We start from the raw sequence: 54,604 nt of genomic DNA on the forward strand, positions 1-54,604 counted from the left end.
CGGGATGTTCTGGAAATCCCGCCGAATCACTGCAAGAAGAGAATCTGCGTTGAGGTGTTTTCTCACTTTTCTGCCAGATGCTATTGTCGGGGGTAAAGCTTTGCTCGTTTGGTATGCTGATACTTTCATCGCGTCTCCAATGTATGGGCTTGATATCACATAGAAAACGCGCGACACTTCTTTGTAGGTTTGTCAAGAAAAAAGTGTCATGCTAAAAAATATTTTTCACATTATTTCAATAGATTAAGTTCATACTTCATATTAAATGTTTACGAAAGATGATTTTACCGAATGGCGCAATTTCAATGACTTAGACTTACATCGGGAATAGCTGACTGAGCGCCAACCCCATGGCACGCTCCAATTGGCGACCGCCGAGATTGATTACAGCCGAAGAGGAACATGAAAAGATATTTACCGGCTAACTTGGAAAATGCGGTGTCGATTTCTTTGATTACTACCTGTTTCACATTACCGCAGGTATTATTTAATGGCGCACAACCCGTTAACTATTCGGGCCGCTGCGCAGGCGGCGCCATAACCATTATCAATATTCATTATGGTAACTCCAGGGGCACAGCTCGAAAGCATGCTTGCCAGCGCAGCCTTACCTTTTGCTGCGACACCGTATCCCACTGATGTTGGAACACCAATAATGGGTCTGGAAGTAAGTCCTCCGATGACGCTCAATAATGCTGCATCCAAACCAGCGACGACGATAACCGCATCTGCCGTATTGATTTCATCCAACCGTTCCGTAAGTCGCCATAATCCTGCAACGCCACAATCTTCATATATATCGTTTGCGATTCCAAGATACGTAATCGTTCGGGCCGCCTCCCAGGCGACAGGACCATCGGATGTTCCCGCAGAAACAATGGCGATCCGTCCTGTAGATCTGGCTGGCATCGTATCTCCAAAAGCAGTTCGAGACAGGGGGTGGTAATCGTATCCGGCTCTGACTTTTTCGGGAGCCAGAGCGAATTGCTCTGCGCTCAATCGTGTAAATAGAATTGGGTGTTTCGAGCCATTACTGAACCTGTTCAGTAAATCTGTTATCGCCTCGTCTGATTTACCTTCGCAAAATACTGCTTCTGGCAAGCCGATTCGCGCAGCACGTCCATGATCAAATAAAATGCCGTTATTCACGTTAGTTATACTCTGAAAATAATGTTCTCAAAGGAGAAGGATCAGCACCTCGGATGTTAAAGGGGGTACAGGTTCGAGATACAGCTCCTTCAGTAAATTATTATTAATGGAAACGGAGGTAAAAATTAGCGTCGAAAAAATATACACCTGAGCTGAACTTGATCTGACAAAAACCATGTCAAAACTAGTGTTTGTCAGATCTGATCTCAACTTCTACATATTGTCATTATTTCGCCAGTACAGGCAAAACGTCCCCCCCTCGAGGCAAAATGCCAATCGTCGCGGTCGGCATCTGCTTTAAGGCGTAATCTAATGCACTCTGGACGCTTGCACACCGTTTGTACCCAAGAACTTCAAGATCAAAATCTGTAAGACCGTGCGACACCGCCAGTATTGATGCTCTTTCTCTTGCTCTCGAGTTACAGGTAGCCAGCACTGCGGAGATTAAGTCCACAGATTTATCATCAACAGGGGCATTCTTGGCTTTCTCCAAAATCTCCCTGTGGCTCATTTTCAGCCAGTCATGAAACCTCGGATGATTTTGCGCAAACCCCTCATGACAGGGACTTGCGAAAATAATAAATCCACCTGGCTTAACAGCAAAGTATGCTGAGGTAACACCTTTGAGAGCCTGCCAAAAATCCAGGTCGGCGGGATACGAACTTACCACTACTATATCCGCCAATTCTTTCATTTGGACAGAGAACGCATCCCGCGATACGCGCGCACCCAAACGATGCGCCTCAACAAAGTCACCAGCCACAACGTCAATCACTTCACCACGGTAATTTTTCACTGTGTTGATGATAAACTTAAGACCGGCACGACGAGCCACTTCCTCCATTCCTAACCGGCACGGGTTATCGACTACACCTAGAGGTATTTCATCGAGCATTGCTGCGGAGATGTGTGTCGCAGCTGTTGTTGGGTAACCACATATCCCCGGTTGAAATATCTTGGCACCTCCGGAATAACCCGCATCTGAATGAGGAACAATGTTGCCAATTCCAATGATAAAATCGAAATCAGCAATCTTGCGGTTAATCTGGACCGGGATTTCAATACCAGCTATGTGAACAGATGGCATCGTCATCAGGCTGCTCTCATCCTTGTAATCGTGCTGGTTAATCTTCAGCCTTTTTATTAGATCCGGACCTACCTTTTCCAATAGCTCATCGTCCGTCAGGATCCGGTGGGATCCCGGTGCCGTCAGAATTTCAATCTGTTCCTGTCTTAATCCCAGATCGACCAAATAATCGACTAATACAGGAAGAATAGTGCTGACCGGTGTTGTTCGCGTCGCATCCTCAATCAGTATCAATACGCGATCCGAAGAAGACACCATATCCCTGACAGGCGCACAACCTATGGGATCATCCAGACGTGCCCGTAAAGTATCTTGCAGATTTTCAAGAGGTGCGGTCTCCTTCATGCTTCCATCAAATACCACACGATTTCTCTCGACCTCAAATTCTATTGTTTTATCGTCACCATACGGGATCGTCATTTTTTGCATGACTTCTCTCCTTTTGATCAAAAATCAACACATGTAGTGTCGTGTTGTTATGAGTTTATGCTTTATTTTTTGATCTCCAGAACTCCGTTTGTTGCATCCAGCACAATCGTGTCTCCGTCTATGATCTGGGCGTAGAACTCGGGATCAACTTCATGCACCATCGGCACCTCGAATATGATCGCGCTGGATACCAATACGGGATCAGCATGCTCGATAATCATGCCAAGAGGACTATTTCCGTGTTGAGACAGTTTATAGATACCGTCAGCCTGCACAACGGAGCTACCCTTTCCAGAAGGCATGATGAGAACCTTCCCGGCGACATTACGCCCCTCAAGATCATGGTTGCGTTCGACAACCGTTCCGCTCTCAGGCTCAACAAGGTAATAGCATAACGCGTCTTTTGAAATTATAACTTTACCTTCGACACAACCTTTAGATATTTTTTTGCATTTGAACTTAGTACCCATTATTGCAATACCTCCCCTACAATAGCAGCCTCAACACATTCTTCAATCGGCCGAATAATAAATTTAATTCCCCGAATTTCGTTATAGTAAGCACACTTAGGAGAATCCGTCACACCTACTTTTCCATAGTATGGTTGCCAACATGGCGGGACATCTATGCAAGTGTCGGCCACAATATGGCCTCCTGCTCGCTGAATGATATCCAAATAGCCCATCCGCTCAGCAAGCTCTTTAGTAAGGGAACTCGTCAGCACCCAGAAATCCACAGCAAAGCGTCTCTCAGCGATAGTTTTAGCTATCGTCTCCACCTGGGTGATGGTCAGATGTGGACAGCCGAACATTGCAAAATCTATTTTTTCACCTTTACGACACAGTCGATCGCGGGTCCGTGCTATATCGTCGTTTGTGACCTTAATTCTGTGCTTGACTTTATTGGCGCCGAAAGCGGCTTCTAAAGTCGGAGCTTCTGGCGTGACCCCCACAATATGGTACATAGATACCGCCCCAGATGTGTTCAGCTGTGCCCCAAAATTCATAAAACCGGCCGGTGTTGGTCTCGCCTTGATTCCTGTAAAAACTGGGATTTCTAGGCCTTTATACAATTCCGGATAGCACCAGCCGAGCAACTGGTAATCAAAATCTGTTTCTATATCTGCTTCTACCTCTACCAATATTTCCCCGTAACGGTGTTCATCGAGTAACAGGCCATATTCTGGCACTAAACCGGTAACAGCAGCACAAAGAGCGCTCTGGCTGGATTCACGGTTGGAGCGCGCCCCTAAAACCGAATTTACATAAGGAGTTGCGCTCGACTCAGAGAAAGCAATTACCTCTCCCATTCCCGGTACATTTTGTTGCAAATATGGTGTGCAATCAAACGTCAAGGTAGCCCCAATTTTTTGATAAGCTGCGTTCGTTGCTGATACGATATCGACACCAGCTTTTGGTATTTCGAACAAGTGCTGGTTCAGATATTTCAAATCTATACTTGGATTTACCGTTGGTGATACTTTACACGTTGCCCCAAGTGATAGCATCTTCTCCACGAACCAAAGGTCCGCATCCTGAGAGCTTAATGCCACATGTGCTCTCGTTATAGGCACCATTCTTTTAGCATCAAAAGTTTCCCCTATAGCCGTTTGAATCTCCATAGCTTTGGCAACACCCTCTCCATAACGGCCCTCCAACATATCTTTATGTTCAGGTTTCAAATTCACGTCAGAATCTCCACTATTTAATTTTATTTTCCAGCCCCGAAGCACGATTCTGCTTTAAGGATGGAATCTATTTAAATTACCACAGCTTAACCAAGAACATCGTGGCTGCAGAATTATAGGTTATGATTATCAACACCAGAGCCAATGCAGCTAGGAAGGAAGTCATATATTTCATCATACTTCCGATAGAAACATTACCTACTGCCGACGCTACAAAAAGGTTAATTCCGTAAGGCGGCGTTACAAATCCGATGGCGAGATTCAGCGTCAACATTACTCCGAAAGTTACAGGGGTCATACCTAGTTTGGTGACAATCGGCAGTAATATTGGTGAAAGAATAATAGTAGCCGGGATGTTGTCGATCAGGCACCCCACTATTAAAAGAAAGAGATTGATAACTAAAAGCAGCACATATTTGTTAGATGTCATTTCCAACATCGCTGCAGCAATACTGCCAGGGATTTGCTGGATGGTTAAATATCCGGCGAAAGCCATTGAAAAACCAACCATAAACGTCGTGATACCGTTAATCACGATAGTATCGAAAAGAGACTGATAAAGTTTCTTCCAAGTTAATTCTTTATAGATAAAAAAGCCGACAAACGTAGAATAAACAACCGCTACAACAGCAGCTTCCGTCGGAGTGAAAATACCGGCATAAATCCCTCCCAGCACGATTACAGGTGCCAGAATCGCCCAGAATGCTTCTTTAAAAGACACCCAGACCTCTTTTCCTGTAGGGAAATGTTCTGTACCGCTGTACCCATGCTTTTTGGAAAGCAGGTAGGAAGTCACCAACAGCGCTATACCCATCATAACCCCCGGTATCAGACCTGCTATAAAGAGATCAGTTATTGAGGTACCTGCAACCACGCCGTAAATGACTAATGGAATGCTTGGAGGTATAATGACCCCAATGGTGCCCGCTGCAGCTGTGAGGGATGCGGCGAAACTGGCTTCATAGTTTTTTTCCTTCATTGCTGGAATCATAAAACTTCCGATGGCTGAAACGGTCGCCATAGCTGAACCGGAGATAGCAGCAAAAAACATGCAGGATACAGTGGTTACCATAGCCAGCCCACCCGTAAAATAGCCGAAAACCATGTTTGCAAAGTTGAGCAAACGTTTTGCGACACCTCCCGTACTCATGAGGCTCCCCGCTAATATAAAAAATGGAATAGCCATCAACGGAAAGGAATCACATCCAGCCACAGCATTTTGAGAAATCATTACAAGTGGAATGTCAGTGAAAATAAAAAGTGTTAGCGTAGTAGCTAATCCAATGGCATAACCAATAGGCACACTGATTAAGATCAAGAATATAAAAGAACCAAACAAGAAAAATACTTCCATGTTATATTCCTCCTAAATGTTTTTTCGCCGGAGTATTCACCAACTCAATCAATTGGTCCACTATGTACAAGCAAGTGACCGCAGAGCTGAATGGAAGTGACATATAAACAATGCTGAGAGGAATACTAAGAGCACTTGAAACCGCGTTTCTTGATGCGATCTTCATTGACAGATGATATCCGTTTACAACGAGAAAAATACAGAAGGCCAGCAAAATAAATAACGCAAAAGCACTCATCCAGCGCCTTGCAGCAGCATTTAACCGAGCAGTCAGCATCTCAACACAGATTTGTCTTTTCAAGCGAATACCAACGCTGGCTCCTAACCAAATTTGCCAAATGAAGATATAGCGCGCTAATTCCTCACTCCACGACAATGAATTGTTAAAAACATATCTCATTACTACCTGAACGAAGATCAAAACTACAGTAACGACCAAACTAGCTACAAGGATATTTTCCTCTAGTTTGCTATAAGCTCGAAGTAATTTTCTCATTTCAGAACTCCTTTTGCTTCAACACTTAAGGACACCAGAGTCAGGGCGGGTAGCCGTCTCAACAGTGAACTGTTTTAAAGAAAATTTACAGATCTTACATTTTCAGTAGGTCAAACCACTCTTGTCCAAATTTTCCTTGGTATTTTTCATGCATTGGTTTTAGAGCATCCATGAATTTATTCATGTTCCCTGGGGTGATCTCATTGACTTCCATTCCGGTTTCAACCAATTTGGCAACAGTTTCAATATTGTCATTGATTTCATCTGCTCGCTGTTGGGTTACCAGGTACTTTTCAGCTCCAGATAACACAACTTTTTGCTGATCGTTGGAAAGATTGTCAAAGAAGTCTGCATTGATGAGGTTGGCAATATAAGATTGCACGTGGTTGGTGAGGCTGTAGTATTTTTGAACCTCATTGAACCTGGATGCATACACAAGCGCTGGAGCGTTTTCCTGCCCGTCGATTGTACCCTGCTGAAGGCCAGTAAAAACCTCCCCAAAACTCATTGGAGTTGGATTGGCGCCGAGATATTTGAACATGTCTATAAAAACCGGACTTTCCATAACGCGCATTTTTATGCCTTTAAGATCGGCAGGTTCAGTGATAGGACGAACGTTGTTCGACATGCAGCGTGCACCGTTATAGCTATATCCCAGATTTTTTATTCCAACCGACATTAGTATGTTATCTAACTTAGAGCCAAGCTCACCATCCAACGCATTAAACCCAGCGTAGACATCCGCAAAGATAAACGGCAGATCTAGAAGTCCAAAAACAGGATCATACGCGGTCAGAACCGCAGTCGATGGGATAGCTACCTGGATTGTCCCAAGCGCAACAGCCTCAGTCAATTGAAGGTCACCACCAAGTTGTCCGTTCGGGAATATTTGAACATCTATGCTGCCTCCGGATTCCGCCTCAACATAGTTTTCAAATGCAACGCAGGCTCTGTGGACAGCTGTAGCTTCTGAAACAATATGTCCGATTTTAATAACTTTCTTCTTCTCTGCGCGTGCTTCACCTTGGTGATAACCGAGTGACATAGTCAGAATCAGAATGAACATCAAAAACGGTATAACTGCTCTTTTCATAGAATCTTCCTCCTGCTATAAAAGTTTAATGGACTACCCACCTGATCGCTTAATTTGTTTTTATTTCAACATATTGCCATATCACCTTGTGTGTAATGATCAATCTCCGATTAGTAATTTAAAATTTTTTTCCGCGACTTTTAAGTCCCCAATCAGCCTTTGATTGCAGCCCTGACGTACCTTCCAACAGCCTAGGGCTGGCTGTATCTTGCCGACCACAAGGACCTCTACACCGGTAAAACCATCGGCTACGCGATGGATGGGAAAGAGAATGACGAAAAGCCTGGTCACTCAATCCCTTTTGCATGGCGCAACTGCCATGACAACGCTCTCCATTGACAACCAACCTCATTGTTCATTTTTCCGGCTTCATGCACTGTTTTAAGTTCACTCCCACGGGCACTAAAACGCTTGATATCATCACTGTGCTAAACAACGAAAAGTCAATCTGATTTGTTGTTGATATATCACTAATAAATCTGTTCTATCATTGCTGATGTATTTTGTCAACATCAATGATTATCTTTTTTCTTTTGGATTCTCTCTATTTTTTACAGAAAATTGATAAACCATGAGGACTAATTAACTATTCATGTTTTGCCATATTTTTAAATAGTTAAATATGATATGGTGTTATTGCGTGAACAGACTTGCCAGTAATGATTATTTTGTGATATATCTATTTGGAATTTTATATTGCGTTTCTATTACAAAACAACATTCAATGACGGCACAGCACAGGTAGCCATGGCAAACCCAAAACCCAAAGATAAAGTTTATGAAAATTTACAGTACCGGATCATTACAAACAGTTTGAAACCCGGAGACATGTTAAATGAAAAAGACCTGGTCGAACACTACAGGATAGGAAGAACGCCTCTGAGGGAAGTTCTTCTTCAATTACAGACCGAGAATCTTTTGCAGATTATCCCACGAGTAGGAATCATTGTCGCTCAGATTGACATCCAGCAGATCAAGGATATCATAGAAATGCGCAGGGAGTTGGAGGGGTTGGCTGGCCAGATGGCCGCAGAAAGAGTCACAGGCGAGCAACTGGAGGAGCTCAAGAATATTTACCAAAAATTGAAAAAGTGCCTGGCGTCTGAAAACCAAGATGTTGAGAAACTAGCTCAATACGACCAGAACTTTCACCATAAACTCTATGAGGCGACACAGAACAAAACGCTAAAATCGACACTTCTTTCATTAAACCGGACGACATCCAGATTCTGGTACCACATCGCATATCAGAACAATGATTTGTCGTACCAATTTGAGGACCTTGAGACAATTCTAGAATATGTTGAAAAGCGTGATGCGACAAATGCTCGTAAAGCTCTAACAAATCACCTTGATCGTGTAGTCACTAAGATGAAAAACCATTTGTTTTAGCCCTGTTAAAAGATAAATAGTGCCAAATCTTTTTTGCATTTTTGATTGTGTCCGAACCTGTAAAAAATTTTGTGTAAATAGACTTATGGACCGACTCCCCGTCGCCATATTGCGCCAGCTCCGCCAATTACGCCAATTGCTTGTATTTACATGGACTGCATTATTGGGGAGTGTAACTGTATAGTGTCTTTTTGATTATGCGTTTTTTGCAAAACAACGGTGCACTGACAATTCCAAAATCACACTTCTTGTCAATAAAATTTCAGATAGTGGTCGTGGGTGGGACAGATAGTGGTAATGTCGAAACATCACTGGCAACTGGGGTAGGTTGAAAAATGTGAACACCAAATCGCTATTTTTAAAAGCGAAAACCAAGGAGCTTGTACATTGGAGACATCAGAAAAAGACCTGGAAAACCAATGAGAAACGCAGGCGATGTCTGAGCCGACTTAGTGCATGATCCTGGAACCAGTGTCTTTGGGGGAAAACCGGCTGGACGGGGTGAACCGGGAAGCTGGGTGGAGCAACCTTGCATAATTGACGATCATATTTTTTGACCACGTCCTGCGGTGGATGATTAGACAGGCCTCATCGTTCTCGATCTGGAGGATGGAGCGGGTTGCTTCATCGGGTATGATGGCCTCTATAATATGCTCTGCTTCTGTCAAGGGACCTAAAGAAAAGAGATATTCACTAGGAGAGATGGTTTGAAAATTCTGCTCCAGGTAGTTGGGGGCAAATTTGGGATTGATATAGCGCTCGGCCAGTTCAATGGGAATGCCTGACATGTAGTGCACGATGCGTGAGAAAAAAACTTGGCTTCCTTTTTTTATTTCCAGCTGCTGGCTGATATAAGTATCGGCCTTCATCGCTTCAAGGGTGATTACCTCGCAGGAGTGAGTCCCCCCTTTATCCGCAATTTCATCAGCAATGTTTTTGATTTCCATTAAAGCGTATCTGGTCTTCTTGTCGGCAACAAAAGTGCCTAGCCCTTGAATACGGGTCAGGTAGCCCTCCGTGGTAAGCTCTTTGAGGGCACGGTTCACCGTGCTCCGGGATATGCTCAACAGTTTGACCAGATCAAATTCGGACGGGATCTTGTCGTTTGGCATCCATTTGCCCGATTCAATGTTTGAGAGTACATGGCTTTTGACTTTTTGCAATTGGGACTGGATCATACCGATTAAAGACCTTTGGACCTTACTCCTTTAAATATAAGTGTTAGCTATATAGGCTCAGTAAAACGGATGAGCTGATTGCAGCTTCCTTTTACTGATCCTATCAATACCTTATCCTATAGGCAATGTAAACCCCATGGTTGCCGGTAGAGGTGAAACCGCTGGAACAATTATTTTCCCCTCAGCCTTCTAGCCTTCCATCCTAAAAAAAACGGAATTTCGATATTTTCTCTTGACTTAATTTTGAAAAGATGATTTTAATTTGAAACAAGATGAAACAAGTTGGCACAAGCTGAAGCAAGTTCTCCGGGCCCGGAGGGAATAAAGCCAATATAACCCAAAATCCCAAATGCCAGGGATCAGCTAATATCAAGAGAGGTAGTAAACATGAACAACGAAATTCTCTACGAAGTCAAGGCGCAGAGAGGCGACACCTTAAGATGCAAAGGGTGGAAACAGGAAACCATCTTAAGAATGCTCGAAAATAATATGGAAAATGCCGAAGCCCCTGAATACTTGGTTGTTTACGGCGGTATCGGCAAGTGTGCCAGGAATTGGGAATCGTATCACGCAATTGTCAAATCGCTCAAAGAACTGGAAGATGACGAAACCTTGGTGGTACAGTCCGGCATGCCAGTTGCCATTTTTAAAACCCATAAATTTGCCCCTACTGTGGTTATGGCAACAACCAACATCATGAAAGCCGACTGGCCCACTTTTTACGATCTTCAGGAAAAAAACCTGACAATCTTTGCCCAGTACACTGCTGCTCCTTGGGAGTATATCGGAACTCAGGGTGTGATCCAGGGGACATTTGAAACATTGGGGGCCATTGCTGACCGCCACTATGGTGGTGACATGAAAGGAAAAATCCTTTTATCTGCCGGTATGGGCGGTATGGGAGCCAACCAGCCGAGGGCTATGACCATGCACGGCGGCGTAGCAATCATCGTAGATGTTCAGGAAGACATCATCGACAAGCGCATTAAAATCGGATTTGCCGATGTAAAAGCCGGTTCTATCGAAGAGGCCATAGAAATGGCAAAAGCTGCAGCTGCTCAAGAAAAACCACTTGGAATCTGCGTGGCGGGAAATGCAGCAGACCTGTTCCGGAAAGCCTACGATCTCGGGTTTGTCCCAGATGTGGTGACGGAAATGTGCCCCTGCCATGATCCCCTGTCCTATATTCCCATGGGGATGGATGCCCGCCAGGCCGATGAACTCCGGAGAAGGGACCGCGAAGAATATGTCGAGCAGGCCAGAAAATCCATGGTGACCCAGTTGACCACAATGAATGCCTTCTCCCAAAAAGAAGGCTGCCATGTGTTTGAATATGGCACCTCCATCAGAAAAGAATGCAGAGATGCAGGAATGTCAGAAGAAGAGGCAATGACAATTCCCGGGTTTGTGGCCGAATACATCCGGCCCCTGTTCTGTGAAGGACGGGGACCGTTCCGGTGGACCTGTATGTCCGGCGATGCAAATGACCTGTCGGTTCTGGATGATCTGGTACTGGAAATGTTCCCGGAAGACAAACTAACCTGCAAATGGATTAATCTGGCCCGTAAAAATCTGCCCATTGAAGCGTTGCCTGCCAGGGTTTGCTATCTTGGATTCGGCGAGAGAAAGGCCTTTGCACTAAGGGTCAATGAGCTTATTAAAGAAGGAAAAGTAAAAGGGCCCGTTGCATTTTCCAGGGACAACCTTGACTCCGGTTCCATCGTTAACCCAACCTTTGAGTCGGAAAAAATGAAAGACGGTGGAGACCTGATCTCTGACTGGCCAATGCTTAATGCCCTGCTTAACTGTGCAGGTATGTGTGATTTGATCGCCATCCAGGCCAACTATTCTATGGGGGAAGCGGTTCACACAGGGGTTACCATGATCGCCGACGGCACAGATGAATCAACTTTCAGGCTGGAAGCATGCATGACTACCGACTCCGGCATCGGTGTGGTTCGTCATGCACAGGCTGGTTACGAGTCCGCACGGGCGGTAGCAGAAGGTAAAGGACCCTTGACCACAGACAGTATTAAAATCCCGCTTTGGTGGGAGCCTGCAGATAAGGTCACCTTTGGTCCTGGTGGCGGACATCAGCTCAGACGGGCATCTCACTTCAAGGAAGACTAAACAGGCTCCTTGACACAAATCACCTGTAAAGACCACCCAGCCGGGGAATCCTCAATTCCCCGGTTGAACACAACCAAATCCGGCGGTATGCATCGCCTTGAACAGGAAATGAGATGACACAAGAATTGCAGCGAAACATCGACGCCTTTTTAAAGGTACTGGATGCCAATGACTTTACAACCGGTGGCGGCACTGCCTCCTGCATAGCCGGGTCCATGGCAGCCGGCATGGTCGGCATGGTGGCCCAGCTTTCCAGGGGGAAAAAAGATCTGCTGCCCGCCAAAGTTTACGAAGAGATGGCGGACCAGGCCAAGATCCTTCAGAAACAGCTTTTTGATGGCGGGGCGGAGGATACCCTTGCCTTTAAAAAGGTCAGTGATGCATTCAACCTGCCCAAATTCACCGACGATGAGAAAGCCGCACGCAGCCATGCCATCCAACAGGGCCTGGAAGAGGCGGCCCGGGTTCCCATGAGAAATGCCCAATACTGTCTGGCCGTCCATAGGCTGTGTATCAAACTGGCAGAGAAGTACAACACCAACTGCGCATCCGATCTTTACAGTGCAAAGATGTTGGCCCAGACCGGCATTCATGGATGTCTGGCCAATGTGGAGATCAATTTGCCCTCAATTAAAGACAAAGACCTAGTAAGCGAACTGTCTGGCCAGGTGGAAGAGATAAAAGGAAAACTGAATCTATGAAATCTATAATGTGTGTTCCCAATATCAGCGAAGGGATCAATCTTGAGGTAGTGGAAGCCGTGGTGGACCAGGTACGGGAGACCGTCGGAGTGAAACTTCTGGACTATTCATCCGATGCCGACCACAATCGGTCAGTGATCACCTATATCGGTATTCCCGAGGCTGTGTTTCAGGCCACCCAGAAACTGGTGAGAAAGGCGGTCGAACTCATTGACATGAGCATGCAAAAGGGATCCCACCCAAGACAGGGGGCTGTGGATGTAGTGCCTTTTATCCCCATTGACCTTGACGAAAACGAGTCCGTTCAGCTGGCCCATTCCTTTGGTGAGTGGGTGGGCCGCGAGCTGGAAGTACCGGTCTATTTTTATGAGGATGCCGCCAAAAGCCCTGAGAGAAAAAGCCTGGTCAAGGTGCGCAAGGGTCAATATGAGGCCCTGGAGGAGAAACTGAAAGATCCGCGGTGGGCTCCTGATGCAGGCCCTGCGGTCTTTGTCCCTAAAACCGGCTCCATCCAGGTTGCCTCGCGGTTTCCCCTGGTGGCTCTGAATATCAACCTGGCCACGGATAAGGTGGACCTGGCCCAGTCCATTGCCAACAGTGTTCGTCATCTAAACGGTGGGTTCCGCTATGTGAGGGCCATGGGGCTGGCCATTGAGGGAACCGGCCAGGTTCAGGTCTCTATGAACCTTATCCACTACATCAAAACCCCCATCCCCATGGTTATGGAAACGGTAAGGCGCGAGGCTGCCCGCTACGGGGTAAATGTTGTAAAGAGTGAACTTGTGGGGCCGGTACCCATGGGCGCCATGGAACAGGTCATGAGCTACTATCTTCAAGCCCATGACTTTTCCTCGGACCAGATCATCGAAAAATCCCTCATCGGGTGGTCCTGATACCATGGTGGAAATTAACACACCCCCTACAGCGGCCGATCTGGTTATCCAGGGGGCCAGGGAAGTGGTCACTTGTGAGCCAGGTCCTCACAACCCCTTGGGTATTATTTCCGAGGGCGTAGTTGCTGTAGTTGGCGGAAAGATAATGGCTGTGGGCCGGTCGGATGAGGTTCGGGCCCGAATGGATCTCTCCGGGGCACGGATTCTTGATATCAAGGGACAGACTCTGGCTCCTGGATTTGTGGATTGTCATACACATGTTGTCTTTGGCGGTTCCCGCGCCAGGGAGTTTTCCCTGAAGATGACTAAATCAGCGGCTCAGATCGAGGCCATGGGCATTCAAACCGGAATCCCTGCCTCCATCGCCATGACCCGAGCCGCCCATGAAGAGCACATCCTGGCCGATTCCCTGGCAAGGGTACAGCGGATGTTCTGCTGCGGGTCCACCACTATTGAAAGCAAGACCGGCTACGGGATCTCTGTCCGTGACGAAGACAGACTGCTCAAAATCAACTCCCTACTGCAGCTTCGAGCAAAAGCCGACATCGTTTCCACCTTTACAGGTGCTCATGACTTTCCCCCGGAGATTGATCGCAACGATCCGGCAGCCCGGAAAAGATACATGGACCTGCTCATCAATGAGATGATTCCAAAAGCAGGAGATGAGGGGCTGGCAGAATTTTGCGATGTCTATTGCGATGACGGCTATTATACGGCTGAGGAGTCCAGGGTGATTTTAAAGGCCGGTATGGATCACGGACTGGTACCACGGATCCACACAGACGCCTATGCAAACATTGGTGGGAGTACCATGGCGGCGCATTTACCCACCCTCACTGCCGATCACCTCAACTACACCACTAAAGCCGAAATGGCTCTTCTGGCCGAAAACAAGGTCATCGGGGTTGTACTGCCGGCCTTGGATTTTGCCGTGGCCCATCCCGATCCGGTCAAGGCTGCGGATCTCATAGAAGCCGGGGTGACCATCGCCCTGGGCACCAACCTCAATCCAGGCAACTGGACTGAGTCCATGCAGCTGGTCATGCAGCTGGCCTGCCGGAATCACGGCTTGACCCTGGAGCAGGCGATCCTGGCAGCTACCCTGGATGCGGCACGGGCCTTGGGACGGGAGAAACGCATCGGTTCTATTTCCCCCGGTAAAGTGGCCGATCTACAGGTCTGGGACATCACCAGTTTGGAGGATATCATCTATCGTCTGGGGCACAACGCCGTGACTACGGTTATCAAATCAGGAGACATTTTCACAGTTCCCCGACACACTGACCACTTAAATGGTTGATTTTAAATGAAATAAAAGAACAAACAAGAAGAGTACGCATACATATATCATAAGCATTTTTTTATTGGTTTGGGCATCAGCAATTAATAAGGGGGTAGTAAAACAGCAACATTAAATCAGAAGGGAGAACAAAATGAAAAAAATGATGTTAATAGCGACCCTGTGCTTTGTAGTGGCCGGTCTTGGAACCGGATGGGCCGACGATACTATTAAGATCGGGCTCCATGTGCCGCTGACAGGATTTGCCGCTTCCGACGGCAAATCATCGACTTTCGGTGCAGAACTGGCCGTCAAGCAGATCAACGAAGCCGGTGGCGTTCTGGACAAAAAACTGGAGTTGGTGATCTACGATGATCAGGCCAATCCCTCCCAGTCCATCCCCGTGGCCAATAAGCTGATTGGTCAAGACAGGGTTGTGGTCGGTGTTTCCGGATCCTATTCAGGCCCCACCAGGTCCGCGGCAGGAGTGTTCCAGGAAGCCCAAATCCCCTACCTTTCCGCCTATGCCATCCATCCGGACATTACCAGAGCAGGAAACTATGTATTCAGAACCTCTTTTCTCGGGGAGGTTCAGGGCCGGGCAGGTGCCAAACTCATCGGTGAGATTATGGATAAAAAAAGGGTTATCATGATCACTCTGAAAAACGATTTTGGAAAATCTCTGGCTGCAGGGTTCAAGGAAAAAGCTGCTGACTTCGGTATTACAATTGTCAACGAATACGAATATTCGATGAAGGACCGCCAATTCGGCGCTATCGTGGCCAAAGTTAAGGCTGACAATCCCGAAGCCATCTATGCCTCCGGCTACTACTTCACCGCAGGCCCCCTGATCAGTGAGTTGAGGGCGTCAGGCGTCAATGCACCGGTTATAGGTCAGGAAGGTTACGATGGCAGCAAGTTCATCGAAATCGCCGGCAAGGCCGCCGAAGGCGTCATCATTACCACCTCTCTGGACAGGGATTCCAAGGTACCCGAAACCGCCAACTACATTGCCGAGTTTGAAAAACTCGCCGGTTATCCCGCAGATATGGTTTCTGCATCCGTCCATACCGCTGTCAAAATCGCCGCTCAGGCCATGGAAAATGCCAAAAGCACGGATCCTGTCAAAATCAGGGATGCCATTTCCAGGATTTCCATGAAAGCCTCAACCGGCACCATTGAATTCAACGCGTTGGGCGAAGTCCAGAAAAACGTCCAGAACCAGATTGTCAGAGACGGCAAATGGCACCATCATTCCGTTATCGACGATCCCGAACTTCTCGCACCGCCTGAAAAATAAATTAAAGGATGGATTAACGTGCTCTTTATTGAACTTTTCATTCAAGGACTGATCCAAGGATCCACCTATGCCATCATCGCAGTGGGTCTGACGCTTATCTATGGTCTTTTAAGAGTCTTACATGTAGCTCATGCAGGACTTTTTACCCTGGCGGCGTACCTGGGCGTCACCGTGACCAATCAGTTCGGCAGCCTGTCACTTGGCATTGTTGTGGCAACCCTTACCTCAGGGATTGTGGGTGTTGTCATTTACCGGTTGGTTTACGAGCCCATACTCAACAAGCCTCCCTATGTGGCCCTGATCGCCTCCATTGGGCTTTATATCGCCATGGAAGAGCTGTTCCGGCTGATCTTTGGCCCCTTTGGCCTGAGTTTTTCATCCGCTCCCCTGCAGAATGTGGTGGTAATATTCGGCATTCACCTGAGAGCTTGCCAGATCATCACGGTGATCACCAACGTGGTCCTCTTGGGCATCCTGGCCTGGATCGCCCAGAAAACTCGTGTGGGTATCGGGTGGCGGGCCACCGTGGATGACCCTGAAATGTCGGCCAGCTTCGGCATCGACCCGATCCGGGTCCGATACCTTGTCTTTTTCGTCGGGAGCGCTCTGGCCGCAGTGGCCGGGGTGCTCGTGGCCCTGCTCACCAATCTGGTGGAGCCGACCATGGGTGCGGTTCCTTCATATAAATCACTTGCCATCATAGTTCTCGGCGGGCTGGGGAATGTCTTTGGAACCTTAATCGCATCTCTGGCCTTAGGTGTTATAGAAGCTTTTGGTACAATTTACATCGGTGATTTTCTGGACAGGGACGCCATTGCCTTTGCGTTTCTCGTTGTGGTTCTGATGATAAAACCCACCGGTCTTTTCAAGTCGAGGTAACCTATGGGACCATATGAAATAAGTCTTGCTACAGGTGTCGGAATATACGTGATTCTTGCGGTAAGCTTAAATTTGATTACTGGATACTGTGGACAGATAAGCTTAGGACATGCAGCATTTTTCGGAATTGGTGCATATACCGTGGCATTGCTCTCCAAGCTTGGCTGGCCAATGTATTTAACTCTGGCAGCCGGATTGTCAAGTGCAGGAATAATTGGAGTTATAATTGGGTTAACCAGTCTTAGGGTAAAAGAAGATTTTTTAGCAATAGTAACAATGGGAGTTGCCTTTTTATTTGTCGGTATTGTCAGGCAGCAAGAGTTTTTCGGTGGGGAAATGGGTATATCAGGGATCCCCTCACATGGAATGACCAAATTCGCTTACTTGTGTTTTGTGCTTGTTTTTGCCATGCTATCCATTCTTTTTTCCTGGTATGTGAAAAAAGCCTGGATCGGTTTTGCCTTTGATGCGGTTGCTGATGATGAAGGAACAGCAAGAACGCTTGGCCTGGATATAAAATCCTATAAACTGACGGCATTTGCCATGGGCACTTCCATGGCCGGGCTTGCAGGTGGGCTTTATGCTTATTATACACGCTTTATCGTGCCGGAAACTTTTGGTTTTATAGAATCAATCACAATTTTATCGATGGTGGCGGTAGGAGGAATCGGCTCTACATTTGGGGTTGTCTTTGCAACTGTTCTATTGGTTATGATGCCTGAAGTATTTCGGTTTATAAATGATTATAAGCTATTACTGTACGGAGCCCTGCTGTTTGGTGTCATGAGGTTCAAGCCGGAAGGCCTTTCCGGTTTTTACACCCTGCTCACTGGCAACAAGGAGAAATAACATGGCAGCGATACTTTCTGCTGAAGCAGTCACCGTCAGGTTCGGCGGCATTACTGCCCTTAAAGATGTCAGTTTTGAAGTAAAGCAAGGGGAGTTTTTAAGTCTGATTGGCCCCAATGGTGCCGGCAAAACAACACTATTAAAAACAATTACAGGTATTGTAAAGCCGGCGAACGCTTCAATAAAAATCAACGACAGGGAAATTACCAAACTGCCGACACATAGTCGGATAAGACTTGGTCTTGCTTTGACTCATCAAATTGTTAGTCCATTCAAGTCAATGACCGTTTTGCAAAATGTTATGTTCGCCGCCGGTTATAAAAAAGTCAGAAACATTGGTCTTTCAATATTGAATTTCAGTCGGTCATCAGAAAAGAAAGATGCTATGGCTTTCCTTGAAATGGTTGATATCGCCCAATATAAGAATTTTCCGGTGTCAACCATGCCGTTGGGAATTTTAAAAAGACTGGAGGTTGCAAGAGCATTGGCAATAAAGCCGAAAATTCTATTACTTGACGAGCCCCTGGCAGGCCTAAACAGTCAAGAGGCAAGCAGACTTGCTGACACGATCAAGCTGATTTCCCAAAATGGTATGACGACAGTTATGATCGAACACAATTTAAGCGAGGTCTTGAGGATAAGCGACCGGCTTTATGTTTTGGATAACGGCAAGTACCTCGCTTCCGGCAATCCAAAAGAAGTAATGAAACAGCCTGAAGTCAGAACAGCATATCTGGGGAGTTGATTAAATGATGCTTAAGATCAGTAATTTTTGTTGTGGCTATGGGAATATGCAGGTTGTAAACCACCTTGATCTGGAAGTAAAAAAGGGAAGCGTCACTGGGATATTAGGTGCAAATGGCGCAGGAAAATCCTCACTTATAATGGCAATCGCTGGTCATGTGGAAATAAAAAATGGTTCGATTGTTTATAACGGTGAGGATATTACCAGTTGTACGCCCATGGAAAGAGTGTCCAGGGGAATAGCTTTGGTTCCGGAAGGTAGACGTCTTTTTAAGAGTATGAGCGTTTATGAGAACTTGATAATTGGTGGTTACATTACAAGAAAGAAAGATAGTCAGACGAATATGGAAAAAGTTTTCGACATTTTTCCAATACTTGGCGAAAGGATCAGACAAAACGCCGGTTCCTTGTCCGGAGGTGAACAACAGATGTTGGCTATCGGCAGGGCACTTATGACCGATCCAAAAGTATTGATGGTCGACGAGTTGTCACTTGGGCTCATGCCTAAAGCCATTGATATCTGTTACGAAGTAATAGAAAAGCTGAACAGTTTGGATATGACTATCATGCTGGTGGAACAGAGTACCAAAAGGGCGCTTCAGGCATCCGACAACGTAATTGTTTTTGAGTCGGGGAATACGGTTTGGAAAGGGTCCTCCAATGAAGCAAAAAAATCATCAGAGATTATCGATTCAATGCTGGGTTTGCGGAATCATTAATTGAGTTCTTGTCATTCAGCATTGAAATCTGACCCTTTTCCGCTTTGAATATTGACCCCGTTGCGGTATGAAGGCCTGAATATTTTTTATCTTTAAAATCTTTTCATATTAGAAGGTTAAGAGATTTTAAAGGTAAAAGATATTTAAGCCAAAGAAGTCAACCTTGGGTGCTGATTGGGGGTCATATTTCAACGCTGACTGACAGCCTAAGCCAAGGCTCCTAAAGAGATGATCGCCAATAGGATAGTCAATCCCCGTATTTTGATTTTTTCTCTTTACCTGAAATTAATCTTATGCTATGAACTGGTAATGACAACCGTACCAACAGTGTAGCAACTTATTCGGATGAATCCAATAATGGTCAACAAAGAAATAGCCATCCCATATTACCTGCAATTGGCTGATATTATAAGAGATCAAATCAACACAGGTATCTTTCGGCCAAATGATCTTATTCCTTCAGAGAGGGAACTGTGCGAAAAATACAATATAAGCCGTAGCACCGTTAGGCAAACTATCCAGTTGTTGAAGGAAGAAGGTTTATTATCAAAAGAAAAAGGCGTTGGTACTCGTGTAAAGCAACCTGTCTTTGAACAGAATCTTCTAGGACATCACAATCTCGACCTGCAAATGAAAGAGAAAGGGTATCAGGCATCGACTAAGATACTCAAGCACGAGGAATTGACCGGATCAAGCCGGGTCCAGCGTTTGCTGAATCTGAAGATTACGGATCGTCTGCTAAAAATAACCAGGCTGAGAATCGTTGATAACTGTCCGTTTTTTATTGAAAAAATATATATACCTCGCAGTAAGTTTCCGGATATCAAACCGGATGATTTCAATGATACGTATATATTTTTAAAAACAATTGAAAAAGATTACGGAATCGCGCTTGGCCGTATTGATGTGTTTCTTGAGCCTGTTTTGTTAAATGACTACGAACGTCATATTATGGGAATTAAAGAGTCCCCTGCTCCCGGGCTCTTGGTTGAACGGATCTCCAATGACGACGACGGGAGACCCGTAGCTTTGACAAAGCGAGTATTTAGAGGTGATCGCTGCAGGCATATGCTTGTGATTAAATAGAATTTTTTTTTGGACCAGCTGGTACGGACAGGATGACATCCTAACCTTTAAAGATGGAAAATATTATGCAAAATCTACTTATGCTTAAAGGTGCTAAAACTTTGGTAGATATATGTACCAAAGTGCAGCCGAACGAGAGTGTGTTGATCGTAACGGACATGAACAAGACCAGTATTGCAGAAACAATTGCTGCTATTGTTCTTGACCGTGGTGCAGAGCCGATGATCATTGTCATGAGGCCAAGGGACAGAGCAGGACAGGAGCCTCCCGACGCTATTGCTGAAGCTATGAAAGCCGCGGATGTAGTTTTCATACCCGTTGGCTACTCAATAACTCACACACATGCTGTCAAAAATGCTGCCGCTGCCAAGAGTCGAATTATCGTTATGACTGACTTTACAGAAGAAATGATGATTCATGGTGGTTTAGAAGCGGATTTTGAATCAATTAAACCCATTTGTGTTGGGGTTGCTCAAAAATTTGAACGCGGCAATACCATACACCTTACTTCGCCAGGAGGCACTGATTTGACCATGGACATAACAGGGCGAAGAGGAAATGCTCTTTATTGCATGGTTGAACCAGGGGAATTTTCTACGGTTCCAACAGTTGAAGCTAACGTTTCGCCGGTTGAAGGAAGTGCCAATGGTCGTATTGTTGCCGATGCAAGTATTCCCTATCTCGGGATAGGCATACTCACCGAACCGGTCATCGTGGATGTAAATGATGGTTTCATTACAAGCATTGATGGTGGCAGACAGGCGGCAATCTTACGGGAGAACCTTGCCAACCAGAACGATCCAAACGTTTATAACATTGCTGAAATAGGTACGGGGTTGAACCCTAATTGCAGGATGTGCGGGTTAATGCTTGAGGATGAAGGAGTTATCTCAACGTGCCATATCGGCATAGGTACCAGCATTACCTTGGGCGGTACAGTCAAGGCGGCTGTCCATTATGATCTACTGATGTGGGAGCCGAAGATACAAGTTGATGGAGTAGCTGTTATCAATGGCAAAGAAGTGTTGATCTAAAATCAGAGGAGGTAGTCATGATTCGTAACAATGTCAGAGGATTCAATGTATTCAGTAGGATGTTGGTGATGGCAGCGGTGACTAGTTTGTCTATCGCTCTAACCGCAGGTCAGAGTCTGGCGAAATATCCTGAAAAGCCAATCTCAATGATTGTCGCTTATTCGCCGGGTGGAGGGACTGACACTGCGGCTCGTGTTGTTGCCAAATACGTACAACCCTACCTTGGCAAACGGCTTATCATTCAGAACAAGCCTGGTGCCGGGGGGCAGATCGGTTTTACCAGTCTAGCACAGGCGAAAACAGATGGTTATCGCATTGGTTTTATCAATAGCCCGTCAATTGTGATGGTCAAAATGTTACGGGATAATGTTCCATACGAGATGAGCGATTTTGAACCGATCGCCAATATCCAGCTAGACCCGGTTGTATTGGTTGTAAAAGCCGACAGCCCTTATAAGACACTGGCGGATCTCGTTGAGGACGCCAAGAAAAACCCGGGAAAAATCAACGTGGGCGGTGACGGCCCCCAATCCAACAACCAACTGCAATTGATTGTTGCCGAAGATAAACTCGGTGTTGACCTCAATTTTGTTCCCTATAACGGATCTGGTCCGGCGATTACATCTCTGCTTGGCGGACAGGTGGATGCTGCGGTACCAAGTGCAACCTCGGCTACTACCCACATAAACAATGGCCGTTTGCGTGCACTGGGTGTTTTTTCGCCAGAGAGCTACAAGTACCTCCCTGGCGTCCCCACGATTAAGGAAGCAACCGGTGTAGATATTCCTTCCGTCGGTGCAGCCTCCCGAGGTATTGCCGCTCCGAAAGGAATTTCTGCTGAGCATAAAGCTTTTTTAACTAAAGCTTTTGCCGATGTTATGAAGGATAAGGGCTTTGTGGAGCAGGCAGACAAAATGGGACTTCCTCTGAAATACATGAATCCTGCCGAATATTCCGCCTATCTTGAACAGGCCGCCGCTGAAGCAAAAAAATACATTCATCTGATGAAATAGAGACCGACCGGTCAATAATAGTCAATGGGGGTAAGCGTATGACCAATGTACAGAAAAACCGAATCTTTGCCCTGGGCACCCTGATATTGTCTCTGTACCTGGGATATGAATCCTTTTCCTATCCCGGCAATTCATCACTGTTTCCTCGGGTGTTAGTAGTAGTGATGGGTTTTCTTGGTTTTCTGTTTTTTCTGCGGCAGACTTTGCTGAGCAAAAAAATAAAACCATCACCTGGCAACGACGGTACAGGTTCCTGTTCCGTGGCATCAGAGAAAAGCAGTGCGGATAAGACTGCTCTGGCTTCCGCAGGGCTGGTGTTTGGCAGTATCGGCATATACGCATTGCTTGTCGGCTTGGTGAACTATGAAGCAGCAACGGTAATCTTTATGGCGACAATGATGCCGGTGCTACGGTTTTCCAAAAAACGATGGATAATTGTAATATCATGCGGATTAATGGCGTTACTCTGGGCTATTTTCTTTCATTTGCTTGGTGTAACACGACCTGAAAGTTTAATTTTTGGCTGAGGGAACCAATGTTTGAGAACATACTTCTCGGTATAGGACCGCTTTTAAGTGTCAATATGCTGATTGCCATTGCTGGTGGAGTAACCGGTGGAGTGCTGATCGGGGTATTGCCCGGTCTCACCAGCACCATGGGAATTGCACTCCTTATACCAATCACCTTTTCCATGCCCCCGGAGGTCGGATTGGCGATGCTTGGAGGTATCTATCTGGCATCCACATACAGTGGGGCAATTAGTGGAATATTGCTTAACATTCCAGGGACTCCAGCTGCCGTTGCGACCCTGCTTGACGGCTATCCCATGACCCAAAAGGGGCAATCCACTAAAGCCCTGGCTCTTGCAACTTTTGGATCGTGTATCGGCGGGTTGATTAGTGTCGTGGCTCTCCTGTTCATAGCTCCGCCCCTTGCTGAGTTTTCATTGCGATTTGGCAGCCCCGAATATTTTCTTTTGGCGGTTTTCGGTATTACGGTTATTGCATCTCTGTCCGGCGAAGATGTCGAAAAAGGCTTGATTGCCGGAATATTCGGACTCTTGCTGAGCACCGTAGGGAATCACCCTTTGACTGGATTCATGCGTTTCACCTATGATATCCCAGCATTATTTGATGGAATCCCCCTGGTTGTTTCCCTTATCGGTCTCTATTCGATTCCGGAAGTAATTGATATGCTGACCCGCAGGAAGTCCGGCGAGAAAATCAAGCTCAACTTAGATGAATCAAATCCTTTGCGTTTTTTTCCGGAGGTGATCAGTCAGAAGGTGAATCTTATCAGGTCCAGCCTAATTGGTATAGCAGTGGGCATCATCCCCGGTGTTGGATGCAGTGTTGGGGGGTTTCTCTCCTACGATGCTGCAAAACGGTCATCAAAGAAGCCAGAAGAGTTCGGTAAAGGATCAACCGCTGGGGTTCTTGCTTCGGAAACCGCCAACAATGCTGTAACCGGAGGTACGCTTATCCCTCTGCTAACTCTCGGAGTTCCCGGCAACCCTGTGACAGCTGTACTGCTGGGCGGAATCATGATCCACGGCCTTCGACCCGGCGCGGAACTGTTTACCACCAACGCCGATATCGTCTACAGCTTTATTTTAAGCCTTTTCATATCGAATCTACTGTTTGTTCCGGTCGGATTGTTCATGGCTAAATATTGTGTGAGATTGATTCAGATTCCCCGGTCGATTCTTGCACCGGCAATCATGGCAATGGCAGTAATTGGATCTTATGCGATTCGTGGTTCGATGGAAGATGTCTGGATCATGTTGTTCATTGGTTTTTGTGGTTTTGTCATGCATTTTTTTGCTGTACCCAGGGCGCCGATGGTTCTGGGACTTGTGCTTGGAACGATGGCCGAGGGAGAATTAAGCCGCTCATTGTCACTTATTCATGGGGATGTGGGAGCATTTTTAATCCAGCTTGTTACTCGGCCCATCTCACTGGTTATTCTCATTCTCTGTATTTTATCACTTGTGCAAGGTATCAGACAGCAAATCAAAAAAAACTCCGTTTATGAAAATTAGAATTTAAAGGAGAAAAATTATGAAACGATATATTACCTATCTTGCGATCCTCACCTTGTGTGCACTGGTTTTCGGCTGCAAGAATGTGGATACCAGTTCATCCATGAAACCGACAACTGCTGAAATCGTCGTCGACAGCCCAGTGAAACTTGACGAGAAAGGAGTGATCGGAGTCAGTGGTAAAGGATTTGAACCGGGAAGCAAAGTTGTAGTGCTGTTTGTTACAATCGACGGAGTGCAAAGTGACATCGGCTACGCACTCGATCCTGAACCTGTTGCTGATGCGGTCGGTACCTGGAAAAGCGAGTGGTCCTATGGTCGGTTGGTTAAGAAGAATTTGGTAAAGGAGGGGCGCTACACGATGTCTGTAGCAGATGAGGATTTTAACGAATTAACTTCAGCCAGTATAGTCTTTGAGAAATAATGTGGTCAACACAACGGGCAGGATTTGTTGTCAGGCAGAGCTGCCTGAGGTAGTTGTATGAATTTCACGACCTCGGTTAGCAGTTTAAACTTATAATTCAAGCTAGTTAGCTAAAGGATGTCGTGAACCGGCCAGGATTTTTCGGAGACAGTTTTCATTTGTATGCCTCACAACCTCGCCTGACAGAGCGCAATTCCCAAATAGGGTACCGCATATCCCTTTTAAAAAACCATTATATTTTGTAGATGCTTTTTAAAAAGGGATATGCTCCCCCTGTTAAGACGAACGCCAACCCATCATTCATGCTGACACTGATCTTGGCGCCAAATTCAGTTTTCTTGCTGGCCTTCCCACGCACTATCTGTCAATCAGCGTTGCCAATCGCCCCCTCCCAGCCCCGATAGGTTGCCCCCTTTTGCTCAGTCGTCTTTTTTCTCAAAATCTCTTAACACACTAATTATACGATATTTTAAGAAACATAACATCATCACTTCTCACTGGTTATGGACTCAATTTAGACGCTGTAAGGAGTCATTTATCGGCGCTGATCCACAGCAGAATAGCTTTGCCGACAATCTCCAGGGGCAGGTCAATAGAACGTTTAGACATTTCTACCCCTTAGTATGCTCGCCCCCCTTGAGGTTTCACTGGCCAAGCGAGTAAACAGTCCCAGGGGTCCGGTTTTGCTGTTTGTAAATTTCTTTAGCTTTTTTGAACGCTCGTTCAGGATCAGTTGTATTTCTTCAGTTGTCTTGGCAACACCACGAATACCGACAATATCAAGCGAGCGGTTAGCTACGCTGATTCTTATCAGGTCATTCTCCTCAACTAATGCGATGGGGCCGCCGACAGCTGCCTCAGGAGTAACATGACCGATAGCGGGCCCACGAGATGCTCCGGAAAAACGGCCGTCCGTGACCAGGGACACAGTAGATCTTAATGCTTCTTTGGTGTGGAGGGTTTCAGTTGTCTTGAACATCTCCGGCATGCCAGAACCTTTAGGTCCTTCATAACGAATAACAATCACATCCCCGGCATTGATATCCCCTTTTTCAATGGCCGCAATTGCATCTTCTTCTGAATCAAAAGGCCGGGCTGGACCCTCATGCTCGTGCATTTCCACAACAACCGACGCATGCTTTACGACGGAACCTCCTGGAGCCAGATTCCCCTTCAGTACAGCCAGTCCCCCGTCTTTCTTGTAAGGGGTTTTTAAAGGCTGTATAACTTCTTCCGGGCGGACCTTGTAGTTTTTAAGCCACAGCGCATTCTGTGCAAAAAAACCTCGCGATTCTAATTCTTCCAGATTTTCGCCGACGGTTTTTCCGGTAACGGTCAAAGCCTCCAGGTGAAGGTGGTCCTTTAATGCCCGCATGACCCCGGGAACACCACCAGCAAACCAGAGAAGCTGGGTGGGCCACTTACCGCTGAGCTGCATACTGCACAGGACAGGAATTTTTCTGTGGATACAATCAAAATCGTCCGGGGATATATCGATACCTGCCTGGTCTGCAATTGCTGGTATATGCAGCAGGGCGTTGGTGGAACCGGAAACAGCCGCATGGATCATAATTGCATTTTCAAAGCTCTCGCGCGTCAAAATTTTTCCGGGGGTAATGCCGCTTTTGAGCAGGTTCAAAACCTGGCTGCCGGCATTGTCTGCATACTGTCGAATAAAGTTGGACCAAGCCGGCATCAGGGCATTACCAGGCAGGGAAAGCCCCAGGGCCTCTGCCATAATCTGCATGGTTGCAGCGGTACCCATATATTGACAGGCCCCGCTTGACGGACAGGCACTTGCCTGAAAGAAAAGCTGTTCCTCTTCACTCATTGTCCCTTGCTGAACCAGTTCCCGGGTTTCGTAGCATTTGACAGCGGTGATGAAGTCTGGCCCAGGCATCATCGAACCGCCGCAGAAGTGAATTGCAGGGATATCGAGGCTGGCAATGGCCATAAGATGAGCGGGGCTCGATTTATCGCAGGAAGAGAACGTTATCAAGGCATCATAGGGTAAGGATCGGCAATGAATTTCCACAATTGCCGCTATAAGATCCCGTGAAACCAGAGAGTAGTTCATCCCGTCATGACCGCAAGCCACCCCGTCACAGATATCGGTTACTGTATATACTGCCGGTTTCCCGCCGGATTTGTAAACTCCGATACGAGATTCTTCAACCAGCTGATTTAGGTGCCTACTGCCGGGGTGACTATCGCCGTAGGCGCTTTCCAGCAGTACGTGCGGTTTACTTAAATCGTCAGGAGTCCAGCCAGTTCCCAGCAAAAGGGGATCGGCCTCCGGATTAACAATTCGGGTATGCTGACTACGTAACATAATCGTCATTCTCCATGGAATTTATCTGAGCTTTTTCATCGTTTGTTCATAAATTGACGATGGGATTGGCCGGCCCATATCCCCACGACTCCTGTCATATTGCTACCGAGACTCTCTTTTCTGCGTATTTCCGTAAATCAAGTTCTATGTCCTTGGGCAGTAAGCTGTCAGGGGAATTTGCCAATATCTCTTTACTTCTCAAATGGCCACGATCTTCTGCATTCAGACTGCCACCTTTTTGCCATTTGTTATAAGTATCCCAATCAGCGATACTAGGTTGCCAACGGCTGCGGCATTTTTTCAGCGTGCTGGGGTTCATCAGGTAATTGCCCTTGTGCGCCTCCTGCTGGATCAAGTCGACACTCAGGTCGGTATCGTCGCCCGAGATACCTTCCATGACCCTTACTACCCTTTCAATGCTTTCTACATCCAGTAGATATTTCCCCAGGGATACAGTCATCTGACTTTCCATTGTGCCCAGTACATTATTGAGAAAATGCGCCCCGGCAAGGATCGGCATGAACAGGTTCTGCATGACCTCGGCACCAGCTTGGTAGTCTATCGCTTTGGAATCTGTCAGGCCCCCCATCACTCTGGTGGGTAAGAGATATTGGTCGAGCGCCATCTGGAGTCCGACCATAACTATCAAGTTACTTTCAGGAGATCCGCAAATATAGGAGCCACTGCGCATATCGGCCACTGTACCTCCTGGCACGTAAACAATCGGCGTTCCAGGTGCTGTTAATTGCGCAAGTACCAGACCACCAAGAATTTCTGTATTCATCAAAGTGGCGGTACCCAACAAACTTATGGGTCCGGAGACACCCGCCATGATGCACGAGTTGATATATAACGGCTGACGATGTCTTGCGTAGGTGAGGATCGTTTCTGACGCAGTTCTGGCGTATTTAAGGGGGGATAAGGGACACACAGGGGCAGCAACAACATGCTCTTCCCAAACCTGCGCAGAACTTCCATAGGCGATTTCTACCATCTTGAACATATTCAGGACATCTTCACCCAAAGAGGAAAAAGCCCAGATAGGTTTGTCCGTATGGCGCAGTATCTGGTATAACATCTGGAAAGTTTTATGCTTTGGCTCCAGGTCACTTGGGTCGACTGGCAATCCCCCAACGACGCTTACGCTATCCAGGGCATGAGAGAGTTTGGTCAGGTTGATAAAATCTTCCATAGTTCCCGGGCGCCTGCCATTCTCAGGGTCGTAGATGTTGACCGGGCCGTACGCCCCGGAGAGAACCAGCCGTTTTTGACGATGTCCTACAAGGATTGATCGGGCATCATTGCGGCCCCTGTGCCGATATGTTGAAGGTGCGCTTTGAATCGCATCGTCGACCATCTTCTCGTCAATAAAGACTGTACGGCCTTCGACCCTGGCACCGTGTTTTTTAAATATTGCCAAGGCCTCCTCAGATTCAAAGACAATTCCTGTCTCCGCAAGAATTCTCAGAGTGGCGTCATGTAGACGAGTCATCTGATCAGGAGATACAGGTTTGAGGGAACATGCTGCAAGCGACATATACTTTCTCCTTAATATTTTGTACCAGAATTCATAAGAGACAGAGTTTTCTCATGAAAAACAATCTGTCGGGATCATCAGTGTCAATGTTTTTCATATGAGATCAACAAGGATTTTCAACCGCAGGACTACCTATTTCTCAGGCTCTTTCCCCAGATCAATTCTCCATCTTTAATTGTCATTTTAGGTGAAAATCTTTGATCGAAACAGAGCGTTTTTTCGCACGTATCCGAATAGTTGAAATTTCCTCTCTCTATTTCGAGTACAGCTATATCAGCAGGCCTTCCGACTGCCAGCGTGCCAGCTTTTTCAGTAATATTTATTGCCTGGGCGGGACGAAGGGTTACCCTCTCGATAATTTCAGATACGCTTAGACCTAATCCAAGAAATTTGCTCATGGTTGCCGGTAAGTCATATGCCGGTCCGTCAATACTGAACACATGAAGATCCGAACTGATCACGTCCGGATAGAAACCTTTTTTGATCAGTTTTTCGGCTGTATCAAAAGAAAAACTTCCGCTGCCGTGACCGATATCAAAAAGCACTCCACGCTTCCGAGCCTCGATAGCCTCGGTGACAACGTTACCTTGGCCATCGATCAAAGAATTAGGATCGCCCCTGAATGCGTGGGTCAGGATATCACCCTTTTCCAGTACCGGAAGAATCTCTTCAACCGTTGCGGGCGGCGTCCCGATATGAACAGCTAAGGGTTTTTTTAAAGAAAGAGAAACCTTCTTGGCAGTACGCAACGCAACCACTCCATTAGTGCCGGCAGCATCCGAACAACATCTTATTTTTATTCCCCGTATAATACTATGATACTGAGTACCTGCCTGGATAGCTCGATCAGGAATTGCCATTCTGAGATCTTCAAGCTCGCCGACATATACGGAAACATCCGGGGCGTAGACAGCTCCACTCAGCCCATTGAAAGCAATATTTAAAAAAGAATAGAGATTCAACTGAGATTTTTTTACGATGTGCTCAATAAAACCGGATATATTAGCAGCACCACATGTTCCAAAGTCCACAAGAGTTGTCACACAGCTTTTGGGTCCGATTTTATCGGCATCAACACCCCATCCACCGCCCCAACATATATGAGTATGAAAATCTATAAGACCTGGACAAACCAATAAGCTATCAACACTATATTCCAATGCGGAAGACTGATTGATTGTCTTGTCAATTGCGGCAATAAAGCCATTTTTAACCGCAATATCTCCAACCATGTCCAATTCGCAGAAAGGATCGATAATTCTCCCACCTTTTAAAACGAAATCAAAATTCACTTTTCCCAATCCTCCGTAAAGGCTATCTCACTAAAAACAGCTGGATATTTTAGAGAACTTTTCTTTCCTTACAAAGAACATTAAACCGGCGGGTATATAAATCATGAACTACCAGTGGTACCCGCCGGATTAACAGTTAAAAGATAGCAACGGTTCCGATTACGGGATCACAAATCCCCTGTATCAGCCATCTTCAGCATTTTAACAATCGAATACATATAAACGATCAAAACAACGAAGAATGGGGCTCCACAAACAATAGCAAGTGATTTTATTGCATCAAAATTCCCTACACTCACTGATACCAGACCAAAAAAACCTATTACGGCTCCCCATAAGATTCGCATTGTTATTTTGGGATCACTCTCACCTTTTGCAACTTGCATGGAGATGAAGTATGTCGTCGAGTCGTATGTCGTTATACCGTAGATGATGGTACTTACGAAAACAAAGACGGTGGTGATACTGGCAAAAGGATATTGTTCGAGTATGACGTAAAGCGTACTCCCCACGTCATTTTTAATACTTTCGTATATTGGAAATGCTCCGGATATTTCAATATGAGCTGCTATTGAACCCATTATTCCAAAGAGGATAAACGTCATTGCCGTTGGTAATATCACCGAGCCCAGAACATATTCTTTTATTGTCCTTCCTTTAGAAATTCGTGCAATAAATCCCCCGCAGAAAGGTATATAACTTGCCCACCATAAAATAAAGAAAACCAACCACCAATTATTCCAACCTCTTGTTTGCCATTCCCCATTGACAAATGTCCCTGCATCTCCCCAGAGGGAAGCTGAAAAGAAATTATTTAAATAGAGCCCAAGAGCTTCAAATATGTTGGTGAAAATATAGTTCGTAGGCCCAACAATAAGTAAGAAAATACACAATGCAGCACTCATCCATATATTGACAAGGCTTAGAAATTTTATTCCTCGTTTAATACCACTTGATGCAGAAGCAACAAACGCTGCCACAAGAAAAATCATCGAAATGACTTTTCCGGTAAAACCAACTTCGATTCCCAGAAAACTGCTCAAACCAAAACCAATCATGGTTATACCGAAACCGAGTGCAGCCGCTGTTCCGCCTAAACTGGCGACCGCACCGAGAACATCAGTGGCCTTACCCCACTTGTTTGTGTAGGCTTTTTCTTTGAATATGCCATAGAGTCCTGCTGCGAGATTGATTGGCTTACCTAGTCGGTAAGCCGGAAACGCTATTGCTAATCCACCAACTGCAAACAGCATCCAACCATGAATACCCCAATCCATGAAGACACTCTGCAAAGCCATCGGAACCCCTCCAGGTTTCCCAGTCTGCCCTGCATTTGCGATCATTGCGGAGGTATCTAAGTGATACATGATCTCAGCACCTGTCCACATCCATACACCCAAACCAAACCCAGCACTGAACATCATTGACACCCACGCCAGGGTACTGAATTCCGGTTGGTCATCCTCTTTGCCCAGTTTTAGTTTTCCATACCGACTGAAAGCCAACCAGAATCCGAACAAAATTACGATAAGAGCACTTACCTGAAATCCCCAGGCGAAGTTAAAAATGAGCCATTTGTTGATGGTGTCGAAAAAAGCCTGAAATCCCTTATTGTCAAAAACAATGAGTCCAACAGCTGCCGTTAATGTGGCCATAAGCGGGTAGAATACATATTGATCGTATTCACCAAATATCGATTCAAAAATTTTTTTCATTGCTACTTCCCCTTATAAATAATGATGTTTTCCTCCCGATCAGCAACGGTGCACTGTCACTAACCAGGAGTTTGCAGATGCATCCACGTTGATAAGGTTAGCCTTTTAAAATTTGCCAGCATGATCTTTCATTGTTGCGATAGGCGATGCAGAAATGACCTCGACATATCTCTTCTTGATCGGGTTTAACCGTTCACCTCTACTACTTCAGCCAACATGTTCTTCAGTAGTTTCCTGCCATCACAATCAACCGTCGCAGATTGTCGACTGCCGATCACTCCCGTTTGAACCAATATGTTGTGGAGTTGTCTCCTTCCTGCTCGATCAACCGTCGCAGACGGCCTCCTCGCATGGCCACATTCATAGCCCTGAACCTCAACGGATGCCTTAAGCGACCCAGGAAAGGGAAGGCCAAAGACCACCTCCATGATCTTGCAGAGTTTGCGGTGGCACTCCTGGGCCCTTTTCACTTCACCCGCCTGGTAGGCGTCGTAGATTTCACGGCACAGTGCCGGTGCGACACTGGCTCCCACGCCCATGAAACCTTCGCCGCCACATGCCATGGTGCCAAGGAAGACCTCATCAAGGCCGCTGAGTACCGAAAAAGACTGGTGGCGAGTCGCGTTTATGATGGCCACAGTGCTCGTAAGGTCGGCCACGTTTTTGATACCTACGATATTTTTCTCACGAGCCAGCTCAGCGATTGATTCGGTGGACATAGTGACGTTGGTCGCATCCGGGTAATGGTAGATCATCACCCCCGGCTTGGAAAAGCGGGCAATTTCCTTGTAGAAAGCCAACGCGCCCTCCTCGGTGGTTGCCGGATCATACGGGGTCATAACCAGCACATAATCTGCACCTACTTCACCGGCGTAGGAACACAGATCCTTTGTCCATTTGGTCGTATTGGCCCCACAGCAGGCGACAATCTTGAGCTTTCCGGCGGCGGCATCAACAGCGGTTTTAAAGAGCAGCTTACGCTCTTCAATGGAAAGAGATGGAAATTCGCCGGAATTGCCCCCCACAAGGATTCCATCAAGGCCGTTTTCGATACAACGGTTAACCTGTACAGCGATATTTTTTACATCCAGGCTCTCGTCACGTAGCATTGGCGTGGGCATGGCGGCATAGACGCCGGTAATTTCCTTGGGTGAGCTGACGGTACGATTTTCAAGGAAATCACGGGTGCTTTCGAAAGTGAGGTTGCCCACGCTCTGGACAGCATTAACCCGTGTTCTTTCCGCATCATAAAACACCCGGTTACAAAGGGTGATTGCAACCTCTTGCCCTCCGGTTTCAACGACAACCTTTGCATCCGGTTCAGCCGCCTTCACATCCAGAAGACAGTAACCAATGCTTTTTTCCACGGTGTATCCGTAGTTGGCGGTGGTTACCTTGCCAACTACCTTACCCTTGACCTTGACCGGGCTTTCATTTTCAATATCGATTTCATCGTCTTCAGCAACGAAACCCATCAATTTGCGGGTAATACCTGCTTTCTTGACTTTTTCGAGTGCTTTTTTACCAATGAAATCCTTGTCCCATTTCACCGACCATCCCATGCCCAGCTCCAGGGGATTGTTTCCCCTAAAATCCCGGACGGTAACCAATCCCTTTTCAGTGGGAACACTTTCCATGGTGACATCACTTTCGATCAGTCGGCCTCCATATTTCTTACCAGCTTTCAGAAGGGTTTCAACAATACGGTCGATGCGGGTTTTATCGGCAAAAATTTCAAATCCAAGCTCCCCGGTAAAGCCGGTACGAGAAAGGATGACCGGCACTCCACCCACCTGATTTTCCATGAAAGTGTAGTATTTCATGTCGGTCATATCCTGGACCAGACAGGAAGCCAGGAGCCGGCGGGAATCCGGACCCTGGATTGCCCAGAGGACAATCTCTTCGGACAAATCCTCAAAAGATACCGCACAATTGGTCCGGTGCTCATTAAACCAGCGCAGGGTATCGTTCTTGAAAGCCGAGATCACCCAGAATTTCTCATCGTGAAAGCAGTAGACGGTGACATCGTCAATCATCTGAGCCTGCTCATTCAGCATACTGGTGTAAGTGACCTGGCCTGGAACGAGGCGGCCAATATCGTTGACACACATGCCTTCGAGGAAGGCGCGGGCATCTTCACCTTTAATCTCCATCAGGCCCAGGGTGAAATCATAGATGGCCACTCGATTTCTGATTTGTTCGTGGTCCAGCCTTCTGGCAAAGTCATTCTTTTTGCTCATTTTTTTCTCCGTTATTTCAAGCTATCACTTTAACACTGCGCGTCACTGACAACGCTTTACCTGGCCGACTTATCAGCTTTCCAAAGAGATTTAACACCTCCCTTTCCTTCCCAGCAACGACCGAAACCCGCTCTTTATTGGAAATAGCACAATTGTTTTTCAACCAGCCCCGTCTGACGATTTCTCAAAATTCACGACTGACGGAAACCGTCACTAGTCAAAAGCATGCGTCATACATATTATGACACATGTTCGTTATTTATGACTGTTTATCACTATATCATACACATGTCAACGACATTGTCTAAATTTTACAAGACTGTCATATCCCTAATATTGATGTAAACTCGAAATTTACTGATAAATTACCTTACCTGTCGAATACTTACCTACCAAAACCACTTGAAAGAAAAAAATAATTATGTCATATTTATTATGACACAATGAGGCTTAAAACTTCTCATTGGCATAAAAGTGTTACCGATCAAGACCACTCAAACATCGTCAAGGTTAGTGCTATGACAACCAAAACTGAAAAAACCATTTACAAAATTTCCACCCTTGAGAAGGGATTAAATATTTTAGAAATCCTGGCGGAAAACGGCAGTCTGTCCGTGACGGAGCTTGCGAAGCTCTCGGGTCAGAACCGGAGCGCCAGCCACCGTTTTCTCGCAGCTCTTAAAGACCTGGGCTACCTCCACCAGGGGGCAGATTCAAAGTACAGCCTCTCATTGAAGCTTTTTGAGATTGCCAACAAGATTGACGACATAGACACTGTTCGCTCTCTCGCCAGATCGTTTATGCGTGAACTGTCGAATCTTTATGGCGAGACGGTTAACCTGGGTCGTCTCGACGGCTCAGACATTATTGTCGTGGATGCCGTGCTTGGAACAGAAGTGATAAAATTTGATTCCCATATCGGAGATCGCTCTCCGGCCCACACATTGGCAATGGGAAAGGCTATTTTGGCTAGCAGAAGTGATGAAGAACAACAAGAATATTTGAACAAATGTGTTTTCAAGGCCCTGACCTCACATACCATAACCGATAAGCAAAGCCTTCAAAGCGAGCTCGTTAAAATTAAGAACCAGGGATACTCTATTGATGATGAAGAGTGGGCATTGGGTTTGCGCTGCATTGCGATCCCGATTTTCAACGCCCCACTCCCCTCCTATGCTATTTCAGTCTCAGGCCCGACTTCTCGCATGAATCCGGAAAAGATTGAAAAATTGCGAAGCGATCTCATGATGGCCGGTCGAGCAATTTCGGATCAGCTGAGGCAGGGATGAAATATTCGTATGCGCCAACTAAACAACCCACGTATTCAATGGCAGCCGAGGGGGTGATAAACTGCAACAAGAACAGGAATGTCTCTTGCCCATCGTCCCAACGTAAGCGGTTAAAGAAGCCAATCTGTTATGCAAACTGCACCAGGGGCGATTCAGAAGAAAAAACGACGGCAATCACAGATTACTTACGAACGAAGAGAGCGAAATACTCGTTAACTTGAGCTGAGAATTTTCCATTTCCAACTGAGGCAAAAAACAATACTTGCTCTGGCAATCAGCCGAAATATGAATCTTCGCCCCCTAAAATAAAGCGAAATCAGGACCAGCCTCTAACAATTCAGACCGATTCGACAATGGCAGAGATCAGAAGGCATACCACCTTGTATCATCTTGCTGAATTTACGAAACAAATAGACTCTCACCTCTTGATAAATTCCGGGCAATGTATATCTTGATATAAGTTTAAACATCTTTCCACACAACCATTGGGAGAAGACACATGAGCCACGGCAAACACCAACATAAGCATAGCCACACCCACGAACATAAACACGAGCATGAACACACACATAAGCATGGAGACCAGGAGCACAGCCATCCACACCATCACGTTCACACTCATGCCCACAATTTTGAACACGAACACGAGCACACCCATCCTGGAGATGAATCAAGTCATGGACATAAACATGACCCAAAAGATGTAATTCACGAGCATGACCATGATCGTCACGAGAACGAAAGCCACGACCACGAGCATTAAAAGTCGGCCGTGACTTTTTCATTGCCACTACAGCCTATCTATTTCATGACATGGGCCTCCAGCACTTCTTTAATTAGCTGTTGAAGTTGCTGAGCCCATGTTATGACTGACCATTCCCTTTCCCACTCGTTTTTTACAAAGCAGTTACAACAGCTGGCGCTCCTGTCCACCTTCACAGCGCCGGCAAGATGAAGCCCATATTTCACATCTGTTGCTAAAACGCAACAATGAATGGCTTTCCCCACAAATCATCTTCAAACACTGAACCGATTTTCAAGCTGCTGTCATGGCAGAGCGATGGCTGATGGTAAGCTGGCTCTGGTGATCGATCCGACAGATCATACCGGCCATACCCGGGCAGACGCGTTCGCCGAAAGTGTCCTGCAGGATCGCGACGGCTGCCTCGCCGGTACAGTGACAGGGCACGATCAGTTCCGGGTTGTATGCCTGGAGTGCTGCTACAGTTTGCCTTAAACGTTGCGGGCCTGCGCTCTGCAGGTGAAATCCCCCGATTATCGCTCTGATCCGTCGATCACCGGTTAACCTGCTGACGTAGTTTATGGTGTTGATGAGGCCGGCATGGGCGCAGCCGACGATTACAATCAGCCCTTGTGTGGTTTCCATCCATAGGGCGAGGTCGTCGTCGATGGGGTCTGGACGCAGACCGACACAGTCGAGGAAAAATGAACTGCCGTTCTCCTCGAATGAAGAGAGTCTTGGAATCGGGCCAGTCACACCGATACCTGGGCCCAGATGATCCTCACGTTGCAGCCAGTGCAGTTTTTCCATGGGCACCCGGTTAAGCGCCATCTGGGAAATCGTCGGCATCTTGATCGATTTCGGTACCCCCGCCACGATACTGCAACGAGGCGCAACAGCAGCGGGATGAAGGTAGATTTCCGCCTGGGGAGCGAGCCTTAAAATCTGCGACAGTCCGCCGCTGTGGTCATAATGCCCATGGCTGAGAACGATCGAGTCCGTTTCGGCTAAATCAATACCTAGCAGGGAAGCATTTTCGACCAGCAGTCCGCTTTTTTGGCCGGTATCGAAGAGGATGTGCCGGTTTCCGACTTCAACCCAGAGACTGAAGCCATGCTCAGTGGTGAGACCGGCAGCGGCCCGGTTGTCTACAAGAATGGTGATCCGAGGTGAAACTGTTGATGTCATGTTGTGATAAATAGTAAATTTTGGTGAAAAATGCGTCCAGACAAAGGACTGCTTAGTTTATGCTGCCCCGCAGCGTATAAGCAATAGTCGGTTTTTACATCAGTTCAAACAGATGATGCTGATTCTACAGCTAACCGTTTGGACCGGTTTGGGCCTTTTGCCGAAATCAGTGACAAAAGTGGTGCTACGACCCGGTTCATAATTTCAGCCGTCCGACTGTCAGCAAACTGCTCGAGAAAAGGGCTTCCCCGATCGCCAGCCCAGGCAATATCCGGATCGATGGGGATTGAGCCCAGAAAAGGAATCTCCATGTCTTGAGCGATCTTTCGCCCCTCTCCTTCCGGGAGGATACTGGTGATTTCCCCACATTTTGGACATACAAAACCATTCATATTCTCCACTACGCCAAGAATCGGCACCTGCAGGCGCCGACAGAAAGTCACCGTTTTACGGACGTCGATGGCAGCTATTTTTTGCGGCGTTGTGACGAGGATCGCACCGTCAAGATTGTCTATAAGCTGGCAAACCGACAACACCTCATCACCGGTACCGGGAGGTGAGTCGACAACAAGGCAGTCGAGATCGCCCCAGGCGACATCAGCCAGGAATTGCTTGATCGCGGCTATTTTCCGCGGTCCGCGCCAGATGAGCGCTTCGTCGTGGTTGTTGAGGACAAAGCCGATGGACATTACCATCAGGTTCCCGTAACTGATCGGCAGCAGATCATTGCCGTCCCCGTGCAGCTTTTCGTTCTCCAAACCGAGCATGGTTGGAATGCTCGGGCCATGGATGTCAACATCCAACACCCCAACGCGCTTGCCGGACCGTGCCAGACTGATAGCCAGATTGACCGCGACCATGCTCTTGCCAACGCCGCCTTTGCCGGAAAGGACGATTATCTTATGCTTGATGCGGCAGAGCCGGGATTGCAGACGCTGTTGTTCGCGGTTTTCTTTTTCGCTCTTATTGGCCCGGCGGGTTGCAGCCGAATGCTCTTTCTGCTGGCAGGTGCTGCATGTCTCCAGCATTTCCAACCCGGAACTCTTAAGTTTCATCGATTGTTCTTCTCCTGCTCCCCATCTCCGGCGCCAGCCTGGTTATGTGGAGTTGTTAAATTCCGTTTACTCAGACTCGAGAGCCTGCAGGCGGACGTTTATCTGCTCGAGTTCTTGTTGCAGAACCGCAGCCTGATTCTTCAGGATGCTTTTCTCTGTTGCAGGATCTGGTGAAGCAGATCGTCCGGATCCGCTAAGGAGCAAACGGTTTGTTCCTCCAGCGGGCGGGGCCATATTCCGCCACCCTCTACGGCCAAAATCCTGTCTCCAGGCGGGGCAGTTTCGGCCATACCCATAGCCGCCGCGGCCGGTGGAGTTGTTGGCAAATCCCGTCATCCCCCTGTCGCTGCAAAATCTACCAGCACGACCGGTCATCACTCCATAACCCATCGGTCCGGTTCCATCTCCTCCTGGCATAGCTAACCTCCTTACTAAGTTATGAACACCTTGAATAAAGAGTCTCTTGGATCAATCTCCGGATTGCGGGTGAAAAATGTACCTGCAGTATAAAATATCTACCCGTGCCTTGATCTTGAACGAAAGCTTCATTTATTCAAGATACCCTTGTGTTACCTTATTTTTTCAGGCGATTCCTACCTCTTGATATAATTTATAGAGCAAGGACAATGCCAACAGACAGGGTAATCCGGATTATATCGATAACCATTTGAATATATAAGATATAAACGAGAAAAACTGAAGTATTGAGGATGGCTATAGGTGCAAAAGTGCACCTATAGCCATGGTTGGACAGGTGCAATTTTGCTACTATTGCTGAGTGTCTCGACTGCGGCCATCTCGTTCGGGAAACGGCACGCCGAGTTGTTTCATACGACGCAGCAGCGTTGTTTTATGAATCCCCAACTCTCTCGCTGCGGCCAGTCGATTAAAACCGTTGCGGGCCAGCGCCGCTTCGATAGCTTGGGTATCGATTACGGAACGGATAGTGCGCAGGTCGGTGGTCCTTCCGGCGGCAAGCGTCGGCTTCAGCATCTCCGGGGGCAAGTGGCTATTATTGATCGTTCCGGTTCTGCAGAGAATAAAAGCGTGTTCTATCGTATTTTCCAGCTCCCGAATATTACCCGGCCAGTCATAAGCCATCAGAAGGGCAAGGGTCTCAGTGCTGACGCCGCTGACGTTTTTTTGCTGGCAGCGGTTGAAGCGGTCGATAATACTCTCGGTCAGCATCGGGATGTCCTCCTTGCGCCGCCTCAGGGGCGGTAATTCGAGGCGGATAACATTGATACGGTAGTAGAGATCCTCGCGAAACAATCCCTGTTTCAACAGCTTGGCCAGATCCTGATTTGTGGCCACGATAACCCTTGCGGTGGTCGTTTCCGTGCGTACCGCCCCGAGAGGTTCAAAGCTCTTCTCCTGGAGCACCCGCAGCAGCTTGACCTGCAGTGCCGGGGTGATTTCGCCTATTTCATCCAGGAAGATAGTGCCGCCCCGGGCGAGGGCGAAACGACCTGGCTTATCCCGGTTCGCTCCAGTGAACGCCCCGGCTTTGTAGCCAAAGAGTTCCGATTCGAGCAAACTGTCGGGCAGGGCACCACAATTGACGGCGATGAATGGGCCGCGACTGTGCAGGCTGAGGTTGTGTATGGTTCGTGCCACCAGTTCCTTGCCCGTACCGGTCTCACCGAGAACCAGTACCGTGCTTGGGCTGGCGGCGATAGCCGGCATGATTTGGAAAAGTCGCTGCATTTCTGCGTTTTGGCTTGTCATGGTGCCGAGATGGGTTTTCCCTGCGAGTTCCCGGCGCAGGGCCTCGACCTCAGAAAGGTCACGAAAAGTTTCGGCGCCACCGATAATCCGGTTCCTCTCATCGCGCAAAACTGCAGTGGAGATGCTGATCGGGATGCGGTTGCCGCTGGCATTGATGAAGACCCCAGCTCGACCGATGATCGGCCGCCCGTCTTTCACGGTCTGGGCGAGGGGGCAATCTTCACCGCACATATTGGAGCGCAGTACTTCTGAGCAGGAACGACCGATCGCTTCTTCCCGGGGAATTCCCGTAATCTCCTCTGCCGCCCGGTTAAAGGAGGTTACCTGCCAATCGCTGTCGACAGTGAAGACACCGTCTGAAATACTCTCAAGGATCACCTCGGTAGAGGCACTTTTTTTTACGGGAATTCTGGAGATTGCCATGGGATGGTCCTGTTCGAAAATTTTTTGTGCGTATGAACACTACCAGACAACCTGGGCAAAGTCATTCTTTTACAGGGAAAGTGACATGCCTCATCTCTTCTTGCACAGCAGCTATCGCCTTATTGCTATCCACTTCACTGGTAAGCAATATCTCAGCACCTCCGTCACCCAGGACAAATCCCGGTCCTTTTCCTGACTGATCTTGATGAGTCAACAGTATGTCCATGTTGTTTTCCAGCAGCCATTTCGCTACCTTGATACCTTTCGCCTTGCTCTCTTTGCAGTAAGGATTAACCAGGACCTGTTCGTTGACCACGCCACCTCCGGAGTTCTCGAGACAACAAAGTCGAAAAAAAGGTGCTTCACCGAAATGGTCAGAAATTGTCTTCTTATCCTCGGCAAGGGGAATTCCATAGACAAGATGTTTCTTTGTTCGAGGTTGATAATGGATCAGGACCCGGTCAACCTCAGGAATTGCCAGCTTTATCCTGTTCTCCAGTTCTTCTGATATCCGGTGTCCCTTTTGCAATTCCTGGACATGGAGAGATATATCCAGCTCAACAAATTTGTAGCGGCCTGCATTTCTTCCCCAGATACCGTTAATTTCCAGCACCCTTGCGTCGGCAAGGACAAGATCGCGAATCTTGGACAGGGTATCGAAGTCAAGGGAAGCGTCAAGTAGAACGCGAACCGAATCGAGAAAAATGCGTATGGCGGCACGGCCGATAAACAGTACGACAACGACAGCAGCATATCGATCAAGGGCAAAACCTATGGCACTGCCTACCATCGCGGCAAGGATAACAACGGACGACAACACATCGGTCAGGATGTGGCGGGAGTCGGCAATGAGACTGGGTGATTTTGTCTGCAGTCCAACCTTGAGTTCATATCGTGAAAACAGCCAGGCAATTATAATGGTGCCGATGATGCCCGCGCAGGTCAGAGGAATATCGGTTGGTATTGATTGACGGCTGTCAAAAACCTTTTTTATAATTTCATACCCGGCAAAAACAATGAGTACCGATGTTACAAGAGCCACCAGATTTTCAACTTTGTACAATCCGTAGGGGAAAGCGCGGGAAGATCGCTTCGATATCTTTATGCCGATTATGATGATAATCGATGACAAGACATCGGCGAGTGAATGCAGGGCATCGGCCCTGACGGCGATGCTGCCGGACAGAAAAGCCAGCGCGGTTTTGATGCTCACCAGAACCAGATTTACCAGAATGGATAGCCAGGCAACTCTTTCCGATGTTTCTATCATCACAAATTCTTCCCCCCTCATCACCATGTTTTCAACAGAGACCTGGCCTCCTCCGCATTGCAGTTGGTGATAATCAAGCTGTAACTCTCAAGAATGCTTTATGCCGCATCAGGGATTAATCCGCTAATAGCAGAATTTTTGATCGAATTTAGACTCCTCCCATTGGCAACCTCTTAATGACAAACTAATTTCTTGAAACAAATTATCAAGAACCACAATGTGACGAAAAAGATTAAACGGCAACACTGACGAATTCCAGGTGCTTCTTCATGAGCATGGTACCGCCGCCCTGGGAAATAATTCTTTTCAGCAGCTCCGTTTCCTTCACCCGTGAACCGCTTAGCTGGGTAATTCTGGTATTTGCAAACGCTTCCGGGCAGACCGGGGTTGACGGCCCGAGAAGCACTGCGGCGCGGTTTCTCTGCAGGTGGCTCAAGAGGTTGTCGATTGTATCGTTGATTATGCTGGTCGAGGTGATGATCGCAACATCGCATGAAGCAAGCAAATCAGGGGCAGAGCGAATATCGACGATACCCGGTTTTGCGGAGTTGAGGTCTAACACATCAAGAGTGCACCCGGTTTTCTTTATCCTGGGGATGACGGGAGCAAAATGACCAACCATCACCACATGATCGGCAGCCTGGATGTTAAGCATGGAGATGGCTTCGGCGTCACTGTATTGCTGCTCTTTCCTGGAATAAACAGCGTTAAAGGCGGCAAGGCCGATGGCCCGCTCCAAATGATTGTCGCTTTCCAACAGCTGTAGAATGTCTTGCTCGAATGTGTCCTGGATGGAGCCTGCTTTTGGTAGATGTGTACAGGAAGAAGCCGCATTACGGTTTGGGGTCCAGGCAATTCCAGCCGCACCGTCTTTCAGCTCGACGCAGGTATAGCCAAGACCGATGCGTACATCCGCCAGTTTTTTGTCCTTGCACAATTTTTCACCAATTTCCTTTATGGTTTGCGCGATTGTCATGTCAAAGCTCCTTGCTGGTGTTCGTGGCGGCGATTGTCAATCGTTTATCTTACCAGAAGACTACCCCTCAAAAGGAGAGGTGGTTGTAATGACCTTACATCGATTTTCAGGGGTTGCAATGGGGTGATGAATTTTGTAGATTCACAAAGAGAGTAATTACTCTTATTATTGTATCTCAGCAATTTTTTACAACGTCTTCTGACCTAAATCAACATGAAGAAAATCAAAGATATCAAGATACAGCAGGTGGAGTTGAGCCCTCGAAAAAAACCGGCACAACGGCGGGCAGAGGAAACCGTAGCTCTCATACTTGAAACATCGGCACAAGTGCTTGTTAAAGTCGGACTGGACGATTTCAACACCAACATGCTGGCTGAACATGCGGGTTTGCGGGTTTCAACTGTTTACCGTTATTTCCCAAATAAATTAGCAATACTCACAGCCCTTGTACAGAATCTGCGAGATACGATAATTGAAGCGTTGACCAGTGTTGAAGTTGATGATGATGACTGGCAATCGGTCATATATGCGTACATTGATGCCTATGTCGTTGTAAACCGGGAAAACAGCGCCTTCTTTGCCATCAGGAGAGCTATACAATCAAGCCCAAAGCTCTACGAGATTGAAAAGGAACTGGAGTTGAAACTCTCTTCAAACATGGCAAGATTGCTCCTGGAAAAAGGTGTCGAAATACGATCTGAAGACCTCACCAGGGTCATTCAGGTATTTCTTGTCGCCGGTGCTGCAATTTGCGATCTTGCATACCTCAAAGGTAAAAAAGACAAAGAGTCCGAAGAAGCAATCATCAGGGAGCTCAAAGTGATGTCCATCAACTACCTTGCGAATTATTGTTCGTAAAATACGCTCTTTTTATACCTCCCCACCTGAAAATCCTCCCTGAAAATTTACCTCCGCAATCCATGACAGAGCACGGTTCAAACCACAACTGAACAAAAAGAGCAATTACTCTTTTTTTCACTTGACTTGTCAACAGCCCGGTGGTTTCATATAAAAAGAGAGCAATTACTCGCTTTACATGTAGCTGGAGGCTAACAAACAGGAACGAAACAGCCCTGCAAAAATGAAAACGGGAGAGTCAATATGCAGATTGAAAATTGTGTTGCGGTTGTAACCGGTGGCGCGTCGGGCTTAGGGGAAGCTACGGTGCGCAGGATAATCGGCGGAGGAGGTAAAGCGGCTATTCTCGATATGGACACAAACAGGGGACACGATCTCGCGGGGGAATTAGGGGATAACGCCCTGTTCTGTGAAACGAACGTAACGTCGGAAGAATCCGTCGCTAGTGCGCTTGATGCAACCGTAAACCGCTTCGGCTGTCTCAACCTGGCCGTCAACTGTGCCGGAGTAGGCACCCCCATGAAGGTAATCGGCAAGGAAGGACCAATGCCTATTGCCAAATTTAATCTGGTTGTACAGGTCAACCTTATCGGCACCATGAATGTGATGCGTCTGGCTGCGGAGAAGATGATGCACAATGAACCGATGGCCGACAATGAAAAAGGCGTGATCGTCAACACCGCCTCGGTTGCCGCTTATGATGGCCAGATCGGCCAGGCTGCCTATGCCGCCTCCAAGGCCGGGGTGGTGGGCATGACCCTGCCGGTTGCCAGGGAATTCGCCGAATATGGCATACGGGTGATGACCATTGCCCCGGGCCTTTTCGAAACGCCCATGCTGCAGGGGCTGCCGGAAAAAGCCAGGGCGTCCCTTGTGCAGATGATGCCTTTTCCAAAACGGCTGGGCTATTCCGATGAGTTCGCCATGCTGGTGGAGCAGATTGTGGTCAACCCAATGCTGAATGGAGAAACCATACGACTGGATGCCTGCGTCAGGCTGAGTGCCAGATAACAAACCGCTACGGGCTCGAGAAATTGAATACCAAGGATAAGGAGGTAACTATGTCCCAGGATTTCATTACAGGTTGCCCTGCAACATCGGGCGACGATTTTCAACTCAATACAGTCAGCTTTATCAAAGGTGCGGCCCGGACTTTTCCCGAGGTCGAAGTCGTATCCCGCCGCCTGGACGGCTCCCTGTTCAGGTATAATTATGCCGAGGCCTACAGACGAATCAAGCAGCTGGCCAATGCCCTGGTGAACCAGGGAGTCCAGCCTGGAGACAGGGTGGCAGTGGTTGAGTGGAACACTCACCGCTACTGGGAACTCTACCAGGCGATTTCCGGTATCGGGGCGGTTCTGCTGCAGGTGAACCTGCGAATCTCCGAAGATGACAAGGTCTACGTCCTAACCCACAGCAACGCCTCCCATCTCTTCGTCAACGATACCCTGCTGCCCTTAATCGAGCCTATAGCCAAACGGCTGACCACTGTCGGGAAATACTATGTCATCACCGACAAACCGTTTGAAGAGGTGCGGTCGACCCTTACGTTGTCCGACAGCTACGAGGATATGCTCGCGGCGGAAAAGCCGGAATTTGACTGGCCGATGGTGGACGAACGATCAGCCTTTTCCGCCTGCTACACATCAGGAACCACCGGTAAGCCCAAAGGAGTCTACTACTCCCATCGCTGCATCTACCTCCACACCAACGCTTTCGCGCTGGCAACGGAAATGACGAACAGGGATGTGCTGTTACAGACGGTACCGATGTTTCACTGTCACGGCTGGGGCCTCTACTTTTCCGCCTGCCTGGTCGGGGCAAAGCTCGTCTTTCCAGGCATGTATACAACAGAGACGCTAAATGTACTGGTCGACTTGATGATGTCAGAGAAGGTGACTGTCAACCAGGGCGCCCCGGCGATCCTCATCCCCATGCTGCACTACCTGGATTCCCTGGAGGAAAAACCGAAATTTGAAAACCTGCGCATTATCAGTGGCGCCACCGAACCTTCCCTGGGCATGATGAAGGGGTTCGCGAAATACGGCGCCAATATTATCCACGCCTACGGGGCAACGGAGTCCACCCCCCTGGTCACGCTCAACGCCCTCAAGCCGTCCCTGGACTCACTCACCGATGACGAAAAGTGGGACCTGAAAAAGAAACAGGGACTGCCGTTTGTCGGCCTCGACCTGATTATTGCCGATGCAACCACCGGAAAACCAATAGAAGCTGGGAGTACGGCTACTGGCGAGATCCTGGTAAAGGGTCCCTGGATTACGGCGTCCTACTTTGACGATCCACGAAGCGAATCCGCCTTTGTCAATGGTTACTGGCGTACCGGTGATGCCGGCTGCCTCGATGAGAACGGCTACCTGAAGATAACCGACCGGCTGAAAGACATCATCAAGAGCGGCGGCGAGTGGATCTCCACCATCGACCTTGAGAACACCATCATGGCCAACCCTAAAGTGCTCGAAGCCTGCGTGGTTGGCGTCCATCATCCGAAGTACCAGGAGCGGCCGTTGGCACTGGTGGCCCTCAAATACGGCATGTCCATGACTGCGGGAGAGGTCATCGACACCCTCGGCAATCAGTTTGCCAAGTGGCAGCTGAGACCGGAGGAGGTGATCTTTGTGGATGAGATCCCCAAGACCAGCGTAGGCAAGTTTTCCAAGAAGGATATACGGGCAAAGTACAAAGACCAGTATGACGGCGGACGAGAGAGCCCAGCGGAAAAACAGACAGCGGAGACGGTATGAAGCAGGCGCTGCTGGGAATCAAGGTGCTCGATCTTACCATGAACCTGCCGGGTCCGTTCATGACCTGGCTCATGGCGGAGATGGGCGCGGAGATCGTCAAGCTGGAAAATCCGCTGGGAGGAGACTTTGCGAGGAGTTTCAACGATCCTGAGGGAGCCGGTTATTTTCCGCTGTTCGATGTTGTCAACCGAGGGAAAAAAAGCATCACCTGCGACCTGAAACAACCGGGGGGAAAAGACCGCGTCCTGCAGATGATGGGAAAATACAATATCGTTGTCGAGGGATTTCGACCTGGTGTCATGAAAAAGCTGGGCCTCGACTATGACTCCGTCAGCCAAATTCACCCTGGGGTGATTTACGTCTCCGTTTCCGGTTACGGCCAGAGCGGCGACTACGCCGAAAAAGGGGGTCACGACTTGAATTACCAGGCCCTGGCCGGGAGTTTCGATACCGGCGCACCGATCACGGGACGCGCGCTTGATGTTCCATCTGTACCCATCGCTGATCTTGGCGGCGGCAGCCTGCTGGCACTTTCCGGACTGTTGGCCGCGGTGATCCAGAGAGACCGCACCGGAAAGGGGTGCCACCTTGATGTCTCTCTTCGTGACGGGGCGTTTGCGATGAATGTTTTCGCATTCTGTCAAATGCAGCGCAACCTGGCGGAGGTGCGCCAGGTTGGTCATTTTCTCTCGGGGACCCAGCCTTTTTACAACATCTATGAGACACGCGACGGACGCCACATGAGTCTTGGCGCGGTGGAACCGAAATTCTGGACAGCCTTCTGCCGGGTCGCCGGCTGCGAGGAGCTGATTCCTGCTCAGTTCGGCGGAGCAGCTGTAAAAGACAAGGTTGCCTCGATTTTCAAGAGCAGGGACCAGGCGGAGTGGAGGCGTCTGTTCCGGAACGTGGATGCCTGTTGCGAGCCGGTCCTGACCATGCCAGAGGTCCTCGCCTCGGATCTGGGTCGCCAGCGCCATCTCGTATGCAAAACTGTCTCAGGGGGACAAACTCCATCCTGCCCGATAAAGACAGTCGGCTCCATACCCACCAAAGCAGCAGACGTGCCCCGGCTCGGTGCGCATAATGTGCCGGATAGTTGATCAACACCGTTTACGAGGAAAGCATGAAATTTGAAAATATCCTGCTGGAAACAAGTGAAAGCACAGCAATCATAACCCTGAATCGGCCCAAGGCCATGAACGCCATCAATTCCAAACTGTTGGCCGAAATCCATGAGGCACTTGATCAGGTAGAAGCTGACGAGACCATACAGGCCCTTGTCATTACCGGCGGGGAGAAGGTGTTTGCCGCCGGAGCGGACATCAAGGAGATCCGCGGGGTGGAAAATCCGACCCAGGCCCACCGGTTCCTGCGCTCCTTGCTGTCCTGTTTCAACCGGTTATCGGAGGTAGAGATACCGGTGATCGCAGCCATCAGCGGTTTTGCCTTTGGCGGAGGGTGTGAGCTTGCCCTGTGCTGCGACATCCGCATAGCCTCGAAAACAGCGCAGCTGGCCCTGCCGGAGATCAACCTGGGTTTGATGCCCGGGGCCGGCGGCACCCAGAGGCTGGCCCGACTGATCGGCATGGGCCTTGCCTGCGAGATGCTTTTTACGGGTGCGCCTGTGTCTGCAGACAGGGCGAGGAAGATTGGGCTGGTCAACAAGGTGGTGGAAGAACCGGACCTGGTAAATGAAGCAATGAAGATGGCAACCGTTCTCGGGGAAAAACCGGGATTTGCCCTGAAAATGATCAAAAAGGCGGTCAAAACCGGGATGAATACCGATCTGGTTTCCGGACTCGACTATGAATCCCGTTGTTTTGAACTGCTTTTTTCAACAGAGGACCAGAAAGAAGGCACCTCTGCCTTCGTGGAAAAGCGTAAACCGGAATTCAAGGGGTATTAAACTTCACTGCCCCCCGAACCAAAAGAGGAAAATCATCATGCTCGACTCTGTATATATCATTGGTACCTACACCACAACATTTGGAAAATGGCCGGAAAAGTCCGGTAAAGAACTGACTCGAGACGCACTGGTTGGTGTCCTCGAAGACGCTGGCATGAGCGACGCCGGTGCAATGGAAAGCAGCTACTTTTCCAACTGCGGCATGGGAATCCTATGGGACCAGGACCTCCTCAGGGGACACTGCATGTTCGCCCCCATGGTCGACGAGGGACTGTTCCCGGAACGTGTCCCGCTGGTTAACGTCGAGGGGGGATGCGCCTCGGGGTCCATTGCCCTGCATCTTGCCTGGAAAGATATCCTGAGCGGACTCCACGATGTTTCTCTTGCCATCGGCATGGATAAATTTTATCACGAAGACATGGCGCGGGTGATGACAGCTTTCAACCACGGTATCGACCGCGAGGAAAAAGACAGTTTCATCAAGCGTTATCAACAGGTAGCCCAAGAGTGCGGGCAGGATTTCCGTTTCGGCCCGGAACGTTCCATTTTCATGGATACATATGCAATGCAGGCCTGCTGGCATATGTGGAAATGGGGGACCACCCAGGAGCAGATCGCCATCGGCGCCTCCAAAAACCACCACAACGGTTCGCTCAACCCGAAAGCCCAGTATCGTTTCGAGGTTCCTGTAGATAAAGTTCTTTCAGACTACCTGGTCAGCTATCCGATGACCAGGTCTATGTGCGCCCCTATCGGTGACGGGGCCGCGGCGGCAATTCTCTGTTCGGAAAAATTCCTGAAGCAGCAGCCTGCGGCGGTACGTGATCGTGCTGTAAAAATCAGGGCAAGCGTGCTTTCCGGCGGAAAAAACCGGCCTATCGCCGAACCGAGCCTCACCAAATGGGCAGCCGACAAAGCGTATAACATGTCCGGCCTGGCGCCGAAGGATATCGATGTCGCCGAAGTCCATGATGCGACCTCATTCTGTGAGATATACCAGGCGGAAATGATGGGATTTTGCCCAATAGGCAAAGGTGGAGAATTTATAGCTTCCGGAGCGACCATGCTGGACGGAGAAATCCCGATCAACACCTCTGGTGGGTTAGTCTCCAAGGGACACCCCATCGGGGCTACCGGACTGTCGATGGTGTACGAGGTGGCGAACCAGCTGCGGGGCGAAGCCCAAGAGCGCCAGGTAAAGGATGCAGGAATTGGTCTCATTGAAAACGGCGGAGGCGTTATCTCGGTGGAAGAGTTCGCTTGCGGAGTTACCATCCTGGAGCGCAATTGACGCATAAGGTTTCGTTACAAGAGCTGGTAAATTTTCAGGCAAGGAATCTACAATGACATATAACGCCGGTTGGATGAACGATGAATTGAGGCTGATGGCTGAATCAGTCAGGAGCTTCCTGGAAAACGAATATGTCCCGCACGACGCGAAGTATGAAGCGCAGCATTTTGTCGACAGGGAATTCTGGAAAAAAGCTGCAGAGATGGGAATGCTCGGCGCAACTATCCCTGGAGAGTATGGCGGTATCGGAGGGAATTTCGCCTTTGATGCGGTGATCAGTGATGAGCTGGCCGCGCAGGGTATTTCCGGCTTTGGCATCCAGGTCCACAACATCGCTTCCCACTATATCCTGGCGTACGGGAGTGAGGAGCAGAAGAAGAAGTGGCTGCCAAGGCTCTGCAGCGGTGAATGTATCGGAGCCATTGCCATGACGGAGCCGGGAGCAGGTTCCGATCTTCAGGGGGTGACGACCAAGGCGGTAAAAGATGGAGATTTTTATACCATAACCGGTTCCAAGACCTTTATCTCCAACGGGCTGTTGGCAAACCTCATCGTCCTCGTGGTGAAGACCGATGAATCAAAAGGTGCCAAAGGCATCAGCCTGGTTGTGGTCGAAACCGAGGATCTGGCCGGTTTTACCCGCGGCAAACCGCTTGAGAAGATCGGCCAACACGCCCAGGACACCACCGAACTTTTTTTCGATGGTGCCCGGGTACCATGCGTTAATCTGCTAGGCAAGGAGGAAGGCAAGGGGTTTTACCAGCTGATGGACCAGCTGAAATATGAACGGCTGCTGATTGCGGTCCTGTCCGTGGGTTTCATGGACCGGGCGTTGAAGATGACTTTCGAGTATACACAGGACAGAAAGGCCTTCGGCCGCACCATCTTTGATTTCCAGAATACCAGGTTCAAACTGGCGGAGCTCTTTACCGAGGCCAGGATCGGCAGAACCTTTGTGGCCGACTGTATCGAAAAAATGATAGCAGGCAAGCTGGACACAGCGACTGCCAGCATGGCAAAGATGTGGCTCACCGAGAAACTCTGCAAAACTGTTGATGAGTGCCTGCAGTTTTTCGGGGGGTACGGGTATACCAGGGAATATCCCATATCACGTCTCTTTGTCGACAGCAGGGTCATGAAAATTTATGGAGGTACGAGTGAGATCATGAAGGAACTGATCGCCAGGTCATTGCAGTAATATTCGTGCAACTTGCTCGTTACGATATCTGCGGCGAATTGTAAAATCGCCGCAGTCCGTTTTGTGAAATTAACTCTTTGATAACAGCACTCCCGGCTCGCCAAAAAGATCCTTCCGACTGACAGGAAACATGTCTGCACATTATTTTTTTATTGCAATATCAGCACATTGTATTACACGTAGCTTTTACAGGAAAAACATCGCTTGTTGGTAAGCAGACGGCTGATGAAGACTGAAAACGTTGAAAAGGACGGCTCTTTTTTTTGGTTATCATCAGCCAGGTTAATCTATCACGTAACGGATAAAAGTGACAAAATGGCATTGAATTTATTGTACGTTAGTGCAAATGGCACTTCGCAGGGACTTGGGACGGCAGCGCAACCTCTTGACTTTACATCGGCGGTGCGACAGGGCGGTGAAAACAGCGTTATCGTCTTACTCAACGATGCAGGCACGATCTACACCGAGGGGGTTGCCCTCCACAAGAACCAATACGTATTGGGCGAAGGGGCCACCGCCCACGTATTCCACGAAGATGGGGTGACGGTGGAAATGTTTACGGCACCAGGGTCAGGTGGTGCCCAGCTTCACGGCACCTCATCGTACAACGGTGTTATCGGAACCCATCCGGAGACAGCAGCAACCGCGGTCTCCGGCGTACAGGCCTCCGGCGGTGTCAACGATGCGGGTATCGTCGCTGAATCACGTTACCACTTCCTGCTGTCCGGGCAGTCGAATATGGCTGGATGGGCCAACGTTTCGGACTTTGATGAACAGTTGCAAGGGACCCAGGAAAATGTCCACATGTGGACAGGAAACAAATTTGCGTCATTAGAACCAACTCAGAATTCAGCACCTCTCGATTTTGGGGCCGCACCAAATCGCCTATGGGCCGGTTCGGAGTTGTCTCTTGGAGTGAACCTGACTAAAGCCCTGGCCAGCGACGTCTATTTCACTAAAGTTACTTCAGGCGGCACCTCCATAGATCGCTGGCTGTACCAGGATATGGCTGACAGGTTGCTTGAGCATAGCCTGAAAGCGTCTGAAGATATTGCAACCCAGGGATATGCTCCGATCATGGGTGGCCTAGCATGGAACCAGGGAGAATATGACGTTAACAATTCAGCACCTTACGACCAGAAGTTGCTTGCGTTATTGCAAGAGTTGCAATCAGAGACCGGGATATCAGATCTACGTCTGGTCGCCAGTGGCGTTTCCCCACAAATGGGGGGGGCGGTTATCGAGCAGGAAATACTCCAAGCCATGCAATCATCTGAGTTTATCGCGTATTTCAGCATGCTTGATTTTACCGACTACTCAAATGGGAATGTCCATTTCAGCGCTGAAGGTTATTCGTATATGGGGTATCAGTTTGCAGTTCACCTTCTGGAAGACCTTATAGGCAACCCGGTAACACAAGATGCCATTGACGGGTATCTTCCTTTACGTATGATTCCTGTGGCTCCAGTAGCCGAAAATGACAGCCAGAACATAGTTGTTGGCTTTGATGTCGGCAGGCAAGGCAACGTGCTTGCCAATGACAGCGATTTCAACATCACGGAGACTCTGTCCGTTGCAACGGTAAACGGGCTCCACTCCAATATCGGGGAATGGATTGATCTTGAGGAAGGAGGAAGGATCAAGATTGAAGCGGATGGCACCTACGATTTTGACCCCGGTGAGAGCTATGGCGATCTCAAGGCCGGTCAATTTTTCTCCATTGTGGTGCCATATGAAGTAATGGACGATAAAGGGCTTGTCGACCAGGCTACCCTCACCTTGTCCGTATATGGAAGTTATGGTCGTGAGGGCGGGCTGTACATCGAGGCGGTCAGCGGCAGCACCTACGGGACAAGTGGCGATGATGTTATTATCGGCACCGATGGCAATGATCAGATATCCGGCAACGGTGGTTACGACATGATATTTGATTATGGCGGCAATAATACAATCCGTCTCAACAATTCACAACCAGACAGTAAGTCCATGGTTTTCACGGGCAAAGGAAACGACAGCATATATGCCACAGCTGGAGATGACGTTATTGATGCCGGGAACGGCAACAATAACGTATACAGTTATGCCGGAGACGACACAATAATTGCAGGCGACGGAAATGATTTTATTAATGCCAGGGGAAGCTATTGGGCAGTTGGTGATCGTGCCGGAAACAATACCATTGACGGTGGAGACGGTAATAACCGTGTCTATACCGGCGCCGGAAGCGACAAAATCACTACCGGTGATGGAGATGACCTGATCTATTCAACTGGCGGCGGTGACGTCATCAACGCCGGCCACGGTAATAACACTATCGATTCCGGTTATAATCGGTATGCAGGAAGTGGAAAAGTCACCATCATTACTGCCGGAGACGGGAACAACCGCATCTACACAGACGCAGGAGATGACCACATCACCCTGGGAAAAGGCCAGAATTATGTGTACAGTTACGGTGGCAACGACAACATAACAACAGGTAATGACAACGATTTTATTAACGCCAGGGGGAACAATTGGTTAGTTGGTGATCGTGCCGGAAACAAGACCATTGACGGTGGAGACGGTGATAACCGTGTCTATACCGGCGCCGGCAGCGACAAAATCATTACCGGTGATGGAGATGACCTGATCTATTCAGCTGGCGGCGGTGACGTTATCAACGCCGGCCACGGTAATAACACTATCGATTCCGGTTATAATCGGAACGCAGGAAGTGGAAAAGTCACCACCATTACTGCCGGTGACGGGAACAATCGCATCTACACAGACGCAGGAGATGACCACATCACCCTGGGGGATGGGCAGAATGTTGTGCAAAGTTTCGGCGGTAACGACACGGTCACAACCGGTAGCGGCGATGACAGGATTACCCTTTACGGGTACAACGCCAGCAATGACGCGCAGTCAGAGAAGCATGTTTCTTCCGGAGCAGGAAATGACACGATTTTTGGTTCTTTCGGCGATGATACGATTATTGCCGGTCAAGGTGATGATGTTATCGATCTTCGGCGCGGCGGCAATAATCTGTGTATTTTTGAATCCGGCGATGGGGTTGATCGGATCGTGGGGTTTGACGCAGAAAGCGATAAAATTCAGTTCAGCGTTGAAGGGTTGACCTATGAAGAGCTCCAATTTCTGACGTCCAGTGATCGGGACCCTGCTTTTTCAGGATCAGGGACAGGGATACGTTATGGAGACGACCTGGTGACTGTAGATGTCCGACCAACCGATATCAATGAGGATCTGTTTGTATTTATGCCTTATTGTTAACCTGTCCGTTACCTTCCTTTCCCCCTCATTTACAATAAGTGAGGGGGGATCGTTTTTCAAATCACGTTCCGGCAGTCCTCCGGTTGCAACCAACCCCACCTGCCTGTTTTATCCAATCGCCTGACCTGTCAACGTCCATAGTTTCCAATGGACTGATCACCCAGCCTCGCGACATCATTACTGTCACATCGTCGCAGTCTTTGCGGTCATCGGTGCCTGTTTTTCCAGTCTTGCACAGGGAGCCTGGATTCTGGACCGGCCTGTGAGTCGTTCGGCACGACCGGAATTGTGGTATGGTAGTTTTGAAGTGCTGATCGGCCGCTGAACCGTGGTTGCTGTTTTTTAAATCCCGGTGCTCAATCAATTGCCATATAATTTCTTTTACTCAAACCCATTTTTCTGGGCAATTCCTGGAACAGGATGCAAAACTTGAGATGGCAAAAAAACTTAGAAAACAGAAAAACTCCAGCTATTCCCGATGTAAATCTAAGTCATTGAAATTGCGCCATTCGGTAAAATCATCTTTCGTAAACATTTAATATGAAGTATGAACTTAATCTATTGAAATAATG

Annotated in this window: 44 protein-coding genes; 25 read left to right on the forward strand and 19 right to left on the reverse strand. The window is 48.1% G+C overall.

Annotated elements, in window-relative coordinates; all coding sequences use genetic code 11:
• Positions 1-483: 483 nt before the first annotated feature.
• The 7 genes from larB to BLQ17_RS17370 all read right to left on the reverse strand — a co-directional run bounded on the left by larB (position 484) and on the right by BLQ17_RS17370 (position 7,295).
• Positions 484-1,149: a nickel pincer cofactor biosynthesis protein LarB gene (larB, locus tag BLQ17_RS17340; protein WP_092225149.1), complete on the reverse strand. Its 666-nt coding sequence runs from the start codon at positions 1,147-1,149 to the stop codon at positions 484-486.
• 226 nt (positions 1,150-1,375) lie between these two features.
• On the reverse strand, positions 1,376-2,665 hold the full coding sequence (locus BLQ17_RS17345) for a nickel-dependent lactate racemase family protein (RefSeq protein WP_218121829.1): 1,290 nt from the start codon (positions 2,663-2,665) through the stop codon (positions 1,376-1,378).
• Between the two features lie 62 nt (positions 2,666-2,727).
• Complete coding sequence (locus tag BLQ17_RS17350) at positions 2,728-3,135, reverse strand: aconitase X swivel domain-containing protein (RefSeq protein WP_092225151.1); 408 nt, start codon at positions 3,133-3,135, stop codon at positions 2,728-2,730.
• Positions 3,135-4,352 carry an aconitase X catalytic domain-containing protein gene (locus BLQ17_RS17355; RefSeq protein ID WP_092225225.1) on the reverse strand — a complete coding sequence of 406 codons (1,218 nt, stop codon included), beginning with the start codon at positions 4,350-4,352 and terminating at the stop codon, positions 3,135-3,137. Before BLQ17_RS17355 ends, BLQ17_RS17350 begins: the two co-directional genes overlap by 1 nt.
• A 76-nt stretch (positions 4,353-4,428) precedes the next feature.
• Positions 4,429-5,706, reverse strand: coding sequence for a TRAP transporter large permease (locus BLQ17_RS17360; RefSeq protein ID WP_092225153.1), 1,278 nt, complete (start codon positions 5,704-5,706; stop codon positions 4,429-4,431).
• A 1-nt stretch (position 5,707) separates the two neighbouring features.
• Positions 5,708-6,202, reverse strand: a complete 495-nt coding sequence (locus BLQ17_RS17365; protein ID WP_092225155.1) for a TRAP transporter small permease — start codon at positions 6,200-6,202, stop codon at positions 5,708-5,710.
• 94 nt (positions 6,203-6,296) lie between these two features.
• Positions 6,297-7,295, reverse strand: a complete 999-nt coding sequence (locus tag BLQ17_RS17370) for a DctP family TRAP transporter solute-binding subunit (protein ID WP_092225157.1) — start codon at positions 7,293-7,295, stop codon at positions 6,297-6,299.
• Positions 7,296-8,042: 747 nt separating this feature from the next.
• On the opposite strand from BLQ17_RS17370, the gene BLQ17_RS17380 reads away from it, so the two are divergent.
• Positions 8,043-8,687: a GntR family transcriptional regulator gene (locus BLQ17_RS17380; protein WP_092225161.1), complete on the forward strand. Its 645-nt coding sequence runs from the start codon at positions 8,043-8,045 to the stop codon at positions 8,685-8,687.
• 449 nt (positions 8,688-9,136) lie between these two features.
• Here the strand turns inward: BLQ17_RS17380 and hutC are convergent, their stop codons facing one another.
• Positions 9,137-9,865, reverse strand: coding sequence for a histidine utilization repressor (gene hutC / locus BLQ17_RS17385; RefSeq protein WP_092225163.1), 729 nt, complete (start codon positions 9,863-9,865; stop codon positions 9,137-9,139).
• A 387-nt stretch (positions 9,866-10,252) separates the two neighbouring features.
• Between hutC and BLQ17_RS17390 the strand changes: the two genes are divergently transcribed.
• The 15 genes from BLQ17_RS17390 (at position 10,253) to BLQ17_RS17460 (ending at position 24,957) form a co-directional block, all read left to right on the forward strand.
• Entirely contained in the window at positions 10,253-11,995 is a 1,743-nt protein-coding gene (locus BLQ17_RS17390; protein WP_092225165.1) for a urocanate hydratase, read from the forward strand.
• 113 nt (positions 11,996-12,108) lie between these two features.
• Positions 12,109-12,696: a cyclodeaminase/cyclohydrolase family protein gene (locus tag BLQ17_RS17395; protein ID WP_092225167.1), complete on the forward strand. Its 588-nt coding sequence runs from the start codon at positions 12,109-12,111 to the stop codon at positions 12,694-12,696.
• Positions 12,693-13,589, forward strand: a complete 897-nt coding sequence (gene ftcD, locus BLQ17_RS17400) for a glutamate formimidoyltransferase (RefSeq protein ID WP_092225169.1) — start codon at positions 12,693-12,695, stop codon at positions 13,587-13,589. The genes BLQ17_RS17395 and ftcD overlap by 4 nt, the downstream gene beginning before the upstream one ends.
• A 4-nt stretch (positions 13,590-13,593) precedes the next feature.
• A complete protein-coding gene (gene hutI, locus BLQ17_RS17405) occupies positions 13,594-14,889 on the forward strand; it encodes an imidazolonepropionase (RefSeq protein ID WP_176761290.1) in 1,296 nt (431 codons plus the stop codon).
• Positions 14,890-15,022: 133 nt separating this feature from the next.
• Positions 15,023-16,168, forward strand: a complete 1,146-nt coding sequence (locus BLQ17_RS17410) for an ABC transporter substrate-binding protein (protein ID WP_218121830.1) — start codon at positions 15,023-15,025, stop codon at positions 16,166-16,168.
• A gap of 18 nt (positions 16,169-16,186) precedes the next feature.
• Positions 16,187-17,047 carry a branched-chain amino acid ABC transporter permease gene (locus BLQ17_RS17415; protein WP_092225173.1) on the forward strand — a complete coding sequence of 287 codons (861 nt, stop codon included), beginning with the start codon at positions 16,187-16,189 and terminating at the stop codon, positions 17,045-17,047.
• Positions 17,048-17,050: 3 nt separating this feature from the next.
• Positions 17,051-17,896 (forward strand): branched-chain amino acid ABC transporter permease, encoded by an 846-nt coding sequence (locus BLQ17_RS17420; protein ID WP_092225175.1) that lies wholly within the window; start codon positions 17,051-17,053, stop codon positions 17,894-17,896.
• A gap of 1 nt (position 17,897) precedes the next feature.
• Positions 17,898-18,641, forward strand: coding sequence for an ABC transporter ATP-binding protein (locus BLQ17_RS17425; RefSeq protein ID WP_092225177.1), 744 nt, complete (start codon positions 17,898-17,900; stop codon positions 18,639-18,641).
• A 4-nt stretch (positions 18,642-18,645) separates the two neighbouring features.
• Complete coding sequence (locus tag BLQ17_RS17430; RefSeq protein WP_218121831.1) at positions 18,646-19,359, forward strand: ABC transporter ATP-binding protein; 714 nt, start codon at positions 18,646-18,648, stop codon at positions 19,357-19,359.
• A gap of 357 nt (positions 19,360-19,716) precedes the next feature.
• Positions 19,717-20,445, forward strand: coding sequence for a GntR family transcriptional regulator (locus BLQ17_RS17435; RefSeq protein WP_176761291.1), 729 nt, complete (start codon positions 19,717-19,719; stop codon positions 20,443-20,445).
• Positions 20,446-20,510: 65 nt separating this feature from the next.
• Positions 20,511-21,479: an aminopeptidase gene (locus tag BLQ17_RS17440; protein WP_092225231.1), complete on the forward strand. Its 969-nt coding sequence runs from the start codon at positions 20,511-20,513 to the stop codon at positions 21,477-21,479.
• Positions 21,480-21,496: 17 nt separating this feature from the next.
• Positions 21,497-22,492, forward strand: a complete 996-nt coding sequence (locus BLQ17_RS17445) for a Bug family tripartite tricarboxylate transporter substrate binding protein (protein ID WP_218121832.1) — start codon at positions 21,497-21,499, stop codon at positions 22,490-22,492.
• 38 nt (positions 22,493-22,530) lie between these two features.
• Entirely contained in the window at positions 22,531-23,019 is a 489-nt protein-coding gene (locus BLQ17_RS17450) for a tripartite tricarboxylate transporter TctB family protein (RefSeq protein ID WP_092225180.1), read from the forward strand.
• A gap of 8 nt (positions 23,020-23,027) precedes the next feature.
• The gene (locus BLQ17_RS17455) at positions 23,028-24,533 is read left to right on the forward strand and encodes a tripartite tricarboxylate transporter permease (protein WP_092225182.1); all 1,506 of its coding nucleotides are present in this window, start codon (positions 23,028-23,030) and stop codon (positions 24,531-24,533) included.
• Positions 24,534-24,552: 19 nt separating this feature from the next.
• Positions 24,553-24,957: a hypothetical protein gene (locus BLQ17_RS17460; protein ID WP_092225184.1), complete on the forward strand. Its 405-nt coding sequence runs from the start codon at positions 24,553-24,555 to the stop codon at positions 24,955-24,957.
• A 601-nt stretch (positions 24,958-25,558) separates the two neighbouring features.
• Here BLQ17_RS17460 and ilvD read toward each other — a convergent pair.
• From ilvD to BLQ17_RS17485, 5 genes are all read right to left on the reverse strand, one after another.
• The gene (gene ilvD / locus BLQ17_RS17465) at positions 25,559-27,289 is read right to left on the reverse strand and encodes a dihydroxy-acid dehydratase (protein ID WP_092225186.1); all 1,731 of its coding nucleotides are present in this window, start codon (positions 27,287-27,289) and stop codon (positions 25,559-25,561) included.
• A 94-nt stretch (positions 27,290-27,383) separates the two neighbouring features.
• On the reverse strand, positions 27,384-28,826 hold the full coding sequence (locus BLQ17_RS17470; RefSeq protein ID WP_092225188.1) for a trimethylamine methyltransferase family protein: 1,443 nt from the start codon (positions 28,824-28,826) through the stop codon (positions 27,384-27,386).
• A gap of 128 nt (positions 28,827-28,954) precedes the next feature.
• Positions 28,955-30,118, reverse strand: a complete 1,164-nt coding sequence (locus BLQ17_RS17475; RefSeq protein WP_245695226.1) for an amidohydrolase/deacetylase family metallohydrolase — start codon at positions 30,116-30,118, stop codon at positions 28,955-28,957.
• Between the two features lie 167 nt (positions 30,119-30,285).
• Positions 30,286-31,833, reverse strand: coding sequence for a BCCT family transporter (locus BLQ17_RS17480; protein WP_092225192.1), 1,548 nt, complete (start codon positions 31,831-31,833; stop codon positions 30,286-30,288).
• 185 nt (positions 31,834-32,018) lie between these two features.
• On the reverse strand, positions 32,019-34,073 hold the full coding sequence (locus BLQ17_RS17485) for a dihydrodipicolinate synthase family protein (protein ID WP_092225193.1): 2,055 nt from the start codon (positions 34,071-34,073) through the stop codon (positions 32,019-32,021).
• Positions 34,074-34,591: 518 nt separating this feature from the next.
• On the opposite strand from BLQ17_RS17485, the gene BLQ17_RS17490 reads away from it, so the two are divergent.
• On the forward strand, positions 34,592-35,362 hold the full coding sequence (locus BLQ17_RS17490; RefSeq protein ID WP_176761292.1) for an IclR family transcriptional regulator: 771 nt from the start codon (positions 34,592-34,594) through the stop codon (positions 35,360-35,362).
• A 1,036-nt stretch (positions 35,363-36,398) separates the two neighbouring features.
• Here the strand turns inward: BLQ17_RS17490 and BLQ17_RS17505 are convergent.
• From BLQ17_RS17505 to BLQ17_RS17530, 6 genes are all read right to left on the reverse strand, one after another.
• The gene (locus BLQ17_RS17505) at positions 36,399-37,292 is read right to left on the reverse strand and encodes an MBL fold metallo-hydrolase (protein ID WP_092225199.1); all 894 of its coding nucleotides are present in this window, start codon (positions 37,290-37,292) and stop codon (positions 36,399-36,401) included.
• 104 nt (positions 37,293-37,396) lie between these two features.
• Complete coding sequence (locus BLQ17_RS17510; protein WP_218121833.1) at positions 37,397-38,347, reverse strand: Mrp/NBP35 family ATP-binding protein; 951 nt, start codon at positions 38,345-38,347, stop codon at positions 37,397-37,399.
• Between the two features lie 66 nt (positions 38,348-38,413).
• Complete coding sequence (locus tag BLQ17_RS17515; protein ID WP_092225201.1) at positions 38,414-38,764, reverse strand: DUF5320 domain-containing protein; 351 nt, start codon at positions 38,762-38,764, stop codon at positions 38,414-38,416.
• 351 nt (positions 38,765-39,115) lie between these two features.
• Complete coding sequence (locus tag BLQ17_RS17520; RefSeq protein ID WP_092225203.1) at positions 39,116-40,498, reverse strand: sigma-54 interaction domain-containing protein; 1,383 nt, start codon at positions 40,496-40,498, stop codon at positions 39,116-39,118.
• 61 nt (positions 40,499-40,559) lie between these two features.
• Entirely contained in the window at positions 40,560-41,768 is a 1,209-nt protein-coding gene (locus BLQ17_RS17525; RefSeq protein WP_176761293.1) for a cation diffusion facilitator family transporter, read from the reverse strand.
• 232 nt (positions 41,769-42,000) lie between these two features.
• Complete coding sequence (locus tag BLQ17_RS17530) at positions 42,001-42,744, reverse strand: DUF364 domain-containing protein (protein ID WP_092225207.1); 744 nt, start codon at positions 42,742-42,744, stop codon at positions 42,001-42,003.
• A 213-nt stretch (positions 42,745-42,957) separates the two neighbouring features.
• Between BLQ17_RS17530 and BLQ17_RS17535 the strand changes: the two genes are divergently transcribed.
• The 8 genes from BLQ17_RS17535 to BLQ17_RS17570 all read left to right on the forward strand — a co-directional run bounded on the left by BLQ17_RS17535 (position 42,958) and on the right by BLQ17_RS17570 (position 54,032).
• Positions 42,958-43,602, forward strand: coding sequence for a TetR/AcrR family transcriptional regulator (locus BLQ17_RS17535; protein ID WP_092225208.1), 645 nt, complete (start codon positions 42,958-42,960; stop codon positions 43,600-43,602).
• 243 nt (positions 43,603-43,845) lie between these two features.
• Positions 43,846-44,613 (forward strand): SDR family NAD(P)-dependent oxidoreductase, encoded by a 768-nt coding sequence (locus BLQ17_RS17540; protein WP_092225209.1) that lies wholly within the window; start codon positions 43,846-43,848, stop codon positions 44,611-44,613.
• 50 nt (positions 44,614-44,663) lie between these two features.
• Positions 44,664-46,364 carry a long-chain-fatty-acid--CoA ligase gene (locus tag BLQ17_RS17545; protein ID WP_092225211.1) on the forward strand — a complete coding sequence of 567 codons (1,701 nt, stop codon included), beginning with the start codon at positions 44,664-44,666 and terminating at the stop codon, positions 46,362-46,364.
• Positions 46,361-47,464, forward strand: a complete 1,104-nt coding sequence (locus tag BLQ17_RS17550; RefSeq protein WP_092225213.1) for a CaiB/BaiF CoA transferase family protein — start codon at positions 46,361-46,363, stop codon at positions 47,462-47,464. Before BLQ17_RS17545 ends, BLQ17_RS17550 begins: the two co-directional genes overlap by 4 nt.
• 23 nt (positions 47,465-47,487) lie before the next feature.
• Positions 47,488-48,270, forward strand: a complete 783-nt coding sequence (locus tag BLQ17_RS17555) for an enoyl-CoA hydratase/isomerase family protein (protein ID WP_092225238.1) — start codon at positions 47,488-47,490, stop codon at positions 48,268-48,270.
• Positions 48,271-48,307: 37 nt separating this feature from the next.
• Positions 48,308-49,561: a thiolase family protein gene (locus tag BLQ17_RS17560; RefSeq protein ID WP_092225217.1), complete on the forward strand. Its 1,254-nt coding sequence runs from the start codon at positions 48,308-48,310 to the stop codon at positions 49,559-49,561.
• A 52-nt stretch (positions 49,562-49,613) separates the two neighbouring features.
• Positions 49,614-50,759: an acyl-CoA dehydrogenase family protein gene (locus tag BLQ17_RS17565; RefSeq protein ID WP_092225219.1), complete on the forward strand. Its 1,146-nt coding sequence runs from the start codon at positions 49,614-49,616 to the stop codon at positions 50,757-50,759.
• A 315-nt stretch (positions 50,760-51,074) separates the two neighbouring features.
• Entirely contained in the window at positions 51,075-54,032 is a 2,958-nt protein-coding gene (locus BLQ17_RS17570) for a sialate O-acetylesterase (RefSeq protein WP_176761294.1), read from the forward strand.
• Positions 54,033-54,604 lie beyond the last annotated feature (572 nt).

Source organism: Desulforhopalus singaporensis (assembly GCF_900104445.1).
Classification (GTDB): Bacteria; Desulfobacterota; Desulfobulbia; order Desulfobulbales; family Desulfocapsaceae; genus Desulforhopalus_A; species Desulforhopalus_A singaporensis.

Bases quoted from the DNA above. Each gene is read 5' to 3' on its own strand.
- BLQ17_RS17395 (WP_092225167.1), top strand. From the start codon at position 12,109: ATGACACAAGAATTGCAGCGAAACATCGACGCCTTTTTAAAGGTACTG.
- BLQ17_RS17435 (WP_176761291.1), top strand. From the start codon at position 19,717: ATGGTCAACAAAGAAATAGCCATCCCATATTACCTGCAATTGGCTGAT.
- BLQ17_RS17490 (WP_176761292.1), top strand. From the start codon at position 34,592: ATGACAACCAAAACTGAAAAAACCATTTACAAAATTTCCACCCTTGAG.
- BLQ17_RS17460 (WP_092225184.1), top strand. From the start codon at position 24,553: ATGAAACGATATATTACCTATCTTGCGATCCTCACCTTGTGTGCACTG.
- BLQ17_RS17510 (WP_218121833.1), bottom strand. From the start codon at position 38,347: ATGAAACTTAAGAGTTCCGGGTTGGAAATGCTGGAGACATGCAGCACC.
- BLQ17_RS17570 (WP_176761294.1), top strand. From the start codon at position 51,075: ATGGCATTGAATTTATTGTACGTTAGTGCAAATGGCACTTCGCAGGGA.
- BLQ17_RS17535 (WP_092225208.1), top strand. From the start codon at position 42,958: ATGAAGAAAATCAAAGATATCAAGATACAGCAGGTGGAGTTGAGCCCT.
- BLQ17_RS17410 (WP_218121830.1), top strand. From the start codon at position 15,023: ATGAAAAAAATGATGTTAATAGCGACCCTGTGCTTTGTAGTGGCCGGT.
- BLQ17_RS17425 (WP_092225177.1), top strand. From the start codon at position 17,898: ATGGCAGCGATACTTTCTGCTGAAGCAGTCACCGTCAGGTTCGGCGGC.
- hutI (WP_176761290.1), top strand. From the start codon at position 13,594: ATGGTGGAAATTAACACACCCCCTACAGCGGCCGATCTGGTTATCCAG.
- ftcD (WP_092225169.1), top strand. From the start codon at position 12,693: ATGAAATCTATAATGTGTGTTCCCAATATCAGCGAAGGGATCAATCTT.
- BLQ17_RS17515 (WP_092225201.1), bottom strand. From the start codon at position 38,764: ATGCCAGGAGGAGATGGAACCGGACCGATGGGTTATGGAGTGATGACC.
- BLQ17_RS17390 (WP_092225165.1), top strand. From the start codon at position 10,253: ATGAACAACGAAATTCTCTACGAAGTCAAGGCGCAGAGAGGCGACACC.
- BLQ17_RS17450 (WP_092225180.1), top strand. From the start codon at position 22,531: ATGACCAATGTACAGAAAAACCGAATCTTTGCCCTGGGCACCCTGATA.
- BLQ17_RS17525 (WP_176761293.1), bottom strand. From the start codon at position 41,768: ATGATAGAAACATCGGAAAGAGTTGCCTGGCTATCCATTCTGGTAAAT.
- BLQ17_RS17430 (WP_218121831.1), top strand. From the start codon at position 18,646: ATGATGCTTAAGATCAGTAATTTTTGTTGTGGCTATGGGAATATGCAG.
- BLQ17_RS17560 (WP_092225217.1), top strand. From the start codon at position 48,308: ATGCTCGACTCTGTATATATCATTGGTACCTACACCACAACATTTGGA.
- BLQ17_RS17540 (WP_092225209.1), top strand. From the start codon at position 43,846: ATGCAGATTGAAAATTGTGTTGCGGTTGTAACCGGTGGCGCGTCGGGC.
- BLQ17_RS17530 (WP_092225207.1), bottom strand. From the start codon at position 42,744: ATGACAATCGCGCAAACCATAAAGGAAATTGGTGAAAAATTGTGCAAG.
- hutC (WP_092225163.1), bottom strand. From the start codon at position 9,865: ATGATCCAGTCCCAATTGCAAAAAGTCAAAAGCCATGTACTCTCAAAC.
- ilvD (WP_092225186.1), bottom strand. From the start codon at position 27,289: ATGTTACGTAGTCAGCATACCCGAATTGTTAATCCGGAGGCCGATCCC.
- BLQ17_RS17370 (WP_092225157.1), bottom strand. From the start codon at position 7,295: ATGAAAAGAGCAGTTATACCGTTTTTGATGTTCATTCTGATTCTGACT.
- BLQ17_RS17565 (WP_092225219.1), top strand. From the start codon at position 49,614: ATGACATATAACGCCGGTTGGATGAACGATGAATTGAGGCTGATGGCT.
- BLQ17_RS17380 (WP_092225161.1), top strand. From the start codon at position 8,043: ATGGCAAACCCAAAACCCAAAGATAAAGTTTATGAAAATTTACAGTAC.
- BLQ17_RS17365 (WP_092225155.1), bottom strand. From the start codon at position 6,202: ATGAGAAAATTACTTCGAGCTTATAGCAAACTAGAGGAAAATATCCTT.
- BLQ17_RS17545 (WP_092225211.1), top strand. From the start codon at position 44,664: ATGTCCCAGGATTTCATTACAGGTTGCCCTGCAACATCGGGCGACGAT.
- BLQ17_RS17470 (WP_092225188.1), bottom strand. From the start codon at position 28,826: ATGTCGCTTGCAGCATGTTCCCTCAAACCTGTATCTCCTGATCAGATG.
- BLQ17_RS17360 (WP_092225153.1), bottom strand. From the start codon at position 5,706: ATGGAAGTATTTTTCTTGTTTGGTTCTTTTATATTCTTGATCTTAATC.
- BLQ17_RS17520 (WP_092225203.1), bottom strand. From the start codon at position 40,498: ATGGCAATCTCCAGAATTCCCGTAAAAAAAAGTGCCTCTACCGAGGTG.
- BLQ17_RS17480 (WP_092225192.1), bottom strand. From the start codon at position 31,833: ATGAAAAAAATTTTTGAATCGATATTTGGTGAATACGATCAATATGTA.
- BLQ17_RS17455 (WP_092225182.1), top strand. From the start codon at position 23,028: ATGTTTGAGAACATACTTCTCGGTATAGGACCGCTTTTAAGTGTCAAT.
- BLQ17_RS17550 (WP_092225213.1), top strand. From the start codon at position 46,361: ATGAAGCAGGCGCTGCTGGGAATCAAGGTGCTCGATCTTACCATGAAC.
- BLQ17_RS17420 (WP_092225175.1), top strand. From the start codon at position 17,051: ATGGGACCATATGAAATAAGTCTTGCTACAGGTGTCGGAATATACGTG.
- BLQ17_RS17555 (WP_092225238.1), top strand. From the start codon at position 47,488: ATGAAATTTGAAAATATCCTGCTGGAAACAAGTGAAAGCACAGCAATC.
- BLQ17_RS17350 (WP_092225151.1), bottom strand. From the start codon at position 3,135: ATGGGTACTAAGTTCAAATGCAAAAAAATATCTAAAGGTTGTGTCGAA.
- BLQ17_RS17505 (WP_092225199.1), bottom strand. From the start codon at position 37,292: ATGACATCAACAGTTTCACCTCGGATCACCATTCTTGTAGACAACCGG.
- BLQ17_RS17440 (WP_092225231.1), top strand. From the start codon at position 20,511: ATGCAAAATCTACTTATGCTTAAAGGTGCTAAAACTTTGGTAGATATA.
- BLQ17_RS17445 (WP_218121832.1), top strand. From the start codon at position 21,497: ATGATTCGTAACAATGTCAGAGGATTCAATGTATTCAGTAGGATGTTG.
- BLQ17_RS17345 (WP_218121829.1), bottom strand. From the start codon at position 2,665: ATGCAAAAAATGACGATCCCGTATGGTGACGATAAAACAATAGAATTT.
- BLQ17_RS17485 (WP_092225193.1), bottom strand. From the start codon at position 34,073: ATGAGCAAAAAGAATGACTTTGCCAGAAGGCTGGACCACGAACAAATC.